The 56,956-nt window shown below is 69.4% G+C and carries 50 protein-coding genes (2 of these 50 running past the window's edge); 32 read left to right on the top strand and 18 right to left on the bottom strand.

What is annotated here, in order from left to right:
- Nucleotides 1-322 carry the beginning of a fatty acid desaturase gene (locus LAO51_01025; GenBank protein ID MBZ5637318.1) on the bottom strand. The gene continues 671 nt to the left of window position 1, outside the view, so 322 of the gene's 993 nt are visible here — the first part of the coding sequence; it begins with the start codon at nt 320-322; its stop codon lies off the left edge, out of view.
- Between the two features lie 55 nt (nt 323-377).
- A complete protein-coding gene (locus tag LAO51_01020; GenBank protein MBZ5637317.1) occupies nt 378-1,376 on the bottom strand; it encodes an AEC family transporter in 999 nt (332 codons plus the stop codon).
- A gap of 78 nt (nt 1,377-1,454) precedes the next feature.
- On the opposite strand from LAO51_01020, the gene LAO51_01015 reads away from it, so the two are divergent.
- The gene (locus tag LAO51_01015; GenBank protein ID MBZ5637316.1) at nt 1,455-2,777 is read left to right on the top strand and encodes a tetratricopeptide repeat protein; all 1,323 of its coding nucleotides are present in this window, start codon (nt 1,455-1,457) and stop codon (nt 2,775-2,777) included.
- A 539-nt stretch (nt 2,778-3,316) separates the two neighbouring features.
- On the opposite strand, the gene LAO51_01010 is transcribed toward LAO51_01015, so the two are convergent.
- Together LAO51_01010 and LAO51_01005 are read right to left on the bottom strand one after the other, a co-directional pair.
- Nucleotides 3,317-3,976, bottom strand: a complete 660-nt coding sequence (locus tag LAO51_01010) for an energy transducer TonB (GenBank protein ID MBZ5637315.1) — start codon at nt 3,974-3,976, stop codon at nt 3,317-3,319.
- A gap of 26 nt (nt 3,977-4,002) precedes the next feature.
- Nucleotides 4,003-5,703 (bottom strand): amidohydrolase, encoded by a 1,701-nt coding sequence (locus LAO51_01005; protein MBZ5637314.1) that lies wholly within the window; start codon nt 5,701-5,703, stop codon nt 4,003-4,005.
- A gap of 138 nt (nt 5,704-5,841) precedes the next feature.
- On the opposite strand from LAO51_01005, the gene LAO51_01000 reads away from it, so the two are divergent.
- From LAO51_01000 to LAO51_00980, 5 genes are all read left to right on the top strand, one after another.
- The gene (locus tag LAO51_01000) at nt 5,842-6,117 is read left to right on the top strand and encodes a ribbon-helix-helix domain-containing protein (protein ID MBZ5637313.1); all 276 of its coding nucleotides are present in this window, start codon (nt 5,842-5,844) and stop codon (nt 6,115-6,117) included.
- A gap of 26 nt (nt 6,118-6,143) precedes the next feature.
- Entirely contained in the window at nt 6,144-6,494 is a 351-nt protein-coding gene (locus LAO51_00995) for a PIN domain-containing protein (protein MBZ5637312.1), read from the top strand.
- A 539-nt stretch (nt 6,495-7,033) separates the two neighbouring features.
- Nucleotides 7,034-7,429 (top strand): hypothetical protein, encoded by a 396-nt coding sequence (locus tag LAO51_00990; GenBank protein ID MBZ5637311.1) that lies wholly within the window; start codon nt 7,034-7,036, stop codon nt 7,427-7,429.
- A gap of 179 nt (nt 7,430-7,608) precedes the next feature.
- Entirely contained in the window at nt 7,609-8,151 is a 543-nt protein-coding gene (locus LAO51_00985) for a zf-TFIIB domain-containing protein (protein ID MBZ5637310.1), read from the top strand.
- A gap of 918 nt (nt 8,152-9,069) precedes the next feature.
- Entirely contained in the window at nt 9,070-9,411 is a 342-nt protein-coding gene (locus LAO51_00980) for a hypothetical protein (GenBank protein MBZ5637309.1), read from the top strand.
- Between the two features lie 179 nt (nt 9,412-9,590).
- Here the strand turns inward: LAO51_00980 and LAO51_00975 are convergent, their stop codons facing one another.
- Nucleotides 9,591-10,946 (bottom strand): DDE-type integrase/transposase/recombinase, encoded by a 1,356-nt coding sequence (locus LAO51_00975; GenBank protein MBZ5637308.1) that lies wholly within the window; start codon nt 10,944-10,946, stop codon nt 9,591-9,593.
- Between the two features lie 150 nt (nt 10,947-11,096).
- Between LAO51_00975 and LAO51_00970 the strand changes: the two genes are divergently transcribed.
- The 4 genes from LAO51_00970 to LAO51_00955 all read left to right on the top strand — a co-directional run bounded on the left by LAO51_00970 (nt 11,097) and on the right by LAO51_00955 (nt 13,014).
- Nucleotides 11,097-11,375 carry a hypothetical protein gene (locus LAO51_00970; GenBank protein ID MBZ5637307.1) on the top strand — a complete coding sequence of 93 codons (279 nt, stop codon included), beginning with the start codon at nt 11,097-11,099 and terminating at the stop codon, nt 11,373-11,375.
- Nucleotides 11,372-11,857 carry a helix-turn-helix domain-containing protein gene (locus tag LAO51_00965; GenBank protein MBZ5637306.1) on the top strand — a complete coding sequence of 162 codons (486 nt, stop codon included), beginning with the start codon at nt 11,372-11,374 and terminating at the stop codon, nt 11,855-11,857. The genes LAO51_00970 and LAO51_00965 overlap by 4 nt, the downstream gene beginning before the upstream one ends.
- A gap of 368 nt (nt 11,858-12,225) precedes the next feature.
- Nucleotides 12,226-12,561, top strand: coding sequence for a hypothetical protein (locus LAO51_00960; protein MBZ5637305.1), 336 nt, complete (start codon nt 12,226-12,228; stop codon nt 12,559-12,561).
- A gap of 192 nt (nt 12,562-12,753) precedes the next feature.
- Nucleotides 12,754-13,014, top strand: coding sequence for a hypothetical protein (locus LAO51_00955; protein ID MBZ5637304.1), 261 nt, complete (start codon nt 12,754-12,756; stop codon nt 13,012-13,014).
- 89 nt (nt 13,015-13,103) lie between these two features.
- Here the strand turns inward: LAO51_00955 and LAO51_00950 are convergent, their stop codons facing one another.
- Entirely contained in the window at nt 13,104-15,125 is a 2,022-nt protein-coding gene (locus LAO51_00950; GenBank protein MBZ5637303.1) for a tetratricopeptide repeat protein, read from the bottom strand.
- A 328-nt stretch (nt 15,126-15,453) separates the two neighbouring features.
- On the opposite strand from LAO51_00950, the gene LAO51_00945 reads away from it, so the two are divergent.
- Both LAO51_00945 and LAO51_00940 read left to right on the top strand, forming a co-directional pair.
- Entirely contained in the window at nt 15,454-16,581 is a 1,128-nt protein-coding gene (locus LAO51_00945) for a tetratricopeptide repeat protein (protein ID MBZ5637302.1), read from the top strand.
- 519 nt (nt 16,582-17,100) lie between these two features.
- Nucleotides 17,101-17,574, top strand: a complete 474-nt coding sequence (locus LAO51_00940; GenBank protein ID MBZ5637301.1) for an OsmC family protein — start codon at nt 17,101-17,103, stop codon at nt 17,572-17,574.
- A 10-nt stretch (nt 17,575-17,584) separates the two neighbouring features.
- Here the strand turns inward: LAO51_00940 and metH are convergent, their stop codons facing one another.
- The 3 genes from metH to LAO51_00925 all read right to left on the bottom strand — a co-directional run bounded on the left by metH (nt 17,585) and on the right by LAO51_00925 (nt 23,005).
- On the bottom strand, nt 17,585-21,271 hold the full coding sequence (gene metH, locus LAO51_00935) for a methionine synthase (protein ID MBZ5637300.1): 3,687 nt from the start codon (nt 21,269-21,271) through the stop codon (nt 17,585-17,587).
- Nucleotides 21,272-21,285: 14 nt separating this feature from the next.
- Nucleotides 21,286-22,326: a bifunctional UDP-4-keto-pentose/UDP-xylose synthase gene (locus tag LAO51_00930; protein ID MBZ5637299.1), complete on the bottom strand. Its 1,041-nt coding sequence runs from the start codon at nt 22,324-22,326 to the stop codon at nt 21,286-21,288.
- A gap of 106 nt (nt 22,327-22,432) precedes the next feature.
- Nucleotides 22,433-23,005, bottom strand: coding sequence for a hypothetical protein (locus LAO51_00925; protein MBZ5637298.1), 573 nt, complete (start codon nt 23,003-23,005; stop codon nt 22,433-22,435).
- Nucleotides 23,006-23,127: 122 nt separating this feature from the next.
- On the opposite strand from LAO51_00925, the gene LAO51_00920 reads away from it, so the two are divergent.
- Complete coding sequence (locus tag LAO51_00920; GenBank protein ID MBZ5637297.1) at nt 23,128-23,838, top strand: YciI family protein; 711 nt, start codon at nt 23,128-23,130, stop codon at nt 23,836-23,838.
- A gap of 30 nt (nt 23,839-23,868) precedes the next feature.
- Nucleotides 23,869-24,096, top strand: a complete 228-nt coding sequence (locus tag LAO51_00915) for a hypothetical protein (GenBank protein MBZ5637296.1) — start codon at nt 23,869-23,871, stop codon at nt 24,094-24,096.
- Between the two features lie 15 nt (nt 24,097-24,111).
- On the opposite strand, the gene LAO51_00910 is transcribed toward LAO51_00915, so the two are convergent.
- Nucleotides 24,112-25,332, bottom strand: coding sequence for a hypothetical protein (locus LAO51_00910; GenBank protein MBZ5637295.1), 1,221 nt, complete (start codon nt 25,330-25,332; stop codon nt 24,112-24,114).
- A gap of 141 nt (nt 25,333-25,473) precedes the next feature.
- Between LAO51_00910 and LAO51_00905 the strand changes: the two genes are divergently transcribed.
- Both LAO51_00905 and LAO51_00900 read left to right on the top strand, forming a co-directional pair.
- A complete protein-coding gene (locus LAO51_00905) occupies nt 25,474-26,034 on the top strand; it encodes a hypothetical protein (GenBank protein MBZ5637294.1) in 561 nt (186 codons plus the stop codon).
- A gap of 62 nt (nt 26,035-26,096) precedes the next feature.
- The gene (locus tag LAO51_00900; protein MBZ5637293.1) at nt 26,097-27,011 is read left to right on the top strand and encodes a hypothetical protein; all 915 of its coding nucleotides are present in this window, start codon (nt 26,097-26,099) and stop codon (nt 27,009-27,011) included.
- Nucleotides 27,012-27,206: 195 nt separating this feature from the next.
- Here LAO51_00900 and LAO51_00895 read toward each other — a convergent pair whose 3' ends face one another.
- Nucleotides 27,207-27,623, bottom strand: coding sequence for a hypothetical protein (locus tag LAO51_00895; GenBank protein MBZ5637292.1), 417 nt, complete (start codon nt 27,621-27,623; stop codon nt 27,207-27,209).
- Nucleotides 27,624-27,755: 132 nt separating this feature from the next.
- On the opposite strand from LAO51_00895, the gene truA reads away from it, so the two are divergent.
- Nucleotides 27,756-28,544 (top strand): tRNA pseudouridine(38-40) synthase TruA, encoded by a 789-nt coding sequence (truA, locus tag LAO51_00890; GenBank protein ID MBZ5637291.1) that lies wholly within the window; start codon nt 27,756-27,758, stop codon nt 28,542-28,544.
- 60 nt (nt 28,545-28,604) lie between these two features.
- Here truA and glgX read toward each other — a convergent pair whose 3' ends face one another.
- Nucleotides 28,605-30,740 carry a glycogen debranching protein GlgX gene (gene glgX / locus LAO51_00885; protein MBZ5637290.1) on the bottom strand — a complete coding sequence of 712 codons (2,136 nt, stop codon included), beginning with the start codon at nt 30,738-30,740 and terminating at the stop codon, nt 28,605-28,607.
- A gap of 167 nt (nt 30,741-30,907) precedes the next feature.
- Here glgX and LAO51_00880 point away from each other — a divergent pair, with 167 nt between their 5' ends.
- Nucleotides 30,908-31,681 (top strand): FKBP-type peptidyl-prolyl cis-trans isomerase, encoded by a 774-nt coding sequence (locus LAO51_00880; GenBank protein MBZ5637289.1) that lies wholly within the window; start codon nt 30,908-30,910, stop codon nt 31,679-31,681.
- Between the two features lie 76 nt (nt 31,682-31,757).
- Here LAO51_00880 and LAO51_00875 read toward each other — a convergent pair whose 3' ends face one another.
- Entirely contained in the window at nt 31,758-32,672 is a 915-nt protein-coding gene (locus LAO51_00875) for a hypothetical protein (protein MBZ5637288.1), read from the bottom strand.
- A gap of 168 nt (nt 32,673-32,840) precedes the next feature.
- On the opposite strand from LAO51_00875, the gene LAO51_00870 reads away from it, so the two are divergent.
- Nucleotides 32,841-33,950: a hypothetical protein gene (locus LAO51_00870; protein MBZ5637287.1), complete on the top strand. Its 1,110-nt coding sequence runs from the start codon at nt 32,841-32,843 to the stop codon at nt 33,948-33,950.
- A 7-nt stretch (nt 33,951-33,957) separates the two neighbouring features.
- Here LAO51_00870 and sthA read toward each other — a convergent pair whose 3' ends face one another.
- Complete coding sequence (gene sthA, locus LAO51_00865) at nt 33,958-35,370, bottom strand: Si-specific NAD(P)(+) transhydrogenase (protein ID MBZ5637286.1); 1,413 nt, start codon at nt 35,368-35,370, stop codon at nt 33,958-33,960.
- Nucleotides 35,371-35,396: 26 nt separating this feature from the next.
- Nucleotides 35,397-36,179, bottom strand: coding sequence for a sulfite exporter TauE/SafE family protein (locus LAO51_00860; GenBank protein MBZ5637285.1), 783 nt, complete (start codon nt 36,177-36,179; stop codon nt 35,397-35,399).
- Nucleotides 36,180-36,292: 113 nt separating this feature from the next.
- Here LAO51_00860 and LAO51_00855 point away from each other — a divergent pair, with 113 nt between their 5' ends.
- Complete coding sequence (locus tag LAO51_00855; protein MBZ5637284.1) at nt 36,293-39,598, top strand: glycosyl hydrolase; 3,306 nt, start codon at nt 36,293-36,295, stop codon at nt 39,596-39,598.
- Nucleotides 39,599-39,617: 19 nt separating this feature from the next.
- On the opposite strand, the gene LAO51_00850 is transcribed toward LAO51_00855, so the two are convergent.
- A complete protein-coding gene (locus tag LAO51_00850; protein MBZ5637283.1) occupies nt 39,618-40,271 on the bottom strand; it encodes an energy transducer TonB in 654 nt (217 codons plus the stop codon).
- Nucleotides 40,272-40,567: 296 nt separating this feature from the next.
- Here LAO51_00850 and LAO51_00845 point away from each other — a divergent pair, with 296 nt between their 5' ends.
- From LAO51_00845 to LAO51_00815, 7 genes are all read left to right on the top strand, one after another.
- Nucleotides 40,568-40,717, top strand: a complete 150-nt coding sequence (locus tag LAO51_00845; protein ID MBZ5637282.1) for a hypothetical protein — start codon at nt 40,568-40,570, stop codon at nt 40,715-40,717.
- A 116-nt stretch (nt 40,718-40,833) separates the two neighbouring features.
- Nucleotides 40,834-41,727, top strand: coding sequence for a thiopeptide-type bacteriocin biosynthesis protein (locus LAO51_00840; protein MBZ5637281.1), 894 nt, complete (start codon nt 40,834-40,836; stop codon nt 41,725-41,727).
- A complete protein-coding gene (locus LAO51_00835; GenBank protein MBZ5637280.1) occupies nt 41,696-42,589 on the top strand; it encodes a hypothetical protein in 894 nt (297 codons plus the stop codon). The genes LAO51_00840 and LAO51_00835 overlap by 32 nt, the downstream gene beginning before the upstream one ends.
- 5 nt (nt 42,590-42,594) lie before the next feature.
- The gene (locus tag LAO51_00830) at nt 42,595-45,207 is read left to right on the top strand and encodes a lantibiotic dehydratase family protein (GenBank protein MBZ5637279.1); all 2,613 of its coding nucleotides are present in this window, start codon (nt 42,595-42,597) and stop codon (nt 45,205-45,207) included.
- A gap of 10 nt (nt 45,208-45,217) precedes the next feature.
- Entirely contained in the window at nt 45,218-47,026 is a 1,809-nt protein-coding gene (locus tag LAO51_00825; protein MBZ5637278.1) for a tetratricopeptide repeat protein, read from the top strand.
- A gap of 437 nt (nt 47,027-47,463) precedes the next feature.
- The gene (locus LAO51_00820) at nt 47,464-48,147 is read left to right on the top strand and encodes a lipid-binding SYLF domain-containing protein (protein MBZ5637277.1); all 684 of its coding nucleotides are present in this window, start codon (nt 47,464-47,466) and stop codon (nt 48,145-48,147) included.
- Between the two features lie 190 nt (nt 48,148-48,337).
- The gene (locus LAO51_00815; GenBank protein MBZ5637276.1) at nt 48,338-49,495 is read left to right on the top strand and encodes a hypothetical protein; all 1,158 of its coding nucleotides are present in this window, start codon (nt 48,338-48,340) and stop codon (nt 49,493-49,495) included.
- Here LAO51_00815 and LAO51_00810 read toward each other — a convergent pair.
- A complete protein-coding gene (locus LAO51_00810) occupies nt 49,488-51,275 on the bottom strand; it encodes a glycosyltransferase (protein MBZ5637275.1) in 1,788 nt (595 codons plus the stop codon). The genes LAO51_00815 and LAO51_00810 overlap by 8 nt on opposite strands.
- Before the next feature lie 333 nt (nt 51,276-51,608).
- On the opposite strand from LAO51_00810, the gene LAO51_00805 reads away from it, so the two are divergent.
- The 5 genes from LAO51_00805 to LAO51_00785 all read left to right on the top strand — a co-directional run bounded on the left by LAO51_00805 (nt 51,609) and on the right by LAO51_00785 (nt 55,657).
- Nucleotides 51,609-52,493 carry a flagellin gene (locus LAO51_00805; GenBank protein MBZ5637274.1) on the top strand — a complete coding sequence of 295 codons (885 nt, stop codon included), beginning with the start codon at nt 51,609-51,611 and terminating at the stop codon, nt 52,491-52,493.
- A gap of 66 nt (nt 52,494-52,559) precedes the next feature.
- Nucleotides 52,560-52,910, top strand: coding sequence for a flagellar protein FlaG (locus LAO51_00800; protein MBZ5637273.1), 351 nt, complete (start codon nt 52,560-52,562; stop codon nt 52,908-52,910).
- A gap of 16 nt (nt 52,911-52,926) precedes the next feature.
- A complete protein-coding gene (gene fliD / locus LAO51_00795; GenBank protein ID MBZ5637272.1) occupies nt 52,927-54,834 on the top strand; it encodes a flagellar filament capping protein FliD in 1,908 nt (635 codons plus the stop codon).
- Between the two features lie 14 nt (nt 54,835-54,848).
- The gene (fliS, locus tag LAO51_00790; protein ID MBZ5637271.1) at nt 54,849-55,283 is read left to right on the top strand and encodes a flagellar export chaperone FliS; all 435 of its coding nucleotides are present in this window, start codon (nt 54,849-54,851) and stop codon (nt 55,281-55,283) included.
- On the top strand, nt 55,280-55,657 hold the full coding sequence (locus LAO51_00785; GenBank protein ID MBZ5637270.1) for a hypothetical protein: 378 nt from the start codon (nt 55,280-55,282) through the stop codon (nt 55,655-55,657). Before fliS ends, LAO51_00785 begins: the two co-directional genes overlap by 4 nt.
- Here LAO51_00785 and LAO51_00780 read toward each other — a convergent pair.
- On the bottom strand, nt 55,609-56,956 hold the 3' portion of the coding sequence (locus tag LAO51_00780) for a sigma-54 dependent transcriptional regulator (protein ID MBZ5637269.1). It continues 80 nt past the right edge of the window; the window shows 1,348 of its 1,428 coding nt (coding positions 81-1,428); its start codon lies off the right edge, out of view — the gene reads right to left on this strand; it ends in the stop codon at nt 55,609-55,611. The genes LAO51_00785 and LAO51_00780 overlap by 49 nt on opposite strands.

Here is a 56,956-nt window from a genome sequence, read left to right as displayed (position 1 = left end):
GCCGGGAGTTCCGCTCGCGGAACACCGTGTCGTGCACCACCTCGTGCAGCAGGACAGTGAAGTTGAAGAGCGTGAACCCCTGCACGAGCGCGAGCGGGATCCAGACGAGGGGATTCGAGAAGCGCCAGAGCCCCGCGGAGGCCAGGGCGAGGAGCATCAGCTGCCACCCGGTCCAGGCGAAGTGCTTCCCAGGGGTTCTCTCGTGGAGGCGCTTGAGCACGTCGTTCGGGAGCGCGGTGGCGAGGTCCCGCCGCAGCTCCTCCGTCGCGTTCGCGTAGAAGCTCCCCTTCACCGAGGCGGGATTGTCGAATCGGTCCGTCACGCTCCGCTCCCCTCGGGATTATCTCATCCGCCAGCCCCTCCGCGCTTGACGGGCGTCAGAGGCCCAGCCGCTGGGCGGCGAAGAAGAGCAGGGGGATCGTGAGCACCCCGAGCAGCGTGCTGGCGAAGGTGGAGCGGGCCGCGAGCGTCGAGTCGCCGCCGTACCTCTCGGTGAAGACCCCGCAGTTCACCGCGACCGGCATGCACGCCACCAGGAAGACCACCCGGCGGGGCACCTCGTCGAGCTTCGCCCCGGCGGCCTGCGCAAGGAAGAGCAGCGCGGCGACGGCGGCCGGCGCCGCGAGGAGCCGCGCGAGGAGGACCCCCCACGTCGCGCGCTTCAGAGCCGCGCCGCCGCGCGTGACCTCCTCGAGCTTCGCCCCGGTCACCAGGAGCGCCAGGGGGATGGTGAGGGCGCCCGCCAGATCGAGGGCCTGGAACGAGGCGTAGCCCGCCATCGCCGCGGGAGCCGCTCCTCGCGGGTCGAGGTCGGGCAGCGCGCGCAGTCCCGGGAACAGAAGCGGCGCCGCGATCCCCGCGAGGGCGGAGAGAAGGCCCGGATGGACCAGGATCTCGCGGACGGACCGCGCATCCGGCTTCCGGCCGATCAGGATCGCGAGACCGACGCTGAAGACCGCGACGCGAGTTCCCACCTCGCACAGCAGGACCGTCCGGACGCCCTCGCCTCCGTACAGCGCCTGCGCGATCGGGAGCGGGAGGTAGATCGAGTTCGCCAGGGCCACCAGGAACACGAAGGTCGGGCGCGTTGCCCTGTCGCAGAAGAACGGAGCGACCGCGAAGCCGGCGGCCGCGCCCAGGAGGAACAGCGCGGCACCCGCGACCGGGAGGAGCCCGCTCGCGAGGATCGAGTCCCGCGACACGGTGCGCACGAGCTGGGTGAAGGTCAGCGCGGGAAGCGCCACGTCCACCGCGAGGCGGCTCATCGAGGAGACGGCGCCGCCCGCGAGCCAGCCTCGCCGCGCCGCGACCCAGCCGATCCCGATCACGGGGAGCAGGGAGAGTATCTTGAAGAGGACGAGGCTCCAGCCGGCCATGACCCCCCCGGGGACGGCGGATGATTGTAGCCGCTCGCCGTATAATCGGCTCCCTTCCGGAACCGCTTGGGAGAGAAGATGCGCCTCGGACCGGGGTTCCTCGCTGCCGCCCTCCTGGTGCCCGCCGCGGCCGCGCCCGGCGGGCTGCCCGCGGCGGGGTGCGTGCGGGTGCTGCGCGAGGCGCGGATCGCCGCGGGGCAGGGGAACGCGGCGAAGGAGCTCACTCTGATTCGCCGGGCCGCGAAGGACTATCCGAACGAGATCCTGCCGGCGCTGGCCCTCCTGGAATTCCCGGACCGGACGATGCTCGATGCCGGCGAGATCGGCGGCGCTCGCGCCGCCGTCCTCACGCGGCTCAAGGCCCCCGGAGGGCTCCTACCGACCTCCGCCCTGCTCCGCGTCGCGGAAGACCCCGCCGCGTCTCCCGCCGACCGCGCGGCGCTGCGGGGCGCCCTCGAGGCGCGCCTGGCCCGGACCCCCGCCGACCCCGACCTTCTCGAAGCGCTGGCCTCCGTCCTGGCGAGGCTTCCCGACCGGGAGGCGGAGCTTCTGGTCCTCGCGCGCCTCGACGCGGCTCGCCCCTCGGCGTCCACCGAATTGAAGCGGGCGCGGCTCGCGGAGGAGCTCGGACGCCGCGAGGACGCGCTCGCGATCTACCGAGGGATCGAGTCGCGCTACGGGGGCTCCCCCGTCCTCAGAGAGGCCATCGGGAGGTCGCTGGCCGCGCTCCGAAAGCTCGACGAAGCGAAGCAGGCAACCGTCGCGCTCGAAGCGGACCCCGCGGGCAAGGAGGCCGCGGGCCGGGTCTCGGTCGCCCGCGCGTGGGTGCTCTGGGACGACGGGAAGGACCTCGACGCGGAGGCTGCGTTTCGCGAAGCGGTGCGCGAGGATCCCGGCAACGACGAGGCCGCGGATGCGCTCAGGACCCTCTTCGCGACCCCCGACGAGCGGGTGGCGCTCGCGGCCTCGGAGACCGAGCGTCTCGACCGCGTCCGCGATCCCGCCGCTCTCTTCGAAGCGGGAGCGACGCTGCTCCTCTCCGGCAACGCCCCCGCGGCCGTGGGCGTGCTGGCCCGGGCGGTCGAGGCGTCGCCTGCTCTGGAGATCGCCTGGTTCGACCTCGGCGTGGCCGCGCTCCGCCTCGATCGCTGGGAGGAGGCGAGGGAGGCCTTCGAGCGGGCGGGAGCCCTCAAGCCCGATCGACCGGAGACCTTTCTGTACCTGGGCGAGGCGCTGCTGAAGCTCCAGCGGTTCGGGGAAGCCGTGGCGCCGCTCCGCCGCGCGCTCGCGTTGCGCCCCGCGCTGTCGGAAGCGCACGCCTCGCTCTCCGACTGCTACCGAAGCCTCGGCGAGCCGGACCAGGCGGACCGCGAGTTGCGGCTCGCCGGGCCCGGGCGGTGATTCAGAACCGCTTCGCGTACTCCCGGAAGCCGGCGGCGAGCCCCGCTGCCGAAGAACCGTAAACTGCCGGGAACACGTCCGCGGGCGGGTAGCCCTCCGCCATGTAGAGGACGAGGCTGGGAAACGCTCCGTCCTGCCACTCCGGCTTGCCGTGGCGGAGGAAGTGGACCCACAGCCACGACTGCGCGGGAAACAGCCGCGCCGGCTCCCCCAGGAGCTCCTCGGGCCGCGCGTCGAGGAGCCGGTCGAGCGGAATCGCGTTGCCGCTCCTTACGGCGCTCGCGACCTGGGCCGCGTCCGCCCGCGGCGGCTCCCCCAGGCTCCTCGCGTGCGAGGCCCGGCCCGTCGCCCGGCGGCGCGGTGAAGCGCGGGGGATGATCCGACCGTTCTCGACGTCGGACGTCGCGACGTACTCCGCGAGCCCCTCTTCGAGCCACGGGGGGAGCGTGACGCCGGGGCGCGTGACATGGGCGTGCAGGTACGCGTGCGTCGCCTCGACGCGGACGACCCGGTCCAGCGCCTCGGCCCCGCCGCGGACCTCAAGGTGGAACGCCAGCAGCCCCGCCGGATCGTAGAACCCGCCGCCGCCCGAGCCGGGGGAGCGGGGGTCTTCCGTGGCGAAGGCGCCGAACGACGCGTGCCTCGCGAACACGAACGTGAGGATGCGATCCGGGGCCGCCTCCTCCGGGATCGCGTCGTGGAACATGCGCGATAGGGTGGCGTAGGCGCCCTCGAGCTGCGCCCCGATCCGCGCCGGGATCCGCGGCGACGCGGCGTCGGTGACGATCTCGAAGTGCTCGGTCGAGAGGCGCGCCGGGCTCGGCGGACAGCGCCTTGAACTGGACCGTCCATTCGAGGGTCGCCTCGGCGGCGCGGCCGTTCCGGAGCGCCGGGGCGAATCGCCATTTCGCGATCGCCTCCCGCGTCGCCCTCAGGAACGCGTCGTCGAACGGCCCCGACGGATCGATGCGGAGCGTCTCCACCGACGACGGTCGGCCCCTCCCGTCGATCCTCACGCGCACCGTGACCGCCGGCGCCGCGCCCGAGCCGGCGGCCTCCGGAGGAATCGACGGCGCCTCCCGGTGCAGCGCCACGGGGGGGAGGCTCGCCGCCGCGCGGTCCGCGGCGTCCGCGACCGGCGCGCCGAGCAGGAGGGCGAAGAAGGCTCCGCCGACCGAAAGGAGTCTCACGCGTTGCATGATAGCCCGGCCGAACGCGCCGCGCGTCAGCGCGCCTCCTCGGCGCGGAAGGCGATCCCGCCCCCCACGATCGTCCAGAGCACCCGCGCCTCGAGGACCTCGTCGTCCGTCACGGCCAGGATGTCCCGGGAGAGGACCACGACGTCGGCGAGCTTGCCCGGCGTCAGCGTCCCCTTGATCCCTTCCTCGAACCCGGCATATGCGCCGCTCGCCGTGTAGGATCGAAGCGCTTCTTCGCGGGTCATCCTCTGCTCCGCGAAGAACGCGGCGCCGTCCTTCATCTTCCGGGTCACCGAGGCGTGGAAGCACGCGATCGGATCGACGTCCTCCACGGGCGCGTCGGTGCCGTTGACGACGACGGCGCCGGAATCGAGGAGGCGGCGCCAGGCGTACGCGCCGGTCCGCGCCCGATCCTCGCCGATCCGCTCGACGACCCAGGGCCCGTCGGAGGTGCAGTGAATCCCCTGCATCGCGGCGATCACGCCGAGGTGCGCGAATCGGGGAATGTCGGCGGGGTCGAGGTGCTGCGCGTGCTCCACCCTGAAGCGGGCGTCCTTGAGGGCGGGGAACGCCCGGAACGTCCGCTCGTAGACGTCGAGCACCTCGTGGTTCCCGCGGTCCCCGATGGCGTGGACGCAGAGCTGGAAGCCGTGCTCCGCGGCGAGACGGGCCGTCGCCTCGAGGCGCTCGACGGGCTGCGCCGGCAAGCCGCGGTCTCCCGGAAGATCGGCGTAAGGAGCGAGCATCCACGCACCGTGGGAGCCGAGGGCGCCATCCATGTACCGCTTGATCGCGCGGACCGTGAGGTGCCGGCGGCCGAGCTCGAGGAGCGGCCCCTCCGCGAGACGAGGCGCGATGACGTCGTCGCCGTCGGACAGCATGACGTACAGCCGGATCCTGAGCTCTCCTGCCACCGCCATGTTCCGAAAACCGTCCACGGTCTTGAGATCCTCGCCCGCGTCGTGGAACGTCGTGATCCCTTTCGAGAGGCACTCGTCGGTGGCCAGTTCCACGTCGTGCCGCAGCTCGGCGTCCACCTCGGCGGCCGGCAGCCGCGCGCGATCCGCGTCGACCGCGCGCTGGACCGCGTCGTCCGCCGCCTCGATCAGCACCCCGGTGGGCCGGCCCGACCGGCCCTTCAGGATCGTCCCTCCCGGCGGGTCCGGTGTTTCGGGGCCGATCCCGGCGCGCTCGAGAGCGAGCGCGTTGACGATGGACGCGTGGCCGCTGGCGTGGCGGAGACGAACCGGGTGCCCCGCCGCCACCCGGTCCAGAGCGTCGCGAACCGGGTAGCCCGAGACGGAGGGCGAGGGACGGGAGACCCACTTCTCCTGGTGCCAGCCTCGTCCGAGGATCCACGCTCCCGGTGGGGCGGTCCGCGCCGCGGCCTCGACTCGCGCCACGATCTCGTCCCAGTTCCTGGCGGTGTGGAGGTCGAGGATCCGCTTCGATTGGCCGAGGCTCACGAAGTGGGCGTGTCCCTCGATGAACCCCGGGATCGTAAGGCGCCCCTGGAGGTCGATCACCCTGGTCTTGGGGCCGATGAGCTTCCCGATCTCGTGGTCCGACCCGACCGCCGCGATCGTGTCCCCCCTTGTCGCGAGCGCCTGCGCGCGCGGTCGCGCGGGGTCCAGCGTGACCACGTTGCCGTGGAGGAGGACTAGGTCCGCGGGCTTGGGGGTGGAGCCGCAGCCGGTCGAGAGCGCCGAGACAGTCGTCAAAGCCATGAGAGCGAGAAGCCTCCGGGAGTGGAATGACATCGATGTTTCTCCAGGAGCGTTATAGGGGAGTTGCCGCGGCGGGTCAACGGAAGGAGGGCACTCGCCGCGGTCCTCGGCACCGCAATTGACCTGGATCGTGTGGCGATGTATATACATTACATGGTCCGAACGCAGCTCTACCTGGACGCGGCGATCCACGCGAGGCTGTCCGCCCTCGCGCGGAAACAGGGTAGGTCCCTCTCGGAGCTGGTCCGAGACGCCCTGGCGCGCGCTTACGGCCCTGGCGGCGCCGATGATCGGCTCGCCACCCTCCGAGCCATCGAGGGACTATGGAAGGACCGCACAGATCTGGGCGACACCGCAGGGTACGTGAGGCGGCTAAGGCGGGATACGCGCCGAGCCCGGCGGCGCCGTCCGTAGTCGGGGTCCTCCTCGACTCGGACGTCGTGATCGAGGTGCTCCGCGGCAAGGCGGTGATCGTGGGGAAGCTCCGTGCGCTGGAAGCCGCCGGCGTCCCCACCTATTGCTCTGCCGTCACGTGGTCCGAGATCCTCGCCGGGATCCGGCGGGGGGAGGAAGCGCTCACGGAAGCGTTCCTCGCCGCGAGGGGCGACGTCGTGATCGACGCCAAGGCGGGGCGCCGCGCGGGCGGCTACCTCGCGCGCTATTCGCGGTCCCACGGCGTCGAGATCGCGGACGCGCTCGTCGCCGCCGCGGCGGCCACGACGGGCCTCAATCTGTGGACGCTCAACCGGCGGCACTACCCGATGCCGGATGTGGTTTTCTTTGAGCCCTGACTGCTCATCCGTAAGCTCGATTGGAGAACTCACCTTGGAACGGCTTGCGAGGGTCCCGTCACCCTGGGCTGTTAACCACCGGTCGGGGGTTCGAGGCCGGGCTCGGGAGCCAGACCACCGAATTACAAACCCCAGGGTTTTGGTGAACAGCCCGGCACGGAATCTCAAGCCTTCTCGCCGAAACCCCCGCGAAACTCGCGACCTTTTCAGTCCACAACAACGCTTCGCGCTCTCCGGCGGCGGGGTCTCTGCCGAGACAATGGCTTACGGCGACCCCGCGTGTCACGGGGGCTCTCTCGCTCTCGGCGCTGGCGGAGAGCCAGAGGCATCCCCGTTCCATGCCAACCGGCGCATGCTCAGGCAGCGGCAGCGTCGCCGAGGGAATCACCGGGACACGCCTTCGAAGCCACAGGGCGAGCCACGGCATGGTGATACGAAGCGCGCGGCCCGCGCCAGGCCGGCCTGCAGATCAGCGCGATCGCCAGCTGGACAAGGAAGAGGTCCGAGTCGCGCATGACAATTGCCAGGGGGGAAAGAGAATGAACACCGAACTGAGGAGTTCATCAAGGATCACTATGCTGCTCCTCGGGCTACTCGTGCTGTTCACCGTTGCCGTGGGGCAAGAGCCACGGAGTGAAGCGTTGATTCGTCGGGGCACCGTCCAATCCGAGCTGGACTATCTTCGAACCGCGAATCTTCCGATCTCGATCGAGTTGACGCAGGTGACGATCAGGCAAGCTTATGACGAGATCGCCCGGAAGGCAGGTTTCAGCATCGCCTACGAAGGCACCGTGAATGGTGATTCGAAACACGACGTATCGTTCAGGAAACTGGCGCTCAAGGACATCCTGAGCAAGCTCGGTCAAACGTTCGAGTTGTCCTACAGGGTGGATGGTCCCGACAAGCTCACGGTCATCGGCGCGAGTCGAAAATGAGGCTGACAAGGTGACGAACCGTACCGGTCGGCGCGCTCCGAGTGGTACGGGGCCAGCTAACACGGCCATCAAGCTGCCGGTCCACCCGGTCACGGCCGTTGCCTGCGCACGCCCCGCGCCAGCACGTCCAGCAGCCTATGGTCGACAATGGCGCTCACGATCGTCGCGGAGGTACCTCGATGAAGCGAGATTGCCCAAGCTGCCGTATTCCACTGACGGAGACTTCCCTCGGCTCCGTCCGCATCGACGAATGCCCTAAATGCAATGGCATCTGGTTCCAAGACGAAGAACTCCGACTCGCAAAAGACAAAGAAGATCATGACCTCATTTGGCTGGACTTCGAGATTTGGCGGCACGCCGATCGGTTCCGAGTTGGCACCCGAAAGCTCGAATGCCCAGATTGTCACTCCAGCCTCGTTCAGGTCCACTACGGCGATACCCCAATCACCGCCGACTACTGCACCTTGTGTCGAGGCGTGTGGCTTGACAAAGGCGAGTTTGAGAAGATCATCCGCGCCCTCGAGGAAGAGATCAACTCGATGAGTGCGAGAGAGTACTTGAGCGCCAGTCTTCAAGAAGCCAAGGAAATCTTCACGGGATCGGAGTCTCTGCTGTCAGAGTGGCGAGACCTGAGAGCCGTCCTGAAGTTGTTCCAACTTCGCTTTTTCATCGAGCATCAGGGCCTCACGAGCCTATTCACACACTTGCCTTCAGTAGGGTGAAGATGAGCGGTCGGGGAGATAGGTAACACTCTAGCCCGAGGACATGGGCCCGTGGGGCCGGCTCGCCGCGCCTCGCTGCTTCGCGGGGGCCAGGGCAGGCGGGATCGTTGGAAACCGGAAGCCACGGTACGATGCGATGGACCGAGTGGCCGTTCGTCGAAAAGGAGCGGTTGCGATGCTGCAAAGACGGGCACTAGTGTCGCTATTGATTGGCTTGGCATTGCCCCTGAACGCTGCGACGCCCGAGCAGACGGCGAATCGCGGGCCGTTGGCCCACCTGGGTCGAGGGTTGGTGTGCGAAGGTGAGGAGCGTCGGCTCGGGGGTTATGCAAGGGAATGCGACAAGCCGCTGGCTGGTGCGAAGGTCCGGGTATGGAAGGGAGGTCACCTCAGCGCCGCGACGCCGATTCTCGAAGTTCAGACGGATCAACGCGGTCGGTACGAGCTTGACAGCTCAAAGCTCCCCGCGGACACCGCGCTCACGATCACCTGGGACGTCCGAGGCTTTCAAGGGCTCGCAGTAAGCGAGCTGACGGTCCTGAATTTCGAGAGGTCGAAAGACGACACGTTCTTCGTCGTCCGCCTTCCTCGGACAGGCAGGGACGAGCCTGCGCCAACGAGCGTAAGCGATCGGCGAGATAAGTAAGCAAGGAGCCCGGCTCGCCGTGCCTCGCTGCTTCGCGGGACGCGGGGCACGCGTGACGGTGGATCGTTCTTCGTGCGGTTTCCGCCTATGATCGGCGTCAGGCGACGGCCGAGGCCAGACCGCTTTCGCGGGCGATACGGGGTCATAAATGGTGCGGCGGTAAGCGGGACGATGATGTGTCGCCGCGGCGAGCCGGGACACGGACCTAGAGAGCACGAAGCAAGAGCGGTTGGAGCGGCAAGGGAAGCTCGGGGCCCGTTCGGAGGGTGCGGATGAGACCAGAAGAAGTGCAAGATCAGTTGCGAATCCTCGGAGAGCAGGCGTCGGAGTTCTTCACCGAGGCTGGAGAGCGTCTTGCGGCGGTTCCGGCGGAGGACCCGTACCCGATGGGGCGGGACGCGGATTACTTCTGGGGACAGCTTTCCGAAGAGCTGCAGGCGACCTCCGAGTCTCTCGTCGCCGGACTCCTCCGGTTGGTTCCAGAGGTGATACCTGCAGTTCTCAGTTCGCCCGCCCTTACGGAAGCCGACCAACGGGATGTCGGGTTCGGCATTAAGGAGTTGCGAGCGGCCCTAAGGCTTCGGCGTTACCGGCATTGGAATATCGAGGTGTAGTGCGCCAGCGAGAGCATCGCGAAAGATTCCAGCGATTTCGCGGGCTGAATGAAGACCGCAGCAAGCCAGCTTCGCGCGACGGCCGCGGCGGATCGTGTGCCGACGCGCCTCCGAAAGGCGTTGGCGCTGGTCGGCGATACACTTGCCCATCGGCCTGCAGGCGCCGGAACCGCAGTCGTTTACGCGGCTCGCTTCAGCGAGATGATCGGGAGATGCCGGCGACCGGCGCGATACGCGACGTCGAGTTCGACGACGGTTCCAGGCCGCCCTCGTACCAACGCGTGAGGCATCGCGCACGGCGATCGTCGCGGCCAGCGCGTTCGCGGTTCGAAGCGTGGTCGCCAGGAGATCGGGAACTTCCCGAAGTAGATCTCGTCGGGAGTTCTGCCGGCCAATCGGGAGTGCGGCCGCTCCGCATTGTACCAGTCCACGTACAGTGCCAGTTCGCGCCGGATCGCCGCCGGCCGGTACGGGACGACGTGAAGTCGGCGGGTGCACTCCGTCTTCATCGTCCGGATGAACCGCTCGATCACCGCAAGGCTGCCGTACTTCCCAATGGCGCCGAAACGCTGGGCGATTCCGCGCCGCCGGCACCACGCCCGGAACTCGGCGGCGAGGAACTGCACGCCCTGGTCGGTGATGAGGTGGCGCGGTGTGGAGCCTTTCTTCTTAAGGGTGCGGTCGAGGAACTTCATGACGGCGGCGGCCGTTGGCGGGCCTTTGAAGACGGCGACTCCTGCCACGCGCCGGGAGAAGTGGTCGACGGCCACGGCGACCCACCAGCAGAACGGCCAGCGCTGTGGGAAGGCAAGAGGCATCCACGAGACCCAGAAGCCGAGGGAGGTCGGCACGGTCGTGAGGTCCGCGTGCCACACATGATCCGGTCGCTTCGACGTCACGGCGCGAAATGGCGGAACACGCTCGGCAGAGGGTCTCTGACGATCGGGTGGATGGAGCATCCGGCGTACGGTGGTCGCTCCGAGATGGAGACCGGCGCGGGCGAGGACCCGGGCGTTCCGACGCGTTCCCATCGAAGGGAGAAGGACGCGAAGGCGCCGCACGAGGTATCCGACGAAGTCCGGGAATCGATTGACGGGTTCGCGCACCTGAACGAGCGCGTGCGGGCCCTCCTCGTCGAGCCGCCTGTTCCAGGTCGCGACGGTGAGCGGGGTGACGAGAAGGCGTCGAGCAGTCTGGGCGAGAGACCAACCACGGGCGGCGCGCAGTTCGAGGACCGCGAGCCGCTCGGTCGGCGGGTAGTGTGGACGGCGCTGGGGCGGGATCTGCTCCATTCGATGGTCCTTGATTCGCAGCTCCTCTCGAAGCAGGGCGATCTCGCATCGGAGGCGGTCATTCTCGGCGTGGAGCCGCACCCGGGCGTTGAAATGATTCTCGGCGTGGCTGCGCGTGATGGCGAAGACGACGTTCGCCATCGAGACGGCGTGGACTGCCGCGGAGCGGACGCACCGGCGCCAGCGTTTCGGCAGCGGGAACCGACAGCACTGGAACCGACGGCCCGACGGGTCTGCTTCCATCACGTCTCCCCGAGCCAGAGGTCCAGAGTACGCTAAGTCACTGAAGAACTGGATCTTGGTCCGAATGCCAGGTCACCGGTGGATCACCCGATTCAGAGCAGCCTTGACATTGACTTATAATCAAGCCATGATTTATGGGTGAATGGATCGATGGAGCCCTTCGATCCGCTGGAAGCCAAGAAGAGGATACGGTCGGTCCTCGACGCGGGGGTGGTGGTTCCATCTGGCCATGAGTTGGACGAGATGGAGAAGGACGGCCTTACGATGGTGGATTGCACCAACGTCTTGCGGGGCGGCTGGGAGGAACCGGCCGAACTTGAGCGGGGCACTTGGCGTTATCGGGTCAGAACCGCGCGCATCTGCGTCGTGGTCGCGTTCCGATCCGACTCGAAGTTGGCGATCGTGACGGCATGGAGGGAACGGCCATGACCTGCGAGGAGTGCGGCGGGCCGACGACGACGGTGCGGGAGAACTTCCATTACACCGCCTCCGGACTTCCGAACGTGACGCTCGTCGGAGTCCTGGTGGCGCGGTGTCCGAAGTGCGGCGCGTTCGAAGTGGAGATCCCTCGAATCGAGGAGCTCCACCGCACGATCGCCGGGGCGGTCGTCACGAAGCCGGCACCGCTGACGCCCGCGGAGATTCGATTCCTGCGGAAGTGGTTGGGCTGGTCCGGCGTCGATTTCGCGGCTCACATGGGCGTGACGCCCGAAACCGTGTCTCGCTGGGAGAACAGCAACCTGGGGATCGGCGCCGCCGCAGATCGGCTCCTCCGGCTCATGATCGTCAATCAGGTTCCGGTCCAGGACTACTCGCTCGAGATGCTGAAGGCGATCGACGAGGAATCTGCCGTTCTGTTCCGGCTGGGCGTCGAGGCGGACGAGAAGGGTTGGCACGCCGTCGCGGCGTGAGCGCACGCGAGGGCGGCGCGGAACAAGAGGGCGGAGGCATCGCGGGACGATTGGTTGTGCTTTGCAATTGCCCTGGGGAGCCAGACCGCCGGAATACGAACTCTCGCGATCCATCCACGAATCAGCTACGGACGCGCTCATGCCAATGGGATACTTCCCGCTGTAGCTGCCGTCGCGTTCCCGTCTCGTCCCTCAGGAGAATGCGAACACCTTGTTATGGGAGAGCGATGGCACGCTCTCACGCGCGGGGAGCCGTTCTTGCCAAGGCGCCGGCGCGTCGGTTATGGTGATGGCCCTGCATTGGGACGCCGAGACGCACCCGATGGGTCCGCGGATCTCGGCCGAGTTGCACAGGGGAGAGAGGTTGGGTGATCGTGATGGCAGCCGAAGCGAAGCAGAAGGCCGAAGCGAAAGAGAAGAGAGAGAAGAAGGCCAAGGCACCGGCCGAGGCGCCCGCCGCCGCGGCGCCGAAGGCTCCGCCGCCGCCTTCGCCCAGGCCGCCCGCCGATCCCCGGCTCGGGGTCCTGGAGAAGTTCCAGGGCAAGTTCCTGCCCAAGGGCGTCCTCCGCGACCGCTACAAGGCCCTCATGGAGCGTTGGGACTCCGGGGACGACCACGGCGGCGTGACCGTCGAGGAGTTGAAGGCTCTGTTCGACGACTGGAAGGGCACGCGCGAGAAGCCCCCCCGCCTGCCAAGGACGTGATCGCCGGCCGATGCCGGATGGCCCGCTGGCTGTCGTTGGGGAGGGCCGTCTCGTCACGCTCACGAACGGTGCTGAGCTGGCCCCCGCGGAGCGGGCGAGGAAGAAGCGCAAGCTGAAGCTGTCACCCAGGCGACACGGCGCGCTGGGTCGGTGGCTCGGGGGACATCAAACCTCCGCAAAACAATTCCCGGCGTGGACCTCGCGTTCATTGGCCCAGGTGACCTTGCCATGAGCATGGGCCATCCCGGAGAAACCGAGCACCCCGACGTGGTGGCGGCGATGGCCAGAGCAGAGGCAGGCATTCTGCGGAGCCAGGTCGCCGCTGGTGGTGTCGCACGAAGCGTGGAAGACGTGAAGAGCATGATTGACCGAGGCTATCGCGCCTTGGTTCTTGGGTTCGATGGGTCGCTGCTTCATCGTCGCGTGTCGAGCTTGCTCGACGCGCTCCGATGAACCGTGATGCTGACTTGCATCTGTGAGCGGCGGGGGAGACAGGAAACACCCTGGTCCGAGGCGTGCTCCCGGTTCGAGAACAACCCGGGCTAGGGTTGTCGTCCCGCGCGGTACCGGTTCGCGCGCCGTCGCAGCTCGCCGGCGGATTCTCGAGCCCCGCTCTCCGTGGCGGCCCTTGCCGCGGCCTCCGCGGTGGCGGCGGCCTCGGCGAACCGGCCTTCCCGGGCCAGGAGCGCCGCCAAGTGCCCGCCGCTGTTCGTGTCCCGGGGGTCCAGGCGCAGGGCGTCCCGGTAGCGCGCGATCGCCTCGTCGTAGTGCTCCGCCCGCTCAAGGGCCTGCGCGAGGTTGAAGCAGAGGGTTGCCGACTCCGGGCGCGTCTTGAGGGCCTCGCGGTATTCCGCGATGGCTTCCTCGAGCCGTCCGTCCTCCAGTAGGACCGTCGCGAGATTGCTCCGCGCGCGGAAATCCCCCGGGGCGATCTCCAGCGCCTTGCGGTACTCGCCGGCGGCTTCCTCTCTCTTCCCCGTCGCCTCGAGGATGCCCGCCAGATGGAAGCGCGCGTCGAAGCTCCCGGCATCGAGGCGCAGGACTTCGCGAAGCTGGTGTGCCGCGCCTTCGTAATCGCGCCGGCTCGCCAGAGCGACGGCCAGATTGCCGTGGCCCTCCACCGACCCGGGGTCGATCTCGATCGCCTTCTCGAACTGCGCGACGGCCTCGTCCACCTGCCCCAGGCCCAGGTGGGCGCGACCGAGCTCGATGTGGTCGTGGGCATCCCGCGGATGACCGCGCAGAGCGTCGCGCAGACCCTCCAGGCTCTCCTTCTCCTTCTGCGCCGCGAGCGCGCGGGCCAACACGTTCCGCACGTACTCGTTGTTCGGAGTCACCTCCGCGGCATGGGCGTAGAGGGTCACGGGATCGCGCCAGTACCCGGCCTGGCGGTGCGCGAGCGAGATGCAGCCCAGGAGGGTCGCGCACGCCACCGCGGCGAGAACGCTCGGTCCGACGCGCCACCGCGGCGCCAGCTCCGCCGCACCCCAGACCGCCATCACGAACAGGCCGACGAACGGGAGATACGTGTACCGATCGGCCATCGACTGGAGCCCCACCGGCACGATGCCGATGACCGGCACGAGCATTCCGACGTACCAGAGCCACCCCACGGCGAGGTACCGGCGCCGCGTCCGGAGCACCAGCGCCGTCGCCGCCAGGAGCAACACGGCCGCACCCGTTCCCTTCCACAGAGGAATCTCGTACGGGTACGGGTAGAACGCGCTCAGACCGGTCGGCCAGACGGCCGTCCTGACATAGGCGACGTACGACACGAGAGCGTTCTCGAAACGGAGCAGGAGCGGAAGCGACCCGGCCGGCGCCATCATCCCCGCGCTCCGCTGCACCCTTAGGGTGACGAGGCTCGACGCGATCGCGAGCACGAGGAGCGGGAGCTTCTCGAGGAGCAACCTCGCCACGTCGCGCGCCGTCGGCTCCCGCAAGCGCTCGAGCGGCCACACATCCATGAGGAGGAGCAACAGCGGCAGCGTCACGAGCATCGGCTTGGCCATGACCCCGAGGATCGTGAGGAGCACGACCGCCAGGTACCGCGGAATTCCCGGCCGGCGCGCATACCACGCGTACGCCCCGATCGCGAGGATCCCGAAGAAGGCGCTCAGGACGTCCTTGCGCTCCGCCGCCCACGCCACCGATTCCACGTGCGCCGGATGCAGCGCGAAGAGCCCCGCCACGACGGCGCTCCGCCAGGGGGCGCCCGTCATCCGGCGGAAGACGAGATAGAGAAGGGCGGCGTTGAGCGCGTGGAGGACAGCGCTCACGAGGTGGTGCCAGCCCGCGCTCGCGATTCCCAGGACGCGGCCTTCGACACCGAAGAGCTGGCTGTCGAGCATGTGGGAGAGCCACGTCACGGGATGCCAGTTGCCGGCTGCGCCGGTCGTGAACGCCCACCGGACGCCTTCCCACGTGAGGCCCGCCCGGACGTGTGGGTTCTGGGTGACGTACTCCGCGTCGTCCGACTGGCCGAACTCGTGGTGGCCGACCTGCGCATAGACGATCCCTACGGCCAGGACGAGTAACGCGATGATGCGAACGTCGCGTTTCACGCGCACCGTCCTCCACGGCGTTTTACACGAAATCCCAAGCCCCATTCTGATGGGGATCGACCTGTCAAGTCCATCGTCGGCGTGGCGACGCCACCGCTCGGCTTCGGGTGCTCCTCGGCCGCTATCGGCTCCGCCCCGGACGTCGCCGTCGACGGTGCCGAGGCGACGCTCGAGTCGCCGCCACGCCCGCCTCATCGTGCGGCGGACCGTCCGGGAACATCGTCTCGTTGCTGGCGTGGCCGATCCCCCGGTACGCGCGCACGCGTTTCTCGAAGAGGGCCAGGGAGTCGTGGTGCCGCGCGCCCGGCCAGCTTATGATTCCTCCCCGATGAGCGACCGTCCTGCCGACACCCCCGACGATCCGCAGTTAACGAAGACGGGCTTCGGCGTCGGACCGCTCCCGGCGCAGGCGGCACGTCCGCTCCCGGCTTCGATCGGCGCGTACCGAATCCTCGGTCTCCTGGGCGAGGGCGGCATGGGGACCGTGTACGAGGCCGAGCAGGCCTCCCCCCGGCGCATCGTCGCTCTCAAGGTCGTCCGCGGCGGTCAGTTCGTGGACGAGCACCGGGTCCGGATGTTCCAGCGGGAGTCCGAGGCCCTGGCGCGCCTCAAGCACCCGAACATCGGCGCCGTCGACGAGGCCGACAAGCTGATCCGGCCGGTCGTCGAGGTGGCCGCGCGGGGGCTCGGCGAGGACGCCGACGTCACGCTGTCGGCGATGAACACCTCCGCGATGGTCGCGGGGGACCAGGGGCGCCTCGAGGAGGCGGAGAAGACCTACCTTCGGCTGCTCGATCTGGAGCGGAAGAAGTCCGGAACGGACGACGCGCCGATCGTCCTCGGGACCCTCAACAATCTCGGCCAGGTCTACCTCGAGCAGGGCCGGCTCAAGGATGCCGAGCGCGTCACCGGCGACGCGCTCGCCCGCGCCCGCCGCGTCCTGGGCAACGAGCACAAGGAAACGCTCAACTACGTCAACAACCTCGCCATGGTCGAGCGCCGCCTGGGGAACACGGCCCAAGCGGAGCCGCTCTACCGGGAGGCGTACGAAGCCTCCCGTCGCATCTTCGGCGCCGAGACCCTCACGACGCTCATCTCGATGTCGAACCTCGCGACCTTCTACGCCAAGACCGGACGGTGCGTGGAGCAGGAGGCGTTCCTGAATCGCACCGTGGAGCTCAGCCGGAAGTTCGCGCCCCCCGACACGCCCACCCTGGGGCTCGCCCTCCGCTCCCTGGGAGCGTGCCTCATGGATCGGGGACGTCCGAGCGAGGCGGAGCCGGTGCTGGTCGAAGCCGAGTCGCTCCTGACCAGGATCTTCGGTGCCGACAACCCGAGGGTCACGGACGTCCGCGGGTCCCTGGCCGAGGTCTACGACAAGCTCGGTCGACCGGAGAAAGCGGCGGAGTGGCGACGGAAGGCGGAGCCGCGGCCCAACGCGGCAGCGCATCCCTGAGGTGTTCCCATTCCCGCTCGGGTGGCGTACCCTGTCGGGACAGCTTCGCCCCATGAGGCGCGCGCCGCGCGTTCCCGGTACCGCGGAGCCCGCCGACGGGGATCGCGGCCAAGAGTGGCCGCTTATCACGCCGGGGCGAGGGAAGGAGGCAGCGATGAGAATCATCGTTTCGCCGCAGAAAGACGAAAGGCAAGAGAGGGTCTGCCGGCTCGCGATCACGCAGTGCGCGCTGTGCGCCGAGAATCCGCGCTGGTGTGACGGCGGCGCCGGAGGTCCCTGATACCTGGCCTCGGGGAAGTCCCGACGATCCGGCGCCCGCGCTCACCGGGGGGCGCGGCGCCGGGCTCGTCGGTTCTTCCGCTCCCGCCGCGCGGGGAATGCTGCAAGAGTCGCCCATGGATCCCGAGCCGTGGCGGACGACGTGACGTCCGGGTCCCGTTCCCTTGCGCGCCCGCAGGTTGGTGGCAAGATCGTCGGGACGGATTCCGCTCGCATTCCGCGAGACGACGGAGCCACGGGATGAGCCGCTACACGGCCGTGATCTCCTGGCAACGCGACAAGGCCGCGTTCACGGACAACCGGTACAGCCGGGAACACCGCTGGAGCTTCGACGGCGGGCTCGAGGTCCCGGCGTCGGCTTCCCCTGAGGTCGTTCCGGTCCCGATGTCGGTCGCGGCCGCCGTCGGCCCGGAGGAGGCGTTCGTCGCGGCACTGTCCAGCTGCCACATGCTCTGGTTCCTCTCGATCGCGGCGAGGAACGGGTTCGTGGTCGAGAGGTACCGCGACGAGGCGAGCGGGATCGTGGCGCGGGATGCCGACGGCAAGCTCGCGGTGACCCGGGTCACGCTGCGACCCGCCGTGACGTTCGACGGGGAGCATCGGCCGTCGCCGTCCCGGCACGAAGCGATGCACCGCGAGGCCCACGAGCAGTGCTTCATCGCCAGCTCGGTCAAGACCGACGTGCAGTGCGAGCCGACGGACGTCACGGGCTGATCGCGCCCGCCTACGAGCCCGGTTCGTCCGCCAGGTTCTGCGCCAGCCACCTCGACGCTTCCTCGACCGTGACTCCCTTGCGCGCGGCGTAGCTCGCCAGCTGATCGTGGCCGATCCTCCCCACGCTGAAGTAGCGGGCGTCGGGGTGGGCGAGGTAGAGGCCGCTCACCGAGGCCGCGGGGTGCATGGCGAAGGTCTCGGTCAGGCGGATGCCCGTCGCGCGCTCGGCATCGAGGAGCCTCCACAGAGCGGCCTTCTCGGAGTGGTCGGGGCACGCGGGGTACCCGGGGGCGGGGCGGATCCCGCGGTACCGCTCCTTGAGCAGGTCCTCCGTCACGAAGCTCTCGTCCCTTCCGTACCCCCACTCGCGCCGGGCGCGGGCGTGCAGCATCTCCGCGAACGCCTCGGCGAGCCGGTCGGCGAGCGCCTTGGTCATGATCGCCTGGTAGTCGTCGTGATCGCGCTCGAAGCTCTCGACGAGGGGCTCGATCCCGACCCCCGCGGTGACGGCGAAGGCGCCCACGTGGTCGGGGAGGCCGGACGACAACGGGGCGACGAAGTCCGCGAGACTCAGGAACGGCTTCCCGTCGGCCGCCAAATGCTGCTGCCGCAGCATGTGGAGCCGCAGGCGCTCGCGGGAGCGCGAGGGATCCTCGAACACGACGACGTCGTCGCCGTCGGAGTTCGCCGGGAAGAACCCCCAGACCCCGCGGGCGCGGAGCGAACGGGCGTCGACGATCCGGTCGAGGAGCTTCCGGGCGGCGACGTGAAGCTCCCGCGCCGCCGCGCCGAACCTCGGGTCGTCCAGGATCCGCGGGTAGACGCCCTTCAGCTCCCAGGCGTGGAAGAACGGGGTCCAGTCGATGTAAGGGACCAGCTCCCCGAGCGGTACATCGTCGAGGACGAGGGTGCCGACGAACGAGGGCTCCGCGATCGCCGACCGGTCCCACCCGAGCGCGGGCCCGCGGGCGGCCGCGGCGGCATACGGGACGAGAGGCGTCTCCTCGCGCTTCGCGAACGCCTGGCGCGCGGCCTCCTGCTCCCCCCGGACCCGCTCGACGAACGTCCCTCGCTGCTCGGCGTTGAGGAGCGAGCCGACGACGTCCGCGGCGCGGGACGCGTCCTTCACGTGGACCACCGGGCCGGAGTATTCGGGAGCGATCCTGACCGCGGTGTGCTTCGGGCTCGTGGTCGCGCCGCCGATCAGGAGGGGGAGCGCGAGCCCGCGCCGCTCCATCTCCCGCGCGACGTGGACCATCTCGTCGAGGGACGGGGTGATGAGCCCCGAGAGGCCGATGCAGTCCGCTCCCTCCTCCCGAGCCTTCCCCAGGATCCTTTCCGCCGGCGCCATCACGCCGAGGTCCAGCACGTCGTAGTTGTTGCAGGCCAGGACCACGCCGACGATGTTCTTGCCGATGTCGTGGACGTCCCCCTTCACCGTGGCCATCACGATCTTCTTCCGCGCGGCGGCGCCCTCCCCTCCGGCGCGGCGCTCCGCCTCCATGTACGGCAGCAGGCAGGCCACCGCCTTCTTCATGACCCGGGCGCTCTTGACCACCTGGGGCAGGAACATCTTCCCCGCACCGAAGAGGTCGCCCACCACACCCATTCCGGCCATGAGCGGACCCTCGATCACGTCGAGCGGCCTCCGGGAGGCGAGGCGCGCCTCCTCCACGTCCTGCTCGACGTGGTCCGCGATCCCCTGGACGAGCGCGTGGGAGAGGCGCTCCTCGACGGTGCCGCGCCGCCAGGCCTCGTCCCGTTCCGGCGCCTTCTCCCCCCCCTTCACCGACTCGGCGAGCGCGACGAGCCGCTCGGTGGCGTCGGGACGGCGGTTCAGGAGGACGTCCTCCACGCGCTCCAGGAGGTCCTTGGGAATCTCGTCGTAGACGGCCAGCTGCCCGGCGTTGACGATTCCCATGTCCATCCCGGCGCGAATGGCGTGGTAGAGGAACGCCGCGTGCATCGCCTCGCGGACCGCGTCGTTCCCCCGGAAGGCGAACGAGACGTTGCTGACGCCGCCCGACACCCGGCACGCCGGGAAGCGCGCCTTGATCCGGCGGGTCGCCTCGAAGAACGCGAGGGCGTAGGTGTCGTGCTCCTCGATCCCGGTGGCGACCGTGAGGACCGCCGGGTCGAACACGACGTCCTCCGGCGGGAACCCGATCTCCGCGGTGAGAATCCGGTAAGCGCGTTCGGCGACGGCGACCTTGTGGTCGGCGGTGACGGCCTGCCCCTCCTCGTCGAACGCCATCACGACCACCGCCGCGCCGTACCGGCGGATGCGGCGGGCGTGCTTGCGGAACGCTTCCTCGCCTTCCTTCAGGCTGATGGAGTTGACGAGCCCCTTCCCCTGTAGGCACTTCAGGCCGGCCTCGATCACCGAGAACCGGGAGGAGTCGACCATGATGGGCAGGCGCGCGATCTCCGGCTCCGACGCCACGAGGCTGAGGAACGCGGTCATCGCCTTCTCGGCGTCGAGCAGTCCCTCGTCCATGTTCACGTCGAGGATGTTCGCGCCGCCTCTCACCTGCTCCCGCGCGACGTCGAGAGCGCCCTCGTAGTCCCCGGCGCGGATCAGCCTGGCGAATCGCCGCGAGCCGGCGACGTTGGTGCGCTCGCCGATCACGATGAAGTTGGACTCGGGGCGGACGGCGAGCGGCTCGAGGCCGGAGAGGAACGTCGCGCGCCGCGGCTCGGCGCGCCGGCGGGGAGGGATCCCCCGCACCGCGTCCGCGATGGCGCGGACGTGCTCCGGCGTGGTCCCGCAGCACCCGCCCACCACGTTCAGCCAGCCCTCGAGGGCGTATTCGCGGAGCACCGCGGCCATCCTCTGCGGCGTCTCGTCGTACCCGCCGAACTCGTTGGGGAGGCCCGCGTTCGGGTGGCAGCTGACGTAGAGGGGCGTGACCCTCTGGAGCTCCTCGAGGTACGGACGCATCTGCTCGGGGCCGAGCGCGCAGTTGAGCCCCACGGAGAGGAGCGGAGCGCTCGAGACGGAGATCCACGCCGCCTCGACCGTCTGGCCGGAGAGGGTGCGTCCGCTACGGTCGGTGATGGTGAACGAGGCCATCACGGGGACCCTCGCGCCGCGCTCCTCGAAGACCTGCTCCACCGCGAACAGCGCCGCCTTGAGGTTCAGCGTGTCGAAGGCGGTCTCGACCAGCAGGAGGTCGACGCCGCCGTCGAGGAGCCCGCGCACCTCCTCCGCGTACGACGCCACGAACCCGTCGAAGTTCACCGCCCGGAAGCCCGGATCGTTCACGTCCGGGGAGATCGACGCGGTCCGGTTCGTGGGCCCGACGGAGCCCGCCGCGAACCGGGGCCGGTCCGGAGTGCGTCGCGTCGCGGCCCGCGCCGCGCGCACCGCCACCTCCGCCGCCGCGCGGTTGATGGCGCGCGCGTGCCCCTCGAGACCGTAGTCCGAAAGAGAGATCCCGGTCGCGGTGAACGAATTGGTCTCGACGACGTCCGCGCCCGCCTCGAGGTACGCGAGGTGGATCTCCTCGATGACGTCGGGGCGGGTGAGGGAGAGAACGTCGTTGCAACCCTCGAGGTCGAGGGGATGATCGGCGAAGGCGTCGCCGCGGAAATCCTCTTCGCCCAGGCGGAGCGACTGGATCAGCGTTCCCATGGCCCCGTCGAGCACAAGAATCCGCTCGGCGAGGATCCGCGCGAGCGCCGCCTCGGTCCGCACCGCTTCCCCCCCCGTCACTCGCCGTCCGGGCGCTGCTCCATCGCCCGGTGCTCCTTGAGGAAGAAATCGAGCGTTCGGGAGAGCGACTCCTCCATGCCGATCGAAGGCTCGAATCCGAACGCCTGCCGCATGCGGCGGATCGATGGGGTGCGGTGAAGCACGTCCTGGTACCCCTTGCCGTAGAAGCTCGCGCTACTGGTCTCGACGATCTCCGAGAGCGGGACCTTCCGCTCCCTGTGGTCCCTGAAGAGGTCGCGGAGCATCTCGGCGACCTCGCGCATGGAGTGGTCGAGCGCCGGGTTCCCGATGTTGAAGATCCCGCCGTCGGCCTTTCCCCCCTCGTTCCTCAGGATCGCCATCAGGCCGTCCATCGCGTCGTCCACGTAGATGAAGCACCGACGCTGTTGGCCGCCGTCCACGAGTCGGAGCGGCTCCCCCTGGATCAGGTTCCAGATGAACTGGGTCACCACCCGTGACGATCCCTCCTTGGCGGTGTAGAGGCTGTCGAGCTTCGGTCCGATCCAGTTGAACGGGCGGAACAGCGTGAACTGCAGGCCGTCGCGAAACCCGTACGCCCAGATCACCCGGTCGAGGAGCTGCTTCGACGTGGAGTAGATCCACCGCTGCATCGGGATCGGGCCCGTGACGAGGCTCGAGGCTTCCTCGTCGAACTCGCCGTCGGGGCACATGCCGTACACCTCCGAGGTGGACGGGAACACCACCCGCTTGCTGTACTTCACGCACTGCCGGACGATCCGGAGATTCTCCTCGAAGTCCAGCTCGAAGACCCGGAGCGGGTCCTTCACGTAGACCGCCGGGGTCGCGATGGCGACGAGGGGCAGGACCACGTCGCACTTCTTGACGTGATACTCGATCCACTCCTTCGAGATCGAAACGTCTCCCTCGACGAAGTGGAAGCGAGGGTCGGACAGGTACTCGCCGATCTTGTGAGTGGCGAGGTCGAGGCCGTACACCTCCCAGGCGGTGGTCCTCAGGATCCGTCCGACGACGTGCGATCCGATGAAGCCGTTGACGCCGAGGATCAGGACTTTCATGGATTTCTCCAGGGTTTCGCGGACAGCGTACCCGTTTCGCTCGTGCCGCGAAAGGGGCCCCGGCACCGCCGGCCGGCGCGCCGCGGCGAGACTCGACCGAGGGCTCTCAGGGAGCCGGAGCCGCCTCGAGGTCGAAGCTCAACCGGATGTTCTTGGCCCCCATGCGCGCCTCGATGAGGACGGTGCGGACGCGGACGTTGCCGGACTGGGCGGCGACCGTCCACGAGGTGTCGGTGGGGAGCGCCAGGACCGGGAGGAGCGGCGCAACGTCCACCGAGCCCGTGATCGGAAGCGGCAGCTGGACCCTCTCGAATCGGAGGGCGGCGAACTTCTTCCCGTTCTTCTCGCCCACCTGGAGGGAGAGCCTCGGCGAGAGCGGGAGATCGAGTCCCAACTCCGGGACTTTGAGCTTGAGCGAGGTCAGGACGAACCCTTCCTGCTTCTCCCCCTCGGTGGGGTCGAAGCCGTCGACCTTGAAATCCCGGATCTCCAGGGTCACTCCACGCCCCTCGCTCAGCGGCACGCGCACTTGCTGCGGCGCCATCGCGGAGAGAAGCCGGTTGAGCGATCCGGCGTCGAGGGTCACGTCGACCCGGGCCGCGGCGGGCGACGCTGCCGCGAGCACGAGCATCGTGGCGGCGATCGCGGTGAAGGTCGCACGATGAATTCGCTGCGCCATCGGACCCCATCCCCCTCGCGGGCTTCCGGCCCGCACGACCAGTCTATCCTCCCGCCCGAACCCGCGCCGCCCGTTGCGTGCTCCGGTCGATCCACCCTAAGATGGCCACGATGTCGAAATCGATGGCGCGAGCCTCCCTGTTGCTCCTCGCGATCCTCGGGGCGACCGTCCTCCTGCCGGCGTGGGCGGAGGACAAGGCTCCGCCGGCGCCCGCCATGAAGCTCTACCGTCTCGTGCTGCTTCGGAAGGGGCCGAGCCGGTCCTACATGGACGAGCGGGAAATCCAGGCGAAGCAGGAGGCCTATCTCGCCTGGCTCAAGCGCGTCCACGAGCAGGGGAAGGTCGTCGTCTCCGGGCCGGTGGAGCGTGCCGGCGACCTCGAGAGCGTCTTCGTGCTCGATGCCGGTTCTGGGGAGGAGGCCGCGGCGATCCTGAAGGACGACCCGTGGGTGCTGGCCGGGAGGGTCGTCCCCGAGATCCACCCGTGGTGGGCCCTGAAGGACGCGTTCGGCAGGGCCTCCGATATCGCGCGCCTGTCCGCCTGCTGGATCGGGTTCCTGAGACGGCCGCCGAACGCTCCTCAGCTCTCCGAGGAGAAGATCGAGGAGATCCAGCGGGGCCACATGGCCAACATTCGGAAGATGGCGGGCACCGGAGATCTCGCCGCGGCCGGACCCCTCGACGAGGACGGTCCGCTGCGCGGGATCCTCGTGTTCCGCACGGATGACCCCGAGCACCTCAAGGCGCTCGTGGCCGAAGACCCGGCGGTCAAGATCGGGCGCCTCGCCGTGGAACTCTACCGCTGGGACGTGCCCGAGGGGGCGATACCGTAAGCAATAAACGGGCGGTGGGGCTCGAAACGGATGCCCTATCACGTCATCGCCGTCGTCGCGGCCGTCTTCCTCGGGATCCTCTACCTCGCGAACCCGGACGCGTCGCTCCGCTCCAAGCTGGCGGTGGTCACTTTGGTCGCGGCGTCGCTGATCGTCGACGGATGGTACCCGCGATGGCTGGTCGTCGCGACGGTGGTCCAGTCCGGCGTCGGCGTTTACGTGCTCCTCTTCCTCAAGCTCAACGAGTACGACGCTTGAGCGGAACGCGTGGCCCTAGCCGGGGCTCGAGCCGGGACTCGCTCCGCGCGGACGCTTCGTCCCGGACTTGGCGGGGGGCGCGGCCTTCGGCCGCGCGTCGCGCAGGATCTCCGCGGCGACCGAAGGGAAGCCGAACTTCCGCTCGATGCCCGCCAAGAGACTCGCCGCCTCGCCCAGACCGGGATCGGCCCTGAGCGCGCGGTGGAGCACCGGCACGGCGAGCAATTGACGCCCGCCGCCGGCGAGCTTCTTCGCCAGCTCGAGGTTTCCCTTCGCGGCCGCGGAAGCGGACGCGGCCCCGAGGAGGTCCTGCGCCAGCCGCACGACCTCGGGATTCGCCGACGAGGCCGGCGCCGCCAGATCCTGGAGCTCGCTCTTGGCCGTCGTGACGTCGAAGGCCAGCGCGACGGCCGCCGCGTCCAGCCGGTCGCCATCCTCCCGGCCCGCCTCGAAGGCCGCCTTCCACCCGTCGCGCGCGCGCTTCCACTCCCGGAGCAGCACGAGCGCGGTGGCCCTCCGCCTGAGGATCTGGAGGTCCTTGGGGGCGAGCTTCGCCGCCCGGTCCAGCTCGGCGAGGGCCTCCGCCTTCCTGCCGGCCTGGGCGAGGATGAAGCCGCGATCCACGGCGAGAGGCGCGTCCGCGGGGTACGCCGCCGACACCGGCTGGAGCAGTGTCAACCCTCCGCGCGCATCGCCCCGCTGGGCCCGCTCGACGCCGAACGCCGCCAGATCGGGGGCGAGCGTGGACGTGTGCGGCAGGGCGGCGAGCGTTCCGCGCACCGCCTCCGCGGCACGGTCGATGTCCGCCGCGTCGGTGAACAGATAGCACTCCGTCAAGCGGAGATCCTCCCGCCTCGGAGCCAGCTCGATCGCGGCGCGGATCTGCCGGATCGCCTCCTCGAAGAGCGACGGGTCGTACACGATCTTGATTTCGGGCGGGTTGTCGGGGCCGATGCGAGGGAGGACCGCGCTGCCGGAGACGAGGTCCTCGGCGTTCACGGTCGTGGACACCACGCGGTGCACGCTGCGTCCCTTGGCGGCGAGCGCGTGTGCCAGCGCGCCGCGGAGGTCCGGCTCCGACGGGCTCGCCTCGACCGCCGCCCGACCGGAGGAGATCGCTTCGTCGAGCTTCCCGTCCTTGATGAGCGCCTCGATGTCGGAGGGTGAGGCGACCCCCCCCGCGCCGAGCAGCAGGAGCGCTGCCGCGATGCCGAGGAGCCTCGCGCCGTGGCGCATGGAACGGGATTCGTGGTGTCGCATGGACGAGGCGGCGAGTATACGGAGCGACCGAACGAGGCGCAACCGGCGGGACGGGCAGGTGAAAGATGCTGCTAGGCCGGCGGAGCCGAGGGTACAATCGGCGGCGGAGGTCCCCCCATGGGCTTCATCAAGGCCTTGTCCATCGTGGTCGTTCTGGCGGGCGCGGTCGGTGCAGCGGCGTCGGCAGCGGGGTCGGCGCCGGCCCAAGGCCGGGCCGGCGATCTCGCGTTCGCCCTCGACGAGTACAGCGTGGCCGCGGGCCGGGGGCCGGACACCTGGCAGACGGCGGCCGGGCTGACGTTCGGCGATGCCTTCCGCCAGCGCTACCACCTGTTCGGCGGCGGGCGCCTGTCCTGGGTCAAGGCGAGCCGTGCGGGTTCGTCCTCGAACGGCTGGGGACTCGGCGCGATCGGGGGCATCGGGTATCGCCCAACTCGAAGATGCTCGCCGCTCGCGACCCTCGCGGTGGACAAGCTCTTCGGCCTCGGTGGCGACTACCGGTTCGAGCTGACCGGGAGCGCAGGCGTCCGGATTCGAACGGTCGCGAGGCTCGATCCGGAGTATGCGATCTCGTTCCTTCTGTTCCGAAGCACGCTCTACGGGTCGAGCGGGGTCGAGAACCAGAGCGCCTTCGGCGTCGCCGCCGCCTTCTCGTTGGCGTTCCTCCACCGGAGCTGAGCTTCCCGGGCCGCCACGGCGGGCCGGCCCCATCCTCCATGCTTCATGACCCCGACCGCAGGTTGGCACGAGCCTGTCTCGCGGGGGCGAGGCGCGGACTCGGGACCGCGTGGTTCCTCACGAGGATCATCGTCCCGTTGTCGGCGGTGGTCGCGGCACTGCAGTTCACCGGCGGCCTCGCCTGGCTCGGGAGGATCCTGGCGCCTGCCATGAGCCTGTTCGGCCTTCCCGGCGAGGCCGCGGTGGCCCTGGTCTCCGGAGCCCTCGTCGGGGTCTACGGCGCGATCGCGGTGGCATCGTCGATCCCTCTCAGCGGCGTCCAGATGACGGTGCTCGCGCTGATGGTGCTCACCGCGCACAACCTGGTCGTCGAGTCGGCGGTCCAGGGACGCTCCGGCACCTCAGGGATGCGCATGGCTCTGCTCCGTATCGCAGGGGCCGTCGTGCTCGGCGGACTCCTCTGGCAGCTCTTGCGTCACGGCGAGCAAGGGACGGTCGTCGTCCAGTCCCTGGCGGGGCCGGCCGACCTCAGCCTCGCAGCGTTCGCCTCTTCGTGGGCTCTCGGTGTCGCCCTCCTCCTCCTCAAGATCTACGCCATCGTCGTGGGGTTGACGATCGGGACCGAGACGATGCGCGCTTTCGGCGTCTTCGAGCTCCTCTCTCGCTCTCTATCGCCCGCGATGAGGTTCCTGGCCCTCTCGGACAGCGTGGCGCTGCTCTGGCTGACGGCGACGTTTCTGGGCTTGGCCTTCGGAGCCGGACTGATCATCGACGAGTCACGCGAGCCGGCGAGGTTCCGGCCGGGTGAGCTTCGGGACTTCCACGTGTCGGTCGCGATCAGCCACTCACTTCTCGAGGACACGCTGTTGTTCCTGGCGGTCGGGGCCCACCTCACCTGGATCCTGGCTCCCCGCCCCATCGCTGCCGCCCTCGCCGTCCGCGTGGCCCGCCGCTTGCGCCGCCCTGCGGCGCGGTGACCCGGCGGTACTTGCGTCGCTTGTTCTTCTAATTCCTCCACCACGCGGCCGTCTCGCGTTCGGACGATTCTCAGGAAAAGCGCTTGACAGCCGTTGACCCGACCGGTATCCAAACATTCAGCGAGTTAGGACCGGCGCTGGTCCTGAGATCGACCGCCCCTCGGGATTCCCGAGGGGTGGTTTTTTTCTGGGCCATCACTCGAGGAACGCTTCGAATTCCTCTACGTCCTTCAGCTCGTCGCCCAGGATCTGCAGCACGAGCCGGTAAATCAACTCGTATCCCTGCGTGCTGTGCAGTGATTTCACGATCTTGCGGTAGAGGGCGATCGCCTTGGCCTCCCGCTCCAAGTCGACCTTGATCATCTCCTTCGGGGACTTCCCGATCTTCACCGGAGCGACCTTCATCGAAGGCTCGCCGCCGAGGGCCACGACGCGCTCAGCGAGCGCCTTCGCGTGTCCGAGCTCGGCGTCGGCCTCCTCCGCCAGCATTTTTCGGAGCGGCGCGGTCTCCAGCCCCTTCAGCTTCAACGACTGGTAGTAGTACTGCAGGAAAGCCTGGTACTCGAGCTCGATGCCCTGATTGAGCAGGCCGATCAGCTCCTTGTTCTTCATCCTGGTCTCCTCGCCCCGGTGCGGGCGCGCTCATGACGGGATTCTCTTTCGCGGGGCCCCATCCCCGGCGTGCGATCCCAAACTCCCATTATGCAGGATTACGGCGCCCCCACGCCGCTGCATAATGCCGCCGTGCCGACCTATCGCCTGACGGTGGAATACGACGGGACTCGCTACCGCGGATGGCAGGCGCAGAAGAACGCCCGGACCGTGGCCGGGGAGCTCCGGCGCGTCCTCGCGGAAACGGCGGGAGAGGTCCTCGACCTGGGCGGCGCCGGCCGGACCGACGCGGGAGTCCACGCGCTGGCGCAAACCGCGCACCTCCGCCTCCCGAGGCGGGTCGACGCCGAGAAGCTCCTCCGCGAGGTCAACGACGCCCTGCCGTCCGACATTCATCTCCGGTCGTTCGCTCTGGCATCGGAGCGATTTCACGCGCGTCACTCGGCGGTGTCCCGGACGTACCTCTACCAGATCTCGCGACGCCGGACCGCCTTCGCGAAACGGTACGTGTGGTGGGTGAGGCGCCCGCTCAACGAGGGTCGGATGGGGAGAGCCGCCGGACTCGCCGAGGGGCGGCACGACTTCGCCCTCTTCTGCGAGAAGCCGGACGATCAGACCAGCACGGTGGTGGCCGTGGATCGCGTGGAGGTCGCCACCGAGGGCGCATTGATCCTGATCCGGGTTTCCGCTTCGCACTTCCTGTGGAAGATGGTCCGGCGACTGGTCGGGATCCTGGTTCGGGTCGGGGCGGGGGAGGTGCGTCCCGCCGAATTCGAAGACCTCCTGAGAGGCAGGGCACTCTCGAGCGGCGGGGGCGTCGCCCAATGGACCGCCCCCCCGTCCGGGTTGTTCCTGGAGCGCGTCGGCTACCCCGGCGATCCTCCGCTCCCCCCGATCACGGCGGCGTTCCCGGTGCCGTAGCGCGGCATCTCACCTTCCCGCCGGCTCGCGACAAGGCGCCGGCGGGGGGCTCGGAGCGCGTCAGCGCGCCAGCAGGACAACGGTCGTCCTGGGATTGACGAGGTAGTGGTCCTCGGGATCGAGGGGGACGGCGCGCGCCTCCTCGATGAAGTCCTCGGGGGGGGCCAGGCTCGTATCCACGACGCGGTGCCACCTCCTCCCGTTGCCAGCCTCGGGCAGCCGCAAGAACCGGAGCCGCCAGTCGGCGTTCAGGAGAAAGCAGAGGAGCTCCTCGCCGGGCCGGTCATCCCGGCGGCCGGACGCGAGCCGGTAGCCGATCGTGCGCCGCTCCGGGTCGCCCCACGCGGGCGCGCCGCCGTCGCACCCGAGCCAGTCGATGTCGGGCAGGCCGTCGGCGTCGAGGTCGCGTCCGAGCAGGAACTTCCTTCGCTGGAGGACGGGGTACCGGCGGGTGAACGCGATGGCCTTGCGGGCGAACTCGAGAAAGTCCGCGTTCTTGGCGGCGTCGCGCCAATCGAGCCAGCTCAGCTCGTTGTCCTGGCAGTACGCGTTGTTGTTGCCCCGCTGCGTCCGCAGGAACTCGTCCCCTCCCAGGAGCATCGGCGTTCCGCACGAAAACAGCAGGCCGCACATCAGGTTCTTCGCCATCCGCCTCCGGAGGCGACGGACGTCCGGGTCGTCGGTCTCCCCTTCCACGCCGCAGTTCCAGGAGTTGTTGTCGTCGGTCCCGTCGCGGTTCGACTCGAGGTTCGCCTCGTTGTGCTTGCCATCGTAGGAGACCAGGTCGCGCAGCGTGAACCCGTCGTGGCAAGTGACGAAGTTGATGCTGTTGTACGCGGAGCGCCCGTCGTCCCCGTAGAGGTCCGCGGAGCCCGTGATCCGCCAGCCGAGGTCGCGGAGCTGGCCGGCGTCCCCCTTCAGGAACTTCCGCACCGTGTCACGGAATCGTCCGTTCCACTCGGACCAGTCCACCGGAAAATTCCCCGCCTGGTAGGTCCCGAGGTCCCAGGGCTCGGCGATCAGCTTGACCCTGGCGAGCACCGGGTCCTGGGACACGGCGTCGAAAAACGACGAGCCGGTTCGAAAACGACCGTCCTCCCGGCCGAGAACCGACGCGAGGTCGAACCGGAATCCGTCCACGTGCATCGTCTCCACCCAGTAGCGGAGGGAGTCCATCACGAGGCGAATCGCCGGCGGGCTCGCGAGGTTGAGGCAATTCCCGCAGCCGGTGTAGTTCTGGTAGAGCCGGCCGGGCGCCTCCGGGGGGCCCGTCAGGCAGTAGTACGACGGGTTGTCGATCCCGCGGAGCGACAGCGTGGGGCCCTTCTCGTTCCCCTCGGCGGTGTGGTTGTAGACCACGTCGAGGATCACTTCGATCCCGGCGCGGTGCAGCTCCCGGACCATGGTCTTGAACTCGCGCACCTCGCATCCCGGCGCCGTGCGGGAGCCGTACGTGGACTCGGCCGCGAAGAACGTGACCGTGTTGTACCCCCAGAAGTTCGCCAGGCCGCGATCGCGGAGGAAGTCCTCCACGTAGTGCTCGTGCACCGGCAGGAGTTCCACGGCGCTGATCCCCAGCTTCTTCAGGTACGGGATCTTCTCCGCGAATCCCAGGTAGGTCCCGGGGCGATCGACCCCCGAGGAAGGGTGGGCCGTGAAGCCCTTGACGTGGACCTCGTAGAGGATCAGCGACTCGAGCGGGAGACCGGGCGGAGCGTCATCCTGCCAATCGAAGGCGTCGTCGACCACGACGCACTTCGGGAGCGAGGAGGCGCTGTCGCGGCGGTCCATCACGAGGTCCGGTTCGGGGGCGGCGAGGTCGTAGGCCAGCAGCAGGTTCTCCTGGTTCCGGGGTTTGCCGGTGAGAGCCTTGGCGTAAGGGTCGAGCAGGAGCTTGTGCTCGTTGAACCGGAGACCCCGCGGCGGGTCCCACGGCCCGCGGACGCGATAGCCGTACAGCTGTCCCGGCCGGACCCTCTCGACGAACGCGTGCCAGATGAAACGGGTCCGCTCCTCGAGCCGGATCACGTCCGACGGCTCGCCGTCAGGGCGGTCGAACAACAGGAGGAAGACTTCCTCCGCGTTTCGCGAGTACAGGGCGAAGTTGACGCCGCCGTCGCGGACGGTGGCCCCGAGCGGCCAGCTGCTCCCGGCGGAGACGGGTTTCGACGTCGACGGCCTGAGCGTGCAGGACATGGATCTCCCTCCGTGCGGGCCGTCATAAGATACAGGAACGAGGCGGCTGCGGCCCCCGCCCGAGGTCCCCCTCTTCTGCTATAGTACCGGGCTGGCCGCGGACCTCCGCCCCAAGCCGGGCGCCCCGAAATCGGGTCCGGAGATTCGCCCCTCAAGGAGCACGATTCATGAAGCTCATCGCCACCTCCCTCGCCGTTGTCCTCCTCTTGGCCGCGCCGGCCTGGGCCCAGACCCCGGCTTCCACGGCGGCCGGGGTACCCGCGCTCGACACCGACGAGCAGAAGGCCCTTTACGCGCTCGGCATCTGGCTGAGCAATCAGGCGGCGCCGTTCAGCCTGACGGCCGCCGAGCTGGAGTACGTGAAGGCCGGCTTGATCGACGGCATCCTCGGTCACGAGAAGAGGGTCGATCTCCAGGCCTTCCGTCAGAAGCTCAACGAGATGGCCATGTCGCGGATCGCCGCCGGCGAGAAGAAGGCGGGACAGGCCTACGCGGAGAAGGCCGCGGCGGAGACGGGGGCCGTGAAGAAGGCCTCGGGCCTCATCTATTTCGAGCTCAAGCCGGGCACAGGCGACAGCCCGAAGGCGACCGACAAGGTGAAGGTCAACTACTCGGGGGCCTTCATCGACGGAACCGTATTCGACAGCTCCGACAAGCACGGCGGACCTGCGGAGTTGAGTCTGAGTCAGATGATTCGCTGCTGGACCGAGGGCGTGCAGCTCATGAAGGTCGGCGGCAAGAGCAAGCTCGTGTGCCAATCGGACATCGCCTACGGCGACACCGGGAACCCGGGGATCAAGCCCGGCGCGACCCTCGTGTTCGAGGTCGAGCTGCTCGAGATCATGAAGCCCGACAGCGGGACTCCCGCCGCCGCGAAGCCCGCGTCCGCGAAGCCCGGCGCCGCGAAGCTCGAAACCGCCAAGCCCGAGACCGCGAAGTAGGTCGCCGGGCGTCGGCCGGAACGGACGAGCGAACGGGCGCCACGCGGCGCCCGTTTCTCGTTGACCGTCATCGACATCAGCGGTACGGATCGGGGGCGAATCCCGGCTCCCGGAAGCCGCGGGCCCGCTCCCGCCGGCTCAGCGGCTCGTCGTCCGGCGACTGCCGCGGCAGAACCCCGAGGCGGGACAGCGTGTCGCGATACTCGTATCGGACCTCAAGCACCGCGCAGGGCGACTCGTCGGCCTCGAACTCGACCCCGACGACCGGGTGAGGCGTCTCCCGGCCGATCCCGGTCGCCGCGAGCTCGTCCGAAACCACCGGTCTCTCGACCGTCTTGGAGCGTGACGGCGGCTGCGCGCGACCGGGCTCGGAGGCGGCCGAATCCGCCGATCCGCGTCGCGCCTCTCCCTCGGCGCAGCCGGCAAGGCGCCCGCTCTCCGCGTCCTGCGGATCGACCCGCCCGTAGGGCGGGCTCGTGATGCCGGACCAGGGAGGAGGCTCGGGGCGTTTCTCGCGAAACACCGCCGCGGCGATGACGCCGAGGTTCCCCGTCCTCCCGAGCCACGCGCCGTACGACCGCTCCTCCGTGGTGAAGAAGAACCGTCTGGCGGTGCGGGGGCCGGTCTGCCAGCCGGAGATCGTCACGGTCTCGTACGGGGCGAGGATCCACTTCCGCGCATCCCGTGCCGTCGTGGTCCGCGCGTCGATGGAGTTCAGGCCGTCCACCGAGAGGCCGATCGCGATCCTCTCGCCGGTCCGATTGCGCAGGCGGACCGCGAACTCGCGACCCTTCGAGGCCTCGACGTAGGTGGTGCCGCGAGCGGCGTATTCCGTGAGGAGACGGCCGTCGACCAGGACCTCCATGGAATAGGAGCCGGTGTCGAGCGCCCACGCGGTTCCTCCCGGGAACGCCGAAAGGAGAAGGGCCGCGAGCACCGGCAGGTGCATCGCCCCCCTGGAGCGGCGGCAATTCGTCGTCGAGTTCGTCATGGCTTCACTCCTTGTCGCCCGCGCACCGGGCTGCCGGGGTTGGACAGGACCGCGACGCGGAAGTTCCCTTGAGCTTGACGTGTCCGGCCCTCGGTCCTAGGCTCTGCGCGCCCGACATCGAACCCGGGCGAAGCGCGCCGGGGCACGAGCGGCTCGAGGAGACGAGCGATGACGAGCACCCGATGTGGCGCCGTGATCCTGGCGGCCGGAGCGGTCCTGATCCTGGCGAGCAGCCTCATCGCGGGCACGGCTCGAGCGGACGTGACCGTCAGCGAGAAGACGGTGTTCGAGGGGTTCGGCGAGCGGGGCCGCATGGCGAGCGAGGGTACGACCACCCTCGTCGTCTCGGGAGAGAAGATGCGGCAGGAGACCGCGACCCGGTTCACCGGGAGAATGATGAGGCGATCCGGCGGCGAGGAAGGGATGACGAGCACGAGCATCACACGGATCGACCGCCGACTCACCTACCGGATCGACATGCGCGACAAGGCCTACACGGTCATCCCGTTCGAGTCCTCGAAGGGGATGGAGGTCCCGCCTCGGGAGGCCGGCGAGCCGGAGCGGCCGCAGGTTCCGCGGCGCCGCGAGCCCCCGCTGACATGCGACCCCGTACGAGTCGAGTCGAAGCCGACCGGCCAGAAGGGGGACGTGAACGGCTTCCCGAGCGAGGAATCGGTCGTCGTCGGCACCCAGGTGTGCCACAACGAGAAGACGCAGCAGGCCTGCACGAACGTCTACACCCTGGACACCTGGACCACGCCTCTGACCCCCCGGCTCCGGGAGCTCCGAGAGTTCAACGAGAAGATGGCGGCGGCGATCGGGATCGACCTCGTCCAGATGCAGGCGGCGGCTCGGGCGTCGCAGGGGGCGATGCCGCAGCTCGGCCAGGGATTCGAGGCGGTTTACAAGGAGCTGAGGAAGGCGAAGGGGTTTCCCGTCCGCTCTCACGTGATCGTGGAGAAGGACGGATCCTGCGACAGGGTGGGCGGGTCCGAGCGGGGCGGGCGATCGGGAAGAGCAGGCGGCCGCTCGGCGATGGGAGACGGGTCCAAGGGAATGCGCGGCGGCAAGATGGAGAGGGACGCACGCGAGGCGCCGCCCACCGACGAGTCGACCCCCTCGGGCCGGACGAGGATCTTCGGGATGAGCACGGAGATCACGTCGGTGCGCGCCTCCACCGCTCCGCCGGACGTCTTCGAGCCGCCCGCCGGATTCGTGATGAAGCAGCCTTCCCGGCGCGAAGCGTCGGAGAGGACGAAGCCGCCGTCGACGAAGTAGAACGGGATCAGCGCGCCAGCCTGCGCCGGCGCTCCGCGAGCGCCTCGAGCGCCGCGTGACGGTAGAGGTCCGAGAGCGTCGGGTAGTTGAAGAGGGTCTCGGCGATGGTGGTGGCGTCGGCGTCGGCGTTCAGGAACGCCTGGCCGATGTGAACGAGTTCGCTCGCGCCGTGGCCGATCATGTGCGCTCCGACGAGGCGTCCCGAGTCCGTCTCGAACAGGAGCTTCAGGAGACCCTCGGTGTCGCCCATGATCTGTCCGCGGGGGTTGTACTCGTAGCGGCCGCGGCCCACGACGAAGTCCACGGACTTCTCGAGGAGCCCCGCCTCGGTCTCGCCGATGTAGCTCACCTCGGGGATGGAGTAGAGCGCGAACGGCAGGATCGTCGTCCGGCCCCGAGGCCCCCGAACATCGTAGGCGTGCCGGATCGCCTGACGGCCCTGCTCCATCGAGGTGCTGGCGAGGGCAGGGTACCCGATGACGTCCCCGACGGCGAAGATGTGCGGGTGGACCGTCTGGTACCACTCGTTGACCTCCAGGAGGCCGCGCGCGTTGGGGCGGATGCCGACGCCCTCGAGCCCGAGGTCCCGGGTGTTCCCGTCGCGGCCGACGGCGTAGAGCATCGCGTCGACCTCGAGGACGCGGCCCGACCGGGTCCGGCAGCGGACCCGCGGCGGCTCGGAGCCGACGCGCTCGATCCGCTCGCAGGCGTCCCCCCGCAGGATCTCGACGCCGAGCTTCACGAGCTCGCGCTCGAGGATCCCGGCGATCTCCCGGTCGAGATACGGTAGGAGCTGGTCCCGCGTGTCGACGAGGACGATGCGCACGCCGAGAGCCGCGAAGATCGACGCGTACTCGACGCCGATCACTCCCGCTCCCAGGACCAGCATCGTCGCCGGCATTCGAGGGAGCTGGAGGATCGTGTTGCTGTCGAAGACGGTCTCGTGATCGAAGGGAACGATCTCGGGACGGCTGGGCAGCGACCCGGTGGCGATCACGATCACGTCGCCGGAGAATCGGCGGTTCTCCTTCCCGTCGGGACCGGAGACCGACACGGTGTGCTCGTCGACGAGGCGGCCGTGTCCCTCGAAGACCTCGACCTTGTACCTGTCCAGCGTCCTGTTGACCAGCTCGAGCTCGCGCTGGACCACGCGTCGCTCCCGGAACATGAAGTCCTGGACCGTGATGCGGTCGGCGATTTCCGTCCGGATTCCCTCGACCTTGTTCCGGGTGAGGGAGAGCACGAACAGGGCGCTCTCGCGCAGCGTCTTGCTCGGAATCGTCCCCCAGTTGATGCAGGTTCCCCCGACGACGTTCTCGCGCTCGATCAGCGCGACCTTCTTGCCGATGCGCGCCGCGCCGATCGCCGCCCGCTCGCCCGCCGGTCCGCCTCCGAGGATCAGGACGTCGTAATGCTCCATCCGCCGCTCCGCGCCTGCGACGCCCGTCAGATCCCGCGCAGGAAGAGGGAGATCGCCATGAGGAGTCCGATCGTCACCACGACGCGCCGCACCGCTCGGCGCCCGACCTTGCGCGCGATCGCCGCGCCGGCGACCCCGCCGCAGACCGCGGAAGCCGCCATGGGGAGCCCGTCGCTCCACAGCACCGCTCCGGAGGCGACGAAGTAGACGGCCGCGGTCGCGTTGATCGAGAACGCCAGGAAGTTCTTGAGACCGTTCATCTGGTGAATGTCGGTGAGACCCAGAAGGCCCAGCGCGGCCAGCATGAGGATGCCGATCCCCGCGCCGAAGTACCCGCCGTACACCCCGACGAGGAACTGGAACGCCACCGCGCCGGCCCACCAGGCGGGGCTCCGGCGATCGGCACCGAGGCGCACCACGAGGCGGGAGGCCGGCTCCTGGAGGGCCAGGAGCGCCGTGGCCAGGAGGATGAGCCACGGCACAAGCCCGGCGAACGTCCTCGAAGGGGTGCGGAGCAGCAGCACCGCGCCGAGGATTCCACCCAGGACGGAAGGTCCGAGCAGCGCCGCGGCGAACCGCCCGCTTCCCGTGACCTCCCGCCGGTAGCCCCAGAGGCCTCCCAGGGAGCCGGGCCAGAGGGCGATCGTGTTGGTGGCGTTCGCCAGCAGCGGATCCCGCCCTGCCCAAACCAGCGTGGGGAACGAGAGGAGCGTTCCACCCCCCGCCACGGAGTTCACCATCCCCGCCGCGAACGCCGCGAGGAGGATGAAGGAGAGCTGCCATGGCTGGCTGAGCACGCCGGGGATCATGCCACACCCCCCGGCGGGCGCGATACGGAGTCCGGCGGGTCCTCCTTCAATTTGCGTCACCGAGAGGGTAACCTCTCTCCGACGCCGGCCGATCGCCGGCCAGAGAGGTCCCCATGAAGCGTGCCGTCGCGTTGTCCCTAGGAGTCGTCGTCGTCCTGTCGCTCGCCGCGGCCGTCGCCAAGGCTCCCCCCGCGAAGGACGATTCCGTGAAACCCGCCACGCGCATGAAGCCCGAGACGTTCGCCGGGCTCGTTCTCCGCGGAATCGGGCCGGCGCTGATGTCGGGCCGCGTGGACGATATCGCGATCCACCCGACCCGTCGCAGCACGTGGTATCTGGCCGTCGCCTCCGGCGGCGTGTGGAAATCGACGAACGCCGGCACCACCTGGACCCCGATCTTCGACGGGCAGGGCTCGTATTCCATCGGATGCGTAGCCTTGGATCCGAGGAACCCTCTGATCGTCTGGGTCGGCACGGGCGAGAACAACAGCCAGAGGAGCGTCGGCTACGGCGATGGAGTCTATCGCTCGACGGATGGCGGCGTATCGTGGGACAACGTCGGCCTCAAGGCCTCGGAGCATGTCGGGAAGATCCTGCTGGATCCCCGGAACACCGGTGTCGTCTACGTCGCCGCGCAAGGCCCCCTCTGGGCGGGAGGCGGCGACCGGGGACTCTACAAGACGACGGACAACGGGAAGGCCTGGAAGAAAGTGCTCGAGATCAGCGAGAACACCGGGGTGACCGACGTGGTCATGGATCCGCGGGATTCCGCGGTCCTCTATGCGGCGTCCTACCAGCGGCGCCGCCACGTCTGGGGGTTGATCGACGGCGGCCCCGAGTCGGCGATCTGGAAGACGACCGACGCCGGCGCCACCTGGAAGAAGCTGGAAAACGGACTCCCCAAGGAGGAGATGGGCCGGATCGGCCTCGCGATCTCGCCCGCGAGCCCCGACACGGTGTACGCCACGATCGAGGCGGCGAACAAGGCTGGTGGATTCTACCGGTCCACGGACGCCGGCGGGAGCTGGGAGAAGATGTCGGCCACGGTGTCGGGCGCGGCCCAATACTACCAGGAGATCTTCCCCGATCCCAAGGTCGTGGACCGCGTGTACATGATGGACACCTGGATGCAGGTCACCGACGACGCCGGCCGGACGTTCCGGAAGGTCGGCGAGAAGTACAAGCACGTGGACAACCACGCGCTCTTCATCGATCCCGACGACACGGACCACCTGATCGCGGGATGCGACGGAGGCGTCTACGAGACCTTCGACCGCGCGGCCACCTGGGCCTTCAAGGCGAACCTTCCGGTGGCCCAGTTCTACCGCGTGGCCGTGGACGAGGCGGCCCCTTTCTACAACGTCTACGGGGGCACCCAGGACAACAACACGATGGGCGGCCCGTCGCGCACCGCGACCGCCCACGGAATCACCAACGCGGACTGGTTCGTCACCGTGGGCGGCGACGGATTCCAGAGCCGGGTGGACCCCTTGGAGCCGAGCATCGTCTACTCCGAATCGCAGTACGGCGGTCTCGGACGCTTCGACCGGCGGACGGGGGAGGTCATCGATATCCAGCCCCAGCCGGGGGACGGGGAGGAGCCCCTGCGGTACAATTGGGATTCCCCGCTCCTGATCAGTCCGCACTCGCACACCCGGCTCTACTTCGCTGCCCAGAGGATTCTCCGCAGCGACGATCGGGGCGACTCGTGGCGTGCGATCAGCCCCGACCTCACCCGGCGGACCGATCGGAACAGGCTGAAGATGATGGGCCGCGTGTGGAGCGTGGACTCGGTCGCGAAGAACGCGTCCACCTCCTTCTACGGGAACATCGTCTCCCTCGCGGAATCCCCGCGGATCGAGGGGCTGATCTACGCCGGGACCGACGACGGCCTGGTGCAGGTCACGGAGGACGGCGGAGGGACGTGGCGGAGAGTCGGGACCTTCCCGGGCGTTCCCGAGGGCGCCTACGTCGCCTACCTCCTGACCTCCCGGCACGATGCCGATACCGTGTACGCCGCGTTCGACCATCACAAGAACGCGGACTTCAAGCCGTACCTCCTGAAGAGCGGCGACCGCGGCAGGACCTGGGCGTCCATCGCCGGCGACCTCCCGGAGCGCGGCACCGTGTACGCGCTCGCGGAGGATCCGGCGGGCCCCGGCCTGCTCTTCGCCGGGACCGAGTTCGGCGTGTTCTTCACTACCGACGGCGGGAAGCGCTGGGTGCAGCTCAAGGGCGGCATCCCGACCATCGCCGTCCGCGACCTCGCGATCCAGAAGCGCGACGGAGACCTCGTCGTCGCGACCTTCGGCCGCGGCTTCTACGTCCTCGACGACATCTCGCCGCTGCGCGCGGCGACCCCCGACTTGCTCGGGAAGGAAGCCGTTCTCTTCCCGGTCAGGCCGGCGTTCACGTACGTTCCGTCCGCTCCACTCGGCCTCAAGGAGAAGTCCTCGCAGGGCGACGCCTACTTCACCGCTCCGAATCCGCCGTTCGGCGCCGTGTTCACCGTGTACCTCAGGGACGAGATCAAGACCCTAAAGAAGCAGCGCCAGGACCGGGAAAAGGAGATCGCGAAGAAGGGCGGGGACGTCTTCTACCCGACCTGGGACGAGCTTCGCGCCGAGGACCGCGAGGAGGAGCCGGCCCTGATCCTGACCGTCACCGACGCCTCGGGCAACGTGGTGCACCGACTGAGCGCCCCGACGAAGGAAGGCTTCCAGAGGGTCGCGTGGGATCTCCGGTACCCGCCGGTATCGCCGACGGATCTCAAGCCCCAGGTGGACGACGACCCCTGGGCGGAGAAGCCGATCGGTCCGATGGCGGCGCCGGGCACCTACAAGGTCTCGCTCGCGAAGCGCGTCGGTGGGAAGCTGACGCCCCTCGGCGAGACGCAGTCCTTCGTGACGAGCCCTCTGGGAGCGGCGACCCTGCCGGAACCCGATCGCGCCGCGGTACTCGCCTTCTCGGAGAAGACCTCCCGGCTGCAGAGAGCGGTGCTGGGCGCCGCCGAGACGGTGAAGGAAGCGCAGGGGAGGATCGACCACCTCAAGAAGGCGCTCTTCGACACCCCCAAGGCCGACCCGAGGCTGCGGGAGGAGGCTCTGGCCCTGGAGGGCCGGCTCAAGGACATCTCGATGCAGTTGAGCGGCGACGAAACCGTCGCGTCACGCAACGAGCCGACGCCGCCCTCGATCGTCTCGAGGGTCCAGGGAATCGTCTACGGGCAGTGGACGACGACGTCGGCCCCGACCGGGACGCAACGAGCGGCGTACGACGTCGCGGCGACCCGGTTCGGCGAGATCCTGGACCGCCTCAGGACGTTGGCGGCCCAGGACCTCCCCAAGCTGGAGGGAGAAGCTGAAGCGGCAGGCTCGCCGTGGACGCCCGGGCGAATCCCCATGTGGCGGCGGGAATAGCCCGGGCGGGAAGGAGAATTCAGCGGCCGCGGGAGAAATCGGCGCCTGGCGAGCCAGGCTCGTTGTGCGCGGGCCGGTTCGACATGTACATGCAGAGGGGCCCCCCGACGATCTCGCACCCCGGCTGATTAGTGACGGTGACCTTGTTGTGCTCCCAGTTCTTGTGGCCTCCACGCTGGCTGGACAGCAACCCGTCGCGCAGCACGATCTGCTCGAGACCCGGGAACGAGGCGCCGGACTTCATGTCCCAGCTCTCGGCCGGCCTCGTGATCGACGCGGCGGACGCTCCGCGGAACTGAACGGAGATCGTGACGCCGGCATCCACCGCCTCTCCCGCGAGCGTGCCGGGAGCGTACCGCCAGCTGCGGAACGAGGCTCGGGCGGCCTGCTCGACCCCGGGGTAGGGCCGGTCGTTGTTCAGGAGCTCGGCGTAGCCGACGGTGCCGTCCTTGAGGACGACCGCCTGGAACGTCAAGACCTTGTCGCCGACCGCCCGTCGCGCGTCGCTCGGCAACTGGAAAGGCGCCTTGCAGTCAGGAAGCAGACGCGGGCCCTGATAAGCGTCAGCCGTCGCGGTCGCGGAATCGGCGGGCTCGTCCGCCAGCGCCGCGACCGGCGCGACGAGGAAAGCGAGTGTGAAAACGATCGACAGGCTACGGAAGGCCTTCGGCATGGCACTCCTCCTTTTGGACTCGTCGAGGCATTATACGATTTTTGCCCTTCATGGTTATCAGGGTACGAGGGCGCGCCGTCAAACCCCCTTCGCGAACGGCCGCGGCGCCTGCACCGCGGGACCGCGGGAGCCCGGATTCCGGTCCGGAGGCGGCCGCGCCCGGCGGCCGAGCCGCGTACTCGACATTTCGTGTCGGATTTGACGAGTGACCCTCTTGGTGGTATGGACAGAACGGCCTTGCCCGCGCGGGATGGACCCGGACGGGCTTTCCGGTGTCACGCCGACAGGAGGGAAGCATGAAGGAGAAGCTCAACCTGGATCTGGAAGTCGAAGAGATCGAGAAGCGGGAGCTCGGTGGGGGGACTTGCTCGTCTTCGACGACCTCGCGCCGCTGCACCTGCATGTGCATCTATACGACCACCCTGGTCTCGGACCTTCACCAGTAGGATCGAGCGGAGAGGCTCGGGGGGGGGCGGGCGCGAGCCCATCCTCTCCCGAGTCCTGAGTCCCTGCCGGGCCGTCGCGGCGGGCGGCGGCGAAGGAGGTCCCGGGTCGCGCCGCGATGGAACCCGCAAGTCGCCTGTTCGCCTACGTCCACGCGCCCCGCGAGGACCACGAGCCCCTGCTCCTCGGTGCGATCGCTCCGCTCGTCCGGGAGATCCGGGGTCATCCGGATCTCGATTCGGTCTCCTTCAGCCGAACCGACACCCCCGACTGGCTGATCCGGCTCCTCGTCCGCGGCCGCCGTGAGTGGATCGAGGGGGCCGTTCGGCCGCGACTTCGGGAGATCCTTCGCGCGCTCGAGCGGGTCGCGATCGTCGACGAGCGCGATCTTCCGGGCTATCGCCTGGAGGTCCGCAGGTGGGGGGGCGTCGAGGGTATCCTCTTGGCCGAGAGGACCTCCCATCACGACACGCTGGCGTGCCTCGACTGGCTCGAGCTCGAATCGAGGCGGCTCGTCTCGCGCACGCGCCGCGAGTACAGCTTGCTGATGACGGAGCGCCTCCTCGATCTCCTCCGGCTCGATCGCGGACAGCGGCTGGCCTTCTATCGGAAGGGATATGCCTGGCCGCTGGAACAGGGGACGTGGACCGGGGCCGACCTCGAGGCCCTCGATCGGAAGTTCCTCGGCCTTCGGCAGGGCCTCACGGACCTGCTACGCGACGCGGCCGGGAGCGATCCCGTGGCGGTGTGGGGAGGCGGCGAGGCCGCCCGCGTCGCCGAGCGGTGCCTCCTCGCGCTCGGCCCGCTCGCGGATGCCTGGATCGAGGCTCGGGACGCCGGCCGGCTCGAGGCGGACTGGATCCACCTCGTTTGGTCCCTGGCGCACGTCCACTCGATCCGGCTGGGCATCGAGTCCGTCCCCGAGGCGATCCTGCGCTACTTCATGTACCGATTCCATTCCGAAGGGGCGGCGCCCGGTCATGCCGATGCGCTTCCCGGCCCCGGGGCGTGAATCCGTGGACCCGACGTCGTCGCTCACGGTTTCCATCCCGGCGCCGCGCGAGCTGCAGGATGCCGTCGTGCGCGACGCGGTCGCCCCCCTCGTGGAGGCTCTCTGCGCCGACCCCGGTCTCGACGCGCTCCGGTTCGAGCGCCTCAACAAGCCGGACTGGCGAATCATGTTCCTCGTCCACGGCGGCGGACCCTGGCTCGCAGGCTGCGCGCGGCCGCTCCTCGATCGGCGACTCGGCGCGCTCGCCGGCCTCGGATCCATCGCCGGCTACGAATTCGTTTCCGAGGAGCACGAGGACAAGTGGGTCGGGGGGCCGCGCGATCTCGCGGTCCTGCGGAGGATCTACCACGCCGATACGCTGGCGTGCCTCGAGCTGCTGGCCGCCGAGGCCCGGGGCGCCCTCTCCCGAACGCGCGCCGAGTGGAGCCTCGTGCTCGTGGAGAGGATGCTCGATCTCTTCGGTCTCGGAGGCGGTGACCGACTCGAATTCTACGAGCGGGGGTACCGGTGGGCCTTCGACCTCGGCCGCTGGGACGACGGTGTGATCGGGGCCCTCGAGGAGAAGTACCGGGCGCAGCGTGACGGCCTCGCGAAGATCCTCTCCCTCCTCGCCGGGGGCGAACCCGATGCCCTGTGGGGCGGAGCGGAGGAGGCGCGGATCGCGCTCGCGTGCCTCGAGGACCTCCGGGCGCCGGTGGAGGCGATCCTGTCGGCCGGTGCCGACCGAAGCATCGGACGGGATCCCGTCGAGATCGCGGTGTACGTCGGGCACGCGCACTCGAACCGGCTCGGCATCTACGCGACCCAGGAGGCGGTGCTCCGCTGGCTCGTCAGGCGCGCGCGCGAGGATCGGGGAGATTGAAGCGCTTGGCCCACCTCGCTCTCCTCCGGGTCGCCGGCCTCCCGTTCGAAACGCTGGCGGCGCTGAGCGCGCCGGCGGCGGCGGCGGCCGCGGAGCGTCTCCACGGCGCCGAGGCGGCACGACTCTCGGAGGCCGCCGCCGTCTCGGACCTGCTCTTCGTCGCCGCGGGCGAGCCGGGCGGGGACCCGGCGCGCGTCCGGGCCCGCTTCGCGCTGCTGAGGCTGCGACGGGACGTGCACAACCGCCGCCCGCTCCGACCCCTCGACCTGGAGGCGGCGCGGTCGCTGCTGGCGCCGGACGCCGCCCTGCGGGTCGAGCGGCTGAGGGAGATTTCGGACAGGCGCGATCGGCTCCTTGCCTCCTGCCGGGAGGCGCTCCGCGAGGAGGTCCCGCGGTGCCGCCGCGCGCTCCTGCGCGTGATCGCCTCGCCGCTCGTCCAGCACGGCATCTACCTCGCGAGCCGCTCGCTCCTGCCCAAGGTCCGGAAGCTCTCGGGAGGAGATCCCGAGGCGTGGGGACACGACGAGCGCCACACCGCCGCCAAGGCCCTGGCCTACGCGGCGAGGTTCTGCACGAAGACGAGTCCCAACGGCGTCTTCTGCGCCGTGGCGCTCGCCTCGATCGAAGGGGATTCGGCGGATATCGACGGGGCGCCGGGGATCTCCCTGACCGACGTGATCCTGAACATCGCGGAGGCACGGAAGGTCGGCGCCTGCCTCGCGAGCGATCCGGCGGTCGATCTCGCGGTGTTCCCGAGGCCGAACCCCACGCTCAGGGAGGTCGACGGCGGGTTCACGTTCTGGAAGCCCGCGAGCCGGAGGAACGCTACGGACGAGGAGATCTTCTCCCGCGCGAAGGACCACCCGGTCCTGCGCCTCTTCGTGGAGGAGGCCGCGCGCGGGATCCACGACGCGACCGCGCTCAAGCGTGCGGTGGCGTCGCGGCTCGGCGTGGCCCCCGGGGTGCTGACGGAGTTCTACCGCGCGCTCGTGGATCGCGGAATCCTGATCGCGGAGATCGAGGTTGCGTACAACTCCCGCCGCCCGCTCCGTGACCTGGCCTCCGCGGTTCGCGCCGCCGGGTGCGAGCCTCCGTGGCTCGAGGACGTCGAGCGGGTCGAGGCGGAGGTCGACGCGCTCCCCGGGCTCGACTTCCCGTCCCGCGTCGAGGCGATGGAGGCGATCGGGCGGAGGCTCGACGCGCTGCCGCACGCGCGTCCCCTCAAGGCCGACGAGCTGTTCCGGGTCGACGCGTCCTCCGATCTCTCGCTCCGGCTTCCGAGAAGGCTGCTCCAGGATCTCGACGGGCCGATGGGAGCCTTCGCGCGGCTGATCGGCGGCATGTACCCGGAGGACCTCCACGCCCAGACGCTGGCGGCCCGGTTCCTCAAGGAATTCCCGGGCGACACCGACGTGCCGTTTCTCGACCTGTACCGGGGGCTTGCCGCCGAGCCCGACGAGTCGGGCCGCCCGGTCGAGTTCCCGATGCCCAAGGAGGAACCGACGGCAAAGGGCCGGCTCAAGGAAGCCCAGGACACGCTTCGGCGGATCCGGGACTGGTTCGTGGAGCGCGCGCGCTCCGCCGCGCCGGGCGAGGAGGTCGAGATCGACGCGGCGACGGTCGATCGCCTCGCCGGAGCCGCGCCGGAGCCGCGCTGGGCGGCCGGCGTGCTGTTCCAGGTTGCCGCGCGGTCCGCACGCGCGATCGAGGAGGGGCACTACCGTCTCGTGCTCAGCTCGCTCTTCAACGGCACCGGGCTCGCCCTCGCGCGGTTCGCGCACTTCCTCGGCAAGGGACGGCCGGCGGAGGAGAACCCGATCGTCCTCGAGATGCGCCACGGCTGGTCCGCCCTCGGTCGCCACGGCGCCGTGCTCGCCGAGGTGACCTACAACCACGAGGCCCGCACCGCGAACGCGGGCTTGAGGCCGGCGCTGTTCGAGCACGAGATCGAGCTGCCGGGCGATCGCGCATCAAGGGGGGCGTCGGCGATCCCGCTGGGGGACCTGACGGTGCGCTACGTGAGCGTCTCTGGCCGGTTCGTCCTCCGCTCGGCGTCCAGAGGCGTCGAGGTCATACCCGTCCTGAGCAGCGGCGTGAACCCGGTCGGGATCGTGTCGGATCTCGTCCACATCGGCCAGCAGGGGTGGCAGTCCATCGGCTACCTCCCTGGCTTCCGCGCCGACTCGATCACGCGATGGCCCCGGTTCACGTTCGGGAGGACGGTGCTCTTCCGCGAGCGCTGGGTCCTGCGCCCGACGGACTTCCCGCCGGTCGGCGACGAGGAGTTCTTCATCGATGCGGCCCTCTGGCGCCGCGGGCTCGGCCTGCCCCGACACATCTTCGTCCACACGGTCTTCGATCCGAAACCGTACTACGTGGATCTCGAGTCCCCCCTCCTGACGGATCTCCTGCGCCGGACCGTCGCGGGGCTTCTGGGCCAGGAGGATGCGGTGCTCTTCGCCACCGAGATGCTCCCCGCGCCGGACGAGATGTGGCTCGAGGGCGAGGGGGGCCGCCACGCCTCCGAGATCCTGGTGCAGATGCAGGGGCCCGGGGCACGAGCGATCGATGAAGGCGACATCGACGCAGGCGTTGCCCGACCGGACGCGCTGACGTAGCCTCTGCGCGATGCGGGAACCCGTCGTTCGCGTCGCGGTCGCGCTGCTCCTCGCCGCGGTGGTGCTCGCCGCGTTCTGGCCCGTGCTCGGCGCGGGGTTCATCGCCTACGACGACGCCGTCTACGTCACGAAGAACCCGAACGTCCAGCGGGGATTCGACGCGGCGAGCCTGAAATGGGCTTGGTCGTCCTTCTACGCCTTGAACTGGCACCCTCTGACGTGGATGTCCCACACGCTGGACTGGAGGCTCTTCGGCCCCCGGCCCGCCGGGCATCACCTGACCAGCCTGCTCCTCCACGTGGCGAACACGCTCCTCCTGTTCCTCGTCCTCGTTCGCGCGACCGGCGCGACGGGCCGCAGCGCCGCCGCGGCGGCGTTGTTCGGCATCCATCCTCTCCACGTCCAGTCGGTCGCCTGGGTGGCGGAGCGCAAGGACGTCCTGAGCACGCTCTTCTGGATGATCTCGATGATGGCGTACGTGCGCTACGCGAGGGCTCCCAGCCTACCGAAGTACCTCGTCGTCGCGGCCGCGTTCGCACTCGGGCTCGCAGCGAAGCCGATGCTCGTGACGCTCCCGTTCGCGCTCCTGCTCCTCGACGTCTGGCCGCTCGGGCGGTGGGGGGCGCGCGGGGCCAGGTTCCTGCTGGCCGAGAAGCTCCCTCTCATCGCGCTCTCGGCGATCTTCGGCGCGGTGACGTTCGCTGCGCAACGGTCCGGCGGAGGTATCGCCTCGGCGGAGGTGGTCCCCCTGGGACTCCGGGTGTCGAACGCGCTGGTCTCGTACGTGCGGTACCTCGGCAAGACGATCTGGCCGCGCGGCCTCGCCATCTTCTACCCGCATCCCCTGGACACCCTCCCGGCCTGGCAAGTGCTCGGGGCGGCGCTGTTCCTGACGGCGGTGACGCTGACCGCGGTCCGCCAGAGGCGAGGCCATCCCTACCTGCTCTTCGGGTGGCTCTGGTACGTCGGGACCCTCGTCCCGGTCATCGGACTGGTCCAGGTCGGCGCGCAGGCGATGGCGGATCGGTACACGTACGTCCCCGCGATCGGAGTGTTCGTTGCCGCCTGCTGGGGCGTCGCGGCGCTGCTCGATCGTCTCATGCCGCGGCGCCCCGCGGCCTCCCGTCGGTGGGCCGCGATCCTGGGTAGTGCAGCGGTACTCCTGCTGGCGGTCGCGACGAGGGCGGAAGCGGGCTTCTGGCGCGACTCGAGGACGCTGTTCGAGCACGCGCTCGCGGCCACGAAGAACAATTACACCGCCCATACCGGTCTGGGATCCGCACTGGCGGCGAAAGGGAGCGTGGACGAGGCGATCGCCCACTATCGTCGCGCGATCGAGATCCGCCCCACCTACGCGCTCGCACACGGCAATCTGGGGGTGGCGCTCGCGGGGCAGGGGAAGACCGACGAGGCGATCGAGGAGTATCGTCGCGCGCTCGCCCTCGACCCGTCCCTGCACGACACTCACAACAACTTCGGGAACGCGCTGGTCACGCAGGGGAAGGTGGACGAGGCCGTTGGGCACTTCGCCGAATCGCTCCGCCTCCGACCCGGGGACGCGCTCACGCACTTCAATTGGGGGACCGCCCTCGCGACCGTCGACCGCTGGCACGACGCGGCCGAGCATTTCTCGGAGGCGATCCGCCTGCAGCCCGGGTACGGGAAAGCGCACAGCAACCTGGCCGCCGCCCTTTTCTACCAGGGGGAGTACGCGCTGGCGTGGTGCGAGGTTCGTGAGGCGCGAGCGTCGGGATTCGAGCCGCCCCAGCGCCTGATCGAGCTCCTCGGCGAGAAACTGCCGGAACCCGCCCGTCACTGAACGAAGGCGTCCGAGGGGTCCGCGTCCTCGCCGGGAGACGCCAAACTACACCTCGTCGCTCCACGCCGGAGACCGTCGACCCGGATCCACGGGTTTTCCGTCCTGGCACGGAAATTGAAATGGGAGATTTTTGGTGCGCTTTCCCGGCGCCTCGGCGGCGCCATGGGAGGTGAGGCCATGAAGAGCCGAAGCATGGCTTTGATTCTCCTCGGCGCGTTGGTCGCGGTCGGCGTGTGGACCCCGCCGGCCTCCGCCGAGAGATCGTCGGACCTCCACGGATCGAGGGGCGGGCGGAACGCCACGCGCAGAGGGTCCCGGGGGCGCAGCAGGAAATGACGCGAAAACTCGCGCGGGGCCTCGGGCGACGGACCCGCCCGCCGCAGGCGGGACGGGATCGATCGCGCCAGGCATCCGCGATTCGGAGAAAGGAGGCTCCCATGCGGAGCGTACCTGCACTGTTGATCGCGAGTCTGATCACGTTCCCCGCCGTGGCCGGAGGCGCGAAGCCCGCGGTGGCCCGCCGGCTCGTCGACGCCGAGGCGGTCCTCAAGGCATTGGCGACCGCTCCGGACAAGGGGATTCCCAAGGACCTGCTCGAGAAGGCGGAGTGCATCGGCGTGTTCCCCGGAGTGAAGAAGGGCGCCTTCGTGGTCGGCGGAGAGTACGGTCACGGCGTCTTCACCTGCCGGGAGAAGGACGGCACCATGGGTCCGCCGGCGTTCTTCACGATGGGCGGCGGCAGCTTCGGCTGGCAGTTCGGCGGCCAGGAGGCCGATCTGGTCCTTCTCGTCATGAACGATGACGGCATCAAGCACCTCCTTTCGGACAAGTTTACGGTCGGCGCGGAGGCGAGTGCCGCCGCGGGACCCGTCGGGCGATCGGCTGAGGCGGCCACCGACGCCCAGCTGCACGCGCAGATCCTGTCGTGGTCGCGCTCGCGGGGGCTCTTCCTCGGGGCGTCACTCGCCGGCACGGTGATCAAGCCGGACGTCAGGTCGACCGATGCGTTCTATGACGCTCCGATCGCCGCACGGGAGATCCTCACCCGGCCTCCCACCAGCGTTCCCCGGGAGGCAGAGGCGTTCATGAAGACCACCGACACCTACGCACGCCACTCGTAACGGACCGATTCCCCGCAGGGCCGCCGCGCGCCGGAAGGTGGAGCGCGGCGGTCTCGCGGGCGCCCGCGTCGGAATCCCGACGTGACACGGGCGGCGGAGCCACATCTCCCGCCGGATTCCGATGGCACCGGCCTTGCTGCGCCACAGCACAGGCATGAGCACACAACCCCGCTCGTCCTTCAACGGCCCGGTGGCCCCACGACCCGAAGGGGGGCGCCGGGCCCTGGCCGTCCTCGACGACCAGGTCACCGGGGTCAGCTACGTGCGGTTCCACCAGCCCTTCGAGCACCTTCGCGATCGTGGTTTCGAGCTCCGGACCCTGAGCCGCACGCTGACCCTGACCCGGACGCCGCGCGGGTACGAGCCCGAGGCGGGAATCCTCGACGGGATCTCGATGCTCCTGTTCCCGCAAATGATCGCGGCGCCCCTGCTGCCCGACGGGAGCCGGCTGCTGCTGGTGGAGCCGCTCTGCGAGGCCGCGCGATCGCGCGGCATTCCCGTCGTCTACTCGGTCGACGACCACCTCGAAGAGATCGAGACCCTGAACCCGAGCTACGAGGTGATCGCCGGGGCCCGGCCGAACCTCGAGGCCCTCCTCCACGGGGCGGACGCCTTCATCGTCACGACCCCGACCCTCGAGGCGACCCTCGCGCCGCGCGAGCGGCCCGTCCACGTGCTGCCGAATGCCGTGGATCCCTCGCGCTGGACGCCTCGCCCGCGCGGTTCCGGCGAGCTCCGCATCGGCTGGGCCGGCTCCTCGTGCCACATCGACGACCTCTTGATGGTCCTACCCGCGATCCGCGAGCTGCAGAGGCGCGTCGACTTCGTGTTCGTCCTCCTGGGGCTCACGTCCCGCCCGCTCCCGGTCGAGACGCGGGAGATCCGGCGAAACCGGCGAGGCTTCACCCCGAGCCAGAAGGCGAGGGCCGAAGCCTTCCTCGAGCTGGCGTCGCTGTGCCGCTCGATCCGCCACCGGCACGTCGTCTTCGGGGAGCTGGGCGCGTACTTCTCCACGCTCCCGTCGCTGGACCTGGACGTCGGGATCTGCCCGCTGCTCGACACCCCGTTCAACCGGCACAAGTCCGCGCTCAAGTTCTACGAGTACGCCGCGGCCGGCACGATGACGATCGCGAGCGAGGTCGTCCCGTACCTCGGCGAGGTCTCGGTCACGACGCCGAACGAACCGGCGGCCTGGAGCGACGCGCTGGAGCGCTTTCTCCGCGACGGCGGCGCGCGGGACGCGGAGCTTGCCGATCAGCGCGAGTTCGTGTTTCGCGAGAGGAACATCGAGCGTCTCAAGGACCGGTGGGCGGCGGCGCTTCTCGAGATCGTTTCCCCGATCAGCTAACGGCCAGCTCCGGCAGCCCCAGCACCCGCTGGCGGGCCCTGGCGGCGACCCCGCACAGCTCGAAGTTCCATGGCCTCGTTTCCCCGCTTCCCGACGCCCGCTCCGCGAGGAGGCGCTCCGCCACGGCGCGCCTCACGATCAAGAACTCGGGGATCGCCACGTCCACCGGAACGGGACCTCGATTCGACGACGGCTTCCGCGAGCCGTTCTCGGTCTCGACGAGGGCGCTTCCGTCGAAACGGAATCCGTAGCGACGCCTTCGCGGTGCACCGTCGACGACGTTCCCGCCCAGGACCGCGAGATCCGGGAATCGCGCGAAGCAGGTCTCGGCCAGCAGCCGGTAGCGCGGGTGGGCCGGCTCGACCCGGGCCGACGTGACCACGACCGTGTCGGCGAAGGACCGGCCGAGCGCCTCGAGGATCCCCTCGTCGAGGCCGTCGCACGGGACGACCTCGGCCACCTCGCTCAGCTTGGTCACCTCGGAGCCCGAGATCGCGTCTCGTGCGATGACGAGGAGGACCTGGTGGTTTCGAGGCGGATCGGGTGCCGTCAGGAACCGCTCGAGCCAGCGAGCCGCTGACCCGTAGTCGTCCAAGGCATGAACGACCACCGACGTCCGGAAGTCTCGGGGGGTCGAGAGGGCGATCTCGATGCCGTGCTCCCTGAGCCTCGATTCCGCGATCCGACGGAGCTGCATCGACGGCTGGCTCCGCCCGACGCGCGCCCGAACGACCCGCGCCACGCTCTCGATCCCGCGCGCTCGAGCGTACTCGGCGAAGTACCCCTTCCACCAGTGGAAGCTCAGCACCCGGTTGTAAGCGTTGAAGAGCGCCTCCGCCGTCTGGAGCGTGCGCTGGTCGCACGCCGAGAACCGGTCGACGGGAGTGGCTTCGCAGAACGCCTCGTTCCACAACTTCCGGTACCTCGTGCCGGACTCCCCGAGGCTCTTCTCGAGCCGTGCCACCGTGTCCAGGTCCCGATCGAGCTCGGTCGCCGAGTACATCAGGTAGCCTCGGATCACGGAGTCCCACACCACGGGCCCGCCCTCGTGATCCGGGTGCTTGGCCTCGAGGCGGACCAGCCCGGCACCGACGCGCTCCTGGCGCCGGACGTACTCGCGAAGCTCCACCGGGTGGTTGTGGTAGCCGATGGCGCGGGCTTCGTAGACGATGCGCACCCCTTGCTCCGCGAGCCGGATGCCGAGATCGGAGTCCTGGCAGCCGTAAGGGAAGCCGGGATCGAAGCTCCCCACGCGAGCGAGAACTTCCCTCCGCACCGAGAAATTCGGTGCGTACAGGAAGGCCGGCGGGACGTTCAGGGGATCCTTGATCATCCAGTACGCGAACTGGAAGCCGCCCTGGACGAGGTACGACATGAACGGCGTGACCGTGAGGTTCGGGGGGTACGGGAGGTAGCCGAGGACCGCCACGTCCTCGCCCGCGAACTGCTCGTGCCAGGCGAGGTGCCGCGACAGCAGGTCCCTGTGGAAGAGGATGTCCTGGGCCGTCGAGAGGACATAGGTCCCCGAGGCGTGCCGGATCGCCTCGTTGGTGGCCGCGGACTGGTTGGAGTACTCCCCCCTGCGGAGGGAGAACCGGTACGGGTAGATGCGGTCCCGGAACGCCTCGACCGTGCCGTCGGTCGAAGCATCGTCCACGACGATGACCTCGAGCCTGGCCAGGTCGAAATCGGAGGCGGCGATGGAGTCGAGCGTGAGCGCGAGCCGGTCGCGTCCGTTGTGGGACGGGATGACGACGGAGAAGACAGGTATGGCATCCACGGCCGACGACCCTCCCTCGGACGACGCCCAAGGCGCCCCTCGACCCATCGTCGGAGCAACCGCCGTACCAAGGTCGTAGAATCAACCAAGTACTTATTCCTCAGACACATCGATTGCGTGAAGGTCCTGCGATCGTCGGTCCCCCGACGCGGCGGGCACCGCTTGAGACGCCCCCCGTCGGCCTCCCGTCGTTCAAGTCCGGGTCGAAGCCGCCGATACATCTTGTGCGGCAGGGGACTCATGGAGGGTTCCGGGCCGCGAAAGGGCCGGTCGCCCCCCAAGGCGGCCACCGCGGCAAGGACGCCGCGGTGATCGATCACGGAGGAATCCCAGATGTCCAGTAGCTTTTCGATTGTGAACAACATCGGTGCCCTGAACGCCCTCAACCGCCTCGGCACGACCAAGAACGGCCTGTCCAAGACGCTAGAGCGCCTGTCCTCCGGCCTCCGCATCAACTCCGCCGCGGACGACGCCTCCGGTCTCGCGATCGCCGACGGGCTCCGCGCCGACGTGGCCGCGCTGAACCAGGCGGTCCGGAACGCGAACGACGGCGCCAGCGTCGTGCAGGTGGCCGACGGCGCGATGGCGGAAGTCTCGACCCTCCTCCAGAGAGCCGTCTCCCTGGCCGAGCAGGCCGCTTCCGACACGTCCGGCGCGGACAGCGGCAACGCGAAGACCTCGATCAACGGGGAGTACCAGCAGATCCTCCAGGAGATCAACCGCATCAGCCTGACGGTCGACTTCAACGGCCAGGTCCTGCTGGGCACCAGCGGCGCCACCTTCGACGTCCAGGTGGGCGCGTCGAACACCACCGCGGCCAACACGATCACGCTCACGACCTCGGCGTTGACGGCGACCGGCACGGCCACCGGCGGCCTCGGGCTGACCGGCACGGGGACCGGCGTCGGCGTCACCACCACGGCCCTCACGACCAAGGCCGGCGCGAAGACCGAGCTGGATCTCGTCCGCGCGGCGATCGACGACATCGCCAGCCGCCGGGGCCAGCTCGGCGCGGCCCTGAACCGTCTCGACGCGACGGTCAGCGTGGTCGGCACGCAGGCCCAGAACCTCTCCGCGGCCGAGAGCCAGATCCGCGACGCCGACGTGGCGGGCGAGATCGTGAACCTGACCAAGTGGCAGGTGCTGAACCAGACCGGTCTGTCGGCTCTGGCGCAGGCGAACACGTCCGCGCAGAGCGTGCTCACGCTGCTCCGGTAGCGCTGGGCATGATCCGATGGGGGAGGGGCCCCGTGGGGGCCCCTCCCTTGAGTTTGGGAGGTCGCCATGAACCCCTCCGTCCTGCCCGTGGCCGCGGCGAGCGGAACCCCGCCGGTCGTCTCGCGTCAGGTCCGACCCACCGCGCCTCCGGAAGGCGCCGCCACCTCCGCTCCATCGGAAGTCGACACGCGCCAGGCGGTGGCTTCGGCGCTGAACGACGGGGGCAACCGGATCGTGTTCGGCTCGCACAGCGCCGAGTTCTCCTACGACGCGGAGGCCGATCGCGTGGTCGTCCGAATCTACTCGGCCAACAGCCAGCCTCGCGAGGTGATCCGGCAGATTCCGCCCCAGGATTACCTGTCGTTCGTCACACGGTTCCGCGAGATGCTCGGGGTGCTCTTCGACAACAAGCTCTGACCGGGGGCAAAGCGCCATGGACATCGGCTCGATCACGTTCGGCGGTCTCGCGAGCGGCCTCGATACCCAGTCGCTCATCGATTCGATCCTCAAGGCAGAGCACGCGCCGGCGGACAAGCTCGCGACGCAGAAAGCGCAGCTGCAGAGCAGGATGTCGGCGCTCGACCAGATGCGGTCGAAGCTCACGGCCTTCTCGAACGCGATTCAGGACCTCTCGGCCGACGTGAGCTTCCGTGGGAGGAAGGCGACGGTCAGCGACAGCACGCTCCTGGGCGCCACCCCGGGCGCCGGGGCCGAGACGGGTCTGTTCGCGATCGAGGTCCTCGACCTCGCCGCCGCCCACAAGGTGAAGAGCGCCGACCTCGCCGCCTCCGATCAGGGTCTGGTCTCGGACGGGGCGATCACCGTTCAGGCGGGGGGCCACGAGGCGATCACCGTGAGCGTGAGCGCGGCTTCGGGGAACAACTCCCTCGAGGCCGTGCGCGACGCGATCAACGACTCCGACCAGGGGGTGCAGGCCTCCGTCATCTACGACGGAAACGGCTACCGGCTGGTCGTCCGCTCGGAGGAGACCGGGCGCCAGCACGCCCTCACCATCAGCGATTCCACCAACCTGCGCCTCACCGATCCGGCCGGCCTGGTGACCGCGGCGGCGGACGCCCGGGTCAAGGTGGACGGTGTCGAGGTGACCTCGTCGAGCAACGAGGTCACCGGCGTGATCCCCGGAACCACGCTGAACCTGAGGGGGAAGACGTCCGGCACGCCGGTCACGGTCGAGATCAACCCCGACCGCGACACCGTGGTCGCCAACGTCCAGACCCTCGTGAGCGCCTACAACGACGCCGTCGACTTCTTCAACGCGCAGTTCAACCGGGACAACCCCGGGCCGCTGGCGAGCGACAGCACCGCGCGCCAGACCCAGCAGGAGCTGCAGAGCCTCGTCACGGGCGGGGTGGAGGGGATCCCCTTCGGAGGGATTCGCTCGCTCTCGGCCGTGGGCGTGTCGTTCGACGGGCAGACCGGGAAGATGTCCCTCGACACGTCCCAGCTCAGCGACCTGCTCGAGAATCAGTTCGACGAGGTGGGCCAGCTGTTCGTCGCGTCCGGGAGCGCGACGGACCCCCGAATCGCCTACCAGAGCGCCTCGACGAACACGACCGCGGGCGACTACGCGATCGAGGTGACGCGCGCGGCCGAGCAAGCGACGGTCGTCGGTGGCGCGTCGATCTCCGGGAGCGGCCTCGGCCGCGACGAGACCCTCACGATCGCCGTGGGCTCGAGCACGGCGAACGTCGCCCTCACGTCGGGGATGACGGTCGACGCCGTCGTCGACGCGGTCAACGCGTCGCTCCGATCGGGCGGGGTCGCGGCGACGGCGATCAACGACGGCGGTCGGCTGCGGCTCACGACGAAGGCATTCGGCTCGGCGGCGGGCGTGTCGGTGACGTCGAGCGTCGCGGATCCCGGCAACGGCAGCGGCAGCGGTTTCGGCCTCGCGGCGGTCACCGACGACGGCATGGACGTCGCGGGGACGATCGCTGGCGTCGAGGCCTCGGGCTCGGGCCAGCTCCTCATGGCCGCGGGCGACGGCGCCTCGGCGGGGCTCACCGTGAAGGTCACCGCCACCGCCGCCGACATCGCGAGGACCGGCGGCGATTTCGGGACCCTGTCCTACAGCCGCGGTCTCGTCCGGACGCTGGTCTCGAATCTCAACGGCGTGACGAGTCTCGCGAACGGCCCGATCTCCACCGCACGGGACGTCCTCGACGCCGACGTCAAACGGATGTCCGACGACATCGCGCGCATCGAGGCCCGCCTCGAGAAGCGGAAGGCGTACCTCGTCAGGACGTTCGGCGCGGCGGAGCAGGCGATCGCGGCATTGCAAGCCCAGCAGTCCCAGCTCAGCAGCATCATCGGCGGCTAGGCCGAGGGGAGACCATGTCCAACCCGAGCAACCGCGGCTTCGCCGCCTCCACCTATCTCGAACAGGACATCCGGACCGCCGATCCCGTGACGCTGATCGCCCACGTGTACGACCTCGCCCAGAGCCACGTCGCCCGCGCGCGCGCGGCGCTGGCCGCGAAGCAAATGGCCGCGAAGGGACGAGCGGTCAAGCGCGCCTCTCGCTGCCTGAGCCTGCTCCAGACGAGCCTCGACCTCGAGCGCGGCGGCGACGTGGCGGGGAACCTCGACCGCGTGTACGCCTATCTCCTCCGCCGACTCGGCGAGGGCCACCGGCGCAACGACGACGCCGCGTTTGCCGAGATCGCCGCGCACCTCGCAGAGCTGGGCTCGGCCTGGCGAGAGGCGGCCTCCCGCCGGCGGATGGAGGCGCCCTACGCCGCCACGGCTCCCTCCGCGAGCGCGCGATGAGCGTCGACGTTCTCCCGCGCCCCCTCATCGACGCGCTGGCGCGGATACGCGCGGCCACCACGGAGCTGATAGCTGCCGCCAAGGGCGAGGACCCGAACGCCCTTGCCGACGCGGTGGATCGGCGAAGCTGCGCGATCCGAGAGCTCGAGCCGGTTCTAGTAGGCCTGAGGGGCGATCTGACCCCGCCTCAGCGCCGGGCCATCGAGGAGGAGGCCGACGCGCTCCTCCGGCAGGGACGCGACGCGGAGACGGGAATTCGCTCGATGCTCGACACGACGCGCGACGCGATGCAGTCGTTCGGGAAGGGTGCCGAGGCGATCCGCCGCTATGCCGCTCCGCCGTCGGGGGCGCGTGGGCTCGACCAGTCGGCCTGAACCGGGGGCAGAAGGTCCTCCTCCTCCAGACGGTTCAGCTTCTCGAGGAAGGTCGTCCGCTTGAGGTCGAGGAGCTCGGCTGCCCTCGCCTTGTTGCCGCCTGCGAGGCGAAGCGACTGGAGGATGAGCTCGCGCTCGAGGTTGCTCACCGCCGTTCGGAGGGAGAGCCCCTCCTCGGTCAGCATGATCCCGGGCGCCGGTCCCGCGGGAGGAACGGCCGCGCCGGCGATCTCGGGGGGGAGATCCTCCCGCAGCACCAGATCGCACCCATCCGAGAGGACATGGGCGTACTCGACCGCGCTCTCCAGCTCCCGCACGTTTCCGGGCCAATCGTGGGCGTTCAGAGCGGCCAGGGCCTCGGTCGAGAACCGTTTGGGCGACGCGAGGCCGAATCGCCCGGCGTACCGCCGCGCGAAGCAGTCCACCAGCAGGGGAATGTCGCACTTCCGGTCCTTGAGCGGCGGAAGCACCACCGGGAACGTGCTCACGCGGTAGTAGAGATCGAGCCGGAACCTCCCTTCCGCGACCAGCGCCTTGAGGTCCTGGTTGCTCGCCACGACCACTCGAACGTCCACCGGCCTGGCCTCGGAGGCTCCGAGCCGCGTCACTTGGCGCTCCTGCAGCACCCGCAGCAGCCGCAGCTGGCCCTCGGGCTTCATGGTCGAGATCTCGTCGAGGAAGATCGTGCCGCCGTGGGCTTGCTCGAATTTGCCGACGCGGTCCCGGTCCGCCCCGGTGAACGCCCCCTTGACGTGGCCGTAGAGCTCGCTCTCCAGCAGGGACTCGGGACTCGCGCCGCAGTGGACCGAGATCATGGGACCGCCGCGGCGGCGGGGATGGCTGTCGTGGAGGAATCGCGCGGCGACCTCCTTGCCGGTGCCGCTCTCGCCGCAGAGCAGCACCGTCGTGTCCCGCGGCCCGACGCTCTTGAGCGCCGTGACCACCCGGTGCATCGCGACGCTCAGCGCCGCGAATGGCGCCTCGACCGGATCGGAGGGATCGCGGCGGGAGTCGCCGCGTCGCCTCGCGCGCCGGGCCAAGACCACCTCGAGCTCGTCGGCGCGCAGGGACGCTCCGAGCACGGCGTCCGCGAGGGGTCCCGACGCGTCGGCACAGGCTCCCCCGCCCGATAGGGGGCCGAGCACCACACAGGAGGCGTCGGGATTCGCCGCGCGCACCTCGCGAATCAGCGCGCCGAGGTCATCCTCGGAGCCGGCGCTCGCCTCGAGGAGCACCAGGTCGGGAGGCGCCGAGCGGAGCGCCGCTCTCGCTCCCTCGCATGACGACACCACGTGGGGA

Source organism: Terriglobia bacterium (genome assembly GCA_020073205.1).
Lineage (GTDB): Bacteria > Acidobacteriota > Polarisedimenticolia > Polarisedimenticolales > JAIQFR01 > JAIQFR01.
Note: the sequence above shows the minus strand (reverse complement) of the source record. Positions and strands in the feature narration are given on the sequence as shown.

Bases quoted from the DNA above. Each gene is read 5' to 3' on its own strand.
- LAO51_00925 (MBZ5637298.1), bottom strand. From the start codon at position 23,005: ATGGCGCAGCGAATTCATCGTGCGACCTTCACCGCGATCGCCGCCACG.
- LAO51_00855 (MBZ5637284.1), top strand. From the start codon at position 36,293: ATGAAGCGTGCCGTCGCGTTGTCCCTAGGAGTCGTCGTCGTCCTGTCG.
- LAO51_00880 (MBZ5637289.1), top strand. From the start codon at position 30,908: ATGAAGCTCATCGCCACCTCCCTCGCCGTTGTCCTCCTCTTGGCCGCG.
- LAO51_00875 (MBZ5637288.1), bottom strand. From the start codon at position 32,672: ATGACGAACTCGACGACGAATTGCCGCCGCTCCAGGGGGGCGATGCAC.
- LAO51_01005 (MBZ5637314.1), bottom strand. From the start codon at position 5,703: ATGGCTTTGACGACTGTCTCGGCGCTCTCGACCGGCTGCGGCTCCACC.
- LAO51_00990 (MBZ5637311.1), top strand. From the start codon at position 7,034: ATGAACACCGAACTGAGGAGTTCATCAAGGATCACTATGCTGCTCCTC.
- LAO51_01010 (MBZ5637315.1), bottom strand. From the start codon at position 3,976: ATGCAACGCGTGAGACTCCTTTCGGTCGGCGGAGCCTTCTTCGCCCTC.
- LAO51_00785 (MBZ5637270.1), top strand. From the start codon at position 55,280: ATGAGCGTCGACGTTCTCCCGCGCCCCCTCATCGACGCGCTGGCGCGG.
- LAO51_00975 (MBZ5637308.1), bottom strand. From the start codon at position 10,946: ATGGAAGCAGACCCGTCGGGCCGTCGGTTCCAGTGCTGTCGGTTCCCG.
- LAO51_01000 (MBZ5637313.1), top strand. From the start codon at position 5,842: ATGTATATACATTACATGGTCCGAACGCAGCTCTACCTGGACGCGGCG.
- LAO51_00800 (MBZ5637273.1), top strand. From the start codon at position 52,560: ATGAACCCCTCCGTCCTGCCCGTGGCCGCGGCGAGCGGAACCCCGCCG.
- LAO51_00945 (MBZ5637302.1), top strand. From the start codon at position 15,454: ATGAGCGACCGTCCTGCCGACACCCCCGACGATCCGCAGTTAACGAAG.
- LAO51_00845 (MBZ5637282.1), top strand. From the start codon at position 40,568: ATGAAGGAGAAGCTCAACCTGGATCTGGAAGTCGAAGAGATCGAGAAG.
- LAO51_00835 (MBZ5637280.1), top strand. From the start codon at position 41,696: ATGCCGATGCGCTTCCCGGCCCCGGGGCGTGAATCCGTGGACCCGACG.
- LAO51_00910 (MBZ5637295.1), bottom strand. From the start codon at position 25,332: ATGCGCCACGGCGCGAGGCTCCTCGGCATCGCGGCAGCGCTCCTGCTG.
- LAO51_00870 (MBZ5637287.1), top strand. From the start codon at position 32,841: ATGACGAGCACCCGATGTGGCGCCGTGATCCTGGCGGCCGGAGCGGTC.
- LAO51_00825 (MBZ5637278.1), top strand. From the start codon at position 45,218: ATGCGGGAACCCGTCGTTCGCGTCGCGGTCGCGCTGCTCCTCGCCGCG.
- LAO51_01015 (MBZ5637316.1), top strand. From the start codon at position 1,455: ATGCGCCTCGGACCGGGGTTCCTCGCTGCCGCCCTCCTGGTGCCCGCC.
- LAO51_00970 (MBZ5637307.1), top strand. From the start codon at position 11,097: ATGGAGCCCTTCGATCCGCTGGAAGCCAAGAAGAGGATACGGTCGGTC.
- LAO51_00930 (MBZ5637299.1), bottom strand. From the start codon at position 22,326: ATGAAAGTCCTGATCCTCGGCGTCAACGGCTTCATCGGATCGCACGTC.
- LAO51_01020 (MBZ5637317.1), bottom strand. From the start codon at position 1,376: ATGGCCGGCTGGAGCCTCGTCCTCTTCAAGATACTCTCCCTGCTCCCC.
- LAO51_00940 (MBZ5637301.1), top strand. From the start codon at position 17,101: ATGAGCCGCTACACGGCCGTGATCTCCTGGCAACGCGACAAGGCCGCG.
- LAO51_00905 (MBZ5637294.1), top strand. From the start codon at position 25,474: ATGGGCTTCATCAAGGCCTTGTCCATCGTGGTCGTTCTGGCGGGCGCG.
- LAO51_00965 (MBZ5637306.1), top strand. From the start codon at position 11,372: ATGACCTGCGAGGAGTGCGGCGGGCCGACGACGACGGTGCGGGAGAAC.
- LAO51_00895 (MBZ5637292.1), bottom strand. From the start codon at position 27,623: ATGAAGAACAAGGAGCTGATCGGCCTGCTCAATCAGGGCATCGAGCTC.
- LAO51_00860 (MBZ5637285.1), bottom strand. From the start codon at position 36,179: ATGATCCCCGGCGTGCTCAGCCAGCCATGGCAGCTCTCCTTCATCCTC.
- LAO51_00840 (MBZ5637281.1), top strand. From the start codon at position 40,834: ATGGAACCCGCAAGTCGCCTGTTCGCCTACGTCCACGCGCCCCGCGAG.
- LAO51_00980 (MBZ5637309.1), top strand. From the start codon at position 9,070: ATGAGACCAGAAGAAGTGCAAGATCAGTTGCGAATCCTCGGAGAGCAG.
- LAO51_00805 (MBZ5637274.1), top strand. From the start codon at position 51,609: ATGTCCAGTAGCTTTTCGATTGTGAACAACATCGGTGCCCTGAACGCC.
- LAO51_00850 (MBZ5637283.1), bottom strand. From the start codon at position 40,271: ATGCCGAAGGCCTTCCGTAGCCTGTCGATCGTTTTCACACTCGCTTTC.
- LAO51_00920 (MBZ5637297.1), top strand. From the start codon at position 23,128: ATGGCGCGAGCCTCCCTGTTGCTCCTCGCGATCCTCGGGGCGACCGTC.
- LAO51_00820 (MBZ5637277.1), top strand. From the start codon at position 47,464: ATGCGGAGCGTACCTGCACTGTTGATCGCGAGTCTGATCACGTTCCCC.
- LAO51_00985 (MBZ5637310.1), top strand. From the start codon at position 7,609: ATGAAGCGAGATTGCCCAAGCTGCCGTATTCCACTGACGGAGACTTCC.
- sthA (MBZ5637286.1), bottom strand. From the start codon at position 35,370: ATGGAGCATTACGACGTCCTGATCCTCGGAGGCGGACCGGCGGGCGAG.
- LAO51_00915 (MBZ5637296.1), top strand. From the start codon at position 23,869: ATGCCCTATCACGTCATCGCCGTCGTCGCGGCCGTCTTCCTCGGGATC.
- glgX (MBZ5637290.1), bottom strand. From the start codon at position 30,740: ATGTCCTGCACGCTCAGGCCGTCGACGTCGAAACCCGTCTCCGCCGGG.
- fliD (MBZ5637272.1), top strand. From the start codon at position 52,927: ATGGACATCGGCTCGATCACGTTCGGCGGTCTCGCGAGCGGCCTCGAT.
- fliS (MBZ5637271.1), top strand. From the start codon at position 54,849: ATGTCCAACCCGAGCAACCGCGGCTTCGCCGCCTCCACCTATCTCGAA.